Origin of the sequence: Haemophilus parainfluenzae, assembly GCF_003252795.1 — a bacterium.
Lineage (GTDB): Bacteria > Pseudomonadota > Gammaproteobacteria > Enterobacterales > Pasteurellaceae > Haemophilus_D > Haemophilus_D parainfluenzae_K.
Map to the genome: position 1 here is coordinate 346,030 of NZ_QEPQ01000002.1, position 57,671 is coordinate 403,700.

The 57,671-nt window shown below is 39.4% G+C and carries 53 protein-coding genes and 6 tRNA genes (2 of these 59 only partly in view); 33 read left to right on the forward strand and 26 right to left on the reverse strand.

Annotation, left to right across the window (positions count from 1 at the left end):
- Both nrdD and grpE read right to left on the reverse strand, forming a co-directional pair.
- Positions 1–1,217: the 5' portion of an anaerobic ribonucleoside-triphosphate reductase gene (gene nrdD / locus DPV81_RS04230; protein ID WP_111386899.1), read on the reverse strand. The gene continues 910 nt to the left of window position 1, outside the view; only the first 1,217 of its 2,127 coding nucleotides appear in the window; its start codon is at positions 1,215–1,217; its stop codon lies off the left edge, out of view.
- A gap of 265 nt (positions 1,218–1,482) precedes the next feature.
- Positions 1,483–2,058 (reverse strand): nucleotide exchange factor GrpE, encoded by a 576-nt coding sequence (grpE, locus tag DPV81_RS04235; protein WP_049366251.1) that lies wholly within the window; start codon positions 2,056–2,058, stop codon positions 1,483–1,485.
- A 130-nt stretch (positions 2,059–2,188) separates the two neighbouring features.
- On the opposite strand from grpE, the gene DPV81_RS04240 reads away from it, so the two are divergent.
- The 8 genes from DPV81_RS04240 (at position 2,189) to DPV81_RS04275 (ending at position 9,652) form a co-directional block, all read left to right on the forward strand.
- The gene (locus tag DPV81_RS04240) at positions 2,189–3,079 is read left to right on the forward strand and encodes an NAD(+) kinase (protein ID WP_005696488.1); all 891 of its coding nucleotides are present in this window, start codon (positions 2,189–2,191) and stop codon (positions 3,077–3,079) included.
- 78 nt (positions 3,080–3,157) lie between these two features.
- The gene (gene recN / locus DPV81_RS04245; protein WP_111386900.1) at positions 3,158–4,834 is read left to right on the forward strand and encodes a DNA repair protein RecN; all 1,677 of its coding nucleotides are present in this window, start codon (positions 3,158–3,160) and stop codon (positions 4,832–4,834) included.
- Between the two features lie 179 nt (positions 4,835–5,013).
- Positions 5,014–6,168 carry a methionine adenosyltransferase gene (metK, locus tag DPV81_RS04250; RefSeq protein ID WP_005696483.1) on the forward strand — a complete coding sequence of 385 codons (1,155 nt, stop codon included), beginning with the start codon at positions 5,014–5,016 and terminating at the stop codon, positions 6,166–6,168.
- A gap of 56 nt (positions 6,169–6,224) precedes the next feature.
- Positions 6,225–6,740 (forward strand): SprT family zinc-dependent metalloprotease, encoded by a 516-nt coding sequence (locus DPV81_RS04255; protein ID WP_111386902.1) that lies wholly within the window; start codon positions 6,225–6,227, stop codon positions 6,738–6,740.
- Positions 6,741–6,790: 50 nt separating this feature from the next.
- Complete coding sequence (locus tag DPV81_RS04260) at positions 6,791–7,309, forward strand: opacity family porin (protein ID WP_005696480.1); 519 nt, start codon at positions 6,791–6,793, stop codon at positions 7,307–7,309.
- Positions 7,310–7,465: 156 nt separating this feature from the next.
- Entirely contained in the window at positions 7,466–7,810 is a 345-nt protein-coding gene (locus DPV81_RS04265) for an ArsC family reductase (RefSeq protein ID WP_111386903.1), read from the forward strand.
- A 26-nt stretch (positions 7,811–7,836) separates the two neighbouring features.
- Positions 7,837–8,970, forward strand: coding sequence for a succinyl-diaminopimelate desuccinylase (gene dapE, locus DPV81_RS04270; protein WP_111386905.1), 1,134 nt, complete (start codon positions 7,837–7,839; stop codon positions 8,968–8,970).
- A gap of 1 nt (position 8,971) precedes the next feature.
- The gene (locus DPV81_RS04275; protein WP_111386906.1) at positions 8,972–9,652 is read left to right on the forward strand and encodes a M15 family metallopeptidase; all 681 of its coding nucleotides are present in this window, start codon (positions 8,972–8,974) and stop codon (positions 9,650–9,652) included.
- 40 nt (positions 9,653–9,692) lie between these two features.
- Here DPV81_RS04275 and rapZ read toward each other — a convergent pair whose 3' ends face one another.
- From rapZ to yjgA, 6 genes are all read right to left on the reverse strand, one after another.
- A complete protein-coding gene (gene rapZ / locus DPV81_RS04280; protein ID WP_014065069.1) occupies positions 9,693–10,550 on the reverse strand; it encodes an RNase adapter RapZ in 858 nt (285 codons plus the stop codon).
- A gap of 31 nt (positions 10,551–10,581) precedes the next feature.
- The gene (gene ptsN / locus DPV81_RS04285; RefSeq protein ID WP_111386908.1) at positions 10,582–11,100 is read right to left on the reverse strand and encodes a PTS IIA-like nitrogen regulatory protein PtsN; all 519 of its coding nucleotides are present in this window, start codon (positions 11,098–11,100) and stop codon (positions 10,582–10,584) included.
- 3 nt (positions 11,101–11,103) lie between these two features.
- Positions 11,104–11,829, reverse strand: coding sequence for an LPS export ABC transporter ATP-binding protein (gene lptB / locus DPV81_RS04290; RefSeq protein WP_111386909.1), 726 nt, complete (start codon positions 11,827–11,829; stop codon positions 11,104–11,106).
- 3 nt (positions 11,830–11,832) lie between these two features.
- Positions 11,833–12,351: a lipopolysaccharide transport periplasmic protein LptA gene (gene lptA / locus DPV81_RS04295; RefSeq protein WP_049366269.1), complete on the reverse strand. Its 519-nt coding sequence runs from the start codon at positions 12,349–12,351 to the stop codon at positions 11,833–11,835.
- Positions 12,332–12,940 (reverse strand): LPS export ABC transporter periplasmic protein LptC, encoded by a 609-nt coding sequence (gene lptC / locus DPV81_RS04300; protein ID WP_111386911.1) that lies wholly within the window; start codon positions 12,938–12,940, stop codon positions 12,332–12,334. Before lptC ends, lptA begins: the two co-directional genes overlap by 20 nt.
- 81 nt (positions 12,941–13,021) lie before the next feature.
- Positions 13,022–13,558: a ribosome biogenesis factor YjgA gene (yjgA, locus tag DPV81_RS04305; RefSeq protein WP_111386913.1), complete on the reverse strand. Its 537-nt coding sequence runs from the start codon at positions 13,556–13,558 to the stop codon at positions 13,022–13,024.
- 88 nt (positions 13,559–13,646) lie between these two features.
- Here yjgA and pmbA point away from each other — a divergent pair, with 88 nt between their 5' ends.
- Both pmbA and hpt read left to right on the forward strand, forming a co-directional pair.
- Positions 13,647–15,002, forward strand: a complete 1,356-nt coding sequence (gene pmbA / locus DPV81_RS04310; protein ID WP_111386914.1) for a metalloprotease PmbA — start codon at positions 13,647–13,649, stop codon at positions 15,000–15,002.
- Between the two features lie 203 nt (positions 15,003–15,205).
- The gene (gene hpt, locus DPV81_RS04315) at positions 15,206–15,745 is read left to right on the forward strand and encodes a hypoxanthine phosphoribosyltransferase (protein ID WP_005699886.1); all 540 of its coding nucleotides are present in this window, start codon (positions 15,206–15,208) and stop codon (positions 15,743–15,745) included.
- Between the two features lie 67 nt (positions 15,746–15,812).
- Here hpt and der read toward each other — a convergent pair whose 3' ends face one another.
- The 4 genes from der to dnaQ form a co-directional block, all read right to left on the reverse strand.
- The gene (gene der / locus DPV81_RS04320) at positions 15,813–17,345 is read right to left on the reverse strand and encodes a ribosome biogenesis GTPase Der (protein ID WP_111386916.1); all 1,533 of its coding nucleotides are present in this window, start codon (positions 17,343–17,345) and stop codon (positions 15,813–15,815) included.
- Between the two features lie 112 nt (positions 17,346–17,457).
- Positions 17,458–17,534, reverse strand: a tRNA-Asp gene (locus tag DPV81_RS04325).
- Between the two features lie 27 nt (positions 17,535–17,561).
- Positions 17,562–17,638 (reverse strand) — tRNA-Asp (locus DPV81_RS04330).
- 87 nt (positions 17,639–17,725) lie between these two features.
- Positions 17,726–18,487, reverse strand: coding sequence for a DNA polymerase III subunit epsilon (dnaQ, locus tag DPV81_RS04335; protein ID WP_111386918.1), 762 nt, complete (start codon positions 18,485–18,487; stop codon positions 17,726–17,728).
- 59 nt (positions 18,488–18,546) lie between these two features.
- Here dnaQ and rnhA point away from each other — a divergent pair, with 59 nt between their 5' ends.
- Entirely contained in the window at positions 18,547–19,008 is a 462-nt protein-coding gene (gene rnhA, locus DPV81_RS04340) for a ribonuclease HI (protein WP_111386919.1), read from the forward strand.
- Between the two features lie 24 nt (positions 19,009–19,032).
- Here the strand turns inward: rnhA and tesB are convergent, their stop codons facing one another.
- The 4 genes from tesB to DPV81_RS04360 all read right to left on the reverse strand — a co-directional run bounded on the left by tesB (position 19,033) and on the right by DPV81_RS04360 (position 22,170).
- Complete coding sequence (gene tesB / locus DPV81_RS04345) at positions 19,033–19,893, reverse strand: acyl-CoA thioesterase II (protein WP_111386921.1); 861 nt, start codon at positions 19,891–19,893, stop codon at positions 19,033–19,035.
- Positions 19,894–19,949: 56 nt separating this feature from the next.
- A complete protein-coding gene (gene ychF, locus DPV81_RS04350) occupies positions 19,950–21,041 on the reverse strand; it encodes a redox-regulated ATPase YchF (RefSeq protein ID WP_075874959.1) in 1,092 nt (363 codons plus the stop codon).
- Positions 21,042–21,108: 67 nt separating this feature from the next.
- The gene (gene pth / locus DPV81_RS04355) at positions 21,109–21,693 is read right to left on the reverse strand and encodes an aminoacyl-tRNA hydrolase (protein WP_014065080.1); all 585 of its coding nucleotides are present in this window, start codon (positions 21,691–21,693) and stop codon (positions 21,109–21,111) included.
- Positions 21,694–21,753: 60 nt separating this feature from the next.
- The gene (locus tag DPV81_RS04360) at positions 21,754–22,170 is read right to left on the reverse strand and encodes an EamA family transporter (protein ID WP_005696457.1); all 417 of its coding nucleotides are present in this window, start codon (positions 22,168–22,170) and stop codon (positions 21,754–21,756) included.
- 81 nt (positions 22,171–22,251) lie between these two features.
- Here DPV81_RS04360 and DPV81_RS04365 point away from each other — a divergent pair, with 81 nt between their 5' ends.
- From DPV81_RS04365 to DPV81_RS04395, 7 genes are all read left to right on the forward strand, one after another.
- Positions 22,252–22,578, forward strand: coding sequence for an RnfH family protein (locus DPV81_RS04365; protein WP_005696455.1), 327 nt, complete (start codon positions 22,252–22,254; stop codon positions 22,576–22,578).
- Between the two features lie 3 nt (positions 22,579–22,581).
- Positions 22,582–23,793 (forward strand): ribosomal protein uL16 3-hydroxylase, encoded by a 1,212-nt coding sequence (locus tag DPV81_RS04370; RefSeq protein WP_111386923.1) that lies wholly within the window; start codon positions 22,582–22,584, stop codon positions 23,791–23,793.
- Positions 23,793–25,112, forward strand: a complete 1,320-nt coding sequence (gene xseA, locus DPV81_RS04375) for an exodeoxyribonuclease VII large subunit (RefSeq protein WP_111386924.1) — start codon at positions 23,793–23,795, stop codon at positions 25,110–25,112. The genes DPV81_RS04370 and xseA overlap by 1 nt, the downstream gene beginning before the upstream one ends.
- 160 nt (positions 25,113–25,272) lie before the next feature.
- On the forward strand, positions 25,273–25,896 hold the full coding sequence (nudF, locus tag DPV81_RS04380) for an ADP-ribose diphosphatase (RefSeq protein ID WP_111386926.1): 624 nt from the start codon (positions 25,273–25,275) through the stop codon (positions 25,894–25,896).
- 7 nt (positions 25,897–25,903) lie between these two features.
- A complete protein-coding gene (gene cpdA, locus DPV81_RS04385) occupies positions 25,904–26,728 on the forward strand; it encodes a 3',5'-cyclic-AMP phosphodiesterase (RefSeq protein WP_111386927.1) in 825 nt (274 codons plus the stop codon).
- Between the two features lie 151 nt (positions 26,729–26,879).
- On the forward strand, positions 26,880–28,304 hold the full coding sequence (miaB, locus tag DPV81_RS04390; protein ID WP_049371534.1) for a tRNA (N6-isopentenyl adenosine(37)-C2)-methylthiotransferase MiaB: 1,425 nt from the start codon (positions 26,880–26,882) through the stop codon (positions 28,302–28,304).
- A 356-nt stretch (positions 28,305–28,660) separates the two neighbouring features.
- On the forward strand, positions 28,661–30,544 hold the full coding sequence (locus tag DPV81_RS04395) for an acyltransferase family protein (RefSeq protein WP_111386929.1): 1,884 nt from the start codon (positions 28,661–28,663) through the stop codon (positions 30,542–30,544).
- 242 nt (positions 30,545–30,786) lie between these two features.
- Here the strand turns inward: DPV81_RS04395 and DPV81_RS04400 are convergent.
- From DPV81_RS04400 to DPV81_RS04420, 5 genes are all read right to left on the reverse strand, one after another.
- Positions 30,787–30,862, reverse strand: a tRNA-Lys gene (locus DPV81_RS04400).
- A gap of 18 nt (positions 30,863–30,880) precedes the next feature.
- Positions 30,881–30,967: transfer RNA gene (locus DPV81_RS04405), tRNA-Leu, on the reverse strand.
- 4 nt (positions 30,968–30,971) lie between these two features.
- Positions 30,972–31,047, reverse strand: a tRNA-Gly gene (locus DPV81_RS04410).
- A gap of 155 nt (positions 31,048–31,202) precedes the next feature.
- A complete protein-coding gene (gene pgsA / locus DPV81_RS04415) occupies positions 31,203–31,760 on the reverse strand; it encodes a CDP-diacylglycerol--glycerol-3-phosphate 3-phosphatidyltransferase (protein ID WP_049365349.1) in 558 nt (185 codons plus the stop codon).
- 89 nt (positions 31,761–31,849) lie between these two features.
- The gene (locus tag DPV81_RS04420) at positions 31,850–32,452 is read right to left on the reverse strand and encodes a peroxiredoxin C (protein ID WP_049370140.1); all 603 of its coding nucleotides are present in this window, start codon (positions 32,450–32,452) and stop codon (positions 31,850–31,852) included.
- Positions 32,453–32,592: 140 nt separating this feature from the next.
- On the opposite strand from DPV81_RS04420, the gene metC reads away from it, so the two are divergent.
- From metC to DPV81_RS04435, 3 genes are all read left to right on the forward strand, one after another.
- Positions 32,593–33,783, forward strand: a complete 1,191-nt coding sequence (gene metC / locus DPV81_RS04425; RefSeq protein WP_111386931.1) for a cystathionine beta-lyase — start codon at positions 32,593–32,595, stop codon at positions 33,781–33,783.
- A gap of 91 nt (positions 33,784–33,874) precedes the next feature.
- Entirely contained in the window at positions 33,875–35,230 is a 1,356-nt protein-coding gene (gene mpl, locus DPV81_RS04430; protein ID WP_111386932.1) for a UDP-N-acetylmuramate:L-alanyl-gamma-D-glutamyl-meso-diaminopimelate ligase, read from the forward strand.
- 74 nt (positions 35,231–35,304) lie between these two features.
- Positions 35,305–35,811, forward strand: a complete 507-nt coding sequence (locus tag DPV81_RS04435) for a DUF2301 domain-containing membrane protein (protein WP_111386934.1) — start codon at positions 35,305–35,307, stop codon at positions 35,809–35,811.
- 113 nt (positions 35,812–35,924) lie between these two features.
- Here DPV81_RS04435 and DPV81_RS04440 read toward each other — a convergent pair.
- Positions 35,925–36,001, reverse strand: a tRNA-Met gene (locus tag DPV81_RS04440).
- A gap of 191 nt (positions 36,002–36,192) precedes the next feature.
- On the opposite strand from DPV81_RS04440, the gene mltA reads away from it, so the two are divergent.
- The 4 genes from mltA to rlmKL all read left to right on the forward strand — a co-directional run bounded on the left by mltA (position 36,193) and on the right by rlmKL (position 41,489).
- Complete coding sequence (gene mltA / locus DPV81_RS04445; RefSeq protein WP_049370144.1) at positions 36,193–37,320, forward strand: murein transglycosylase A; 1,128 nt, start codon at positions 36,193–36,195, stop codon at positions 37,318–37,320.
- A complete protein-coding gene (gene tcdA / locus DPV81_RS04450) occupies positions 37,320–38,081 on the forward strand; it encodes a tRNA cyclic N6-threonylcarbamoyladenosine(37) synthase TcdA (RefSeq protein WP_165818959.1) in 762 nt (253 codons plus the stop codon). Before mltA ends, tcdA begins: the two co-directional genes overlap by 1 nt.
- Positions 38,082–38,248: 167 nt before the next feature.
- Positions 38,249–39,235 (forward strand): zinc ABC transporter substrate-binding protein ZnuA, encoded by a 987-nt coding sequence (gene znuA, locus DPV81_RS04455; RefSeq protein WP_111386937.1) that lies wholly within the window; start codon positions 38,249–38,251, stop codon positions 39,233–39,235.
- Between the two features lie 118 nt (positions 39,236–39,353).
- Positions 39,354–41,489: a bifunctional 23S rRNA (guanine(2069)-N(7))-methyltransferase RlmK/23S rRNA (guanine(2445)-N(2))-methyltransferase RlmL gene (rlmKL, locus tag DPV81_RS04460; protein WP_111386938.1), complete on the forward strand. Its 2,136-nt coding sequence runs from the start codon at positions 39,354–39,356 to the stop codon at positions 41,487–41,489.
- 36 nt (positions 41,490–41,525) lie between these two features.
- Here the strand turns inward: rlmKL and DPV81_RS04465 are convergent, their stop codons facing one another.
- Positions 41,526–43,430 carry a monovalent cation:proton antiporter-2 (CPA2) family protein gene (locus DPV81_RS04465; protein ID WP_111386940.1) on the reverse strand — a complete coding sequence of 635 codons (1,905 nt, stop codon included), beginning with the start codon at positions 43,428–43,430 and terminating at the stop codon, positions 41,526–41,528.
- A 168-nt stretch (positions 43,431–43,598) separates the two neighbouring features.
- Here DPV81_RS04465 and DPV81_RS04470 point away from each other — a divergent pair, with 168 nt between their 5' ends.
- From DPV81_RS04470 to dcuC, 6 genes are all read left to right on the forward strand, one after another.
- The gene (locus DPV81_RS04470; protein WP_111386941.1) at positions 43,599–44,051 is read left to right on the forward strand and encodes a DUF441 domain-containing protein; all 453 of its coding nucleotides are present in this window, start codon (positions 43,599–43,601) and stop codon (positions 44,049–44,051) included.
- On the forward strand, positions 44,052–44,441 hold the full coding sequence (locus DPV81_RS04475) for a DUF423 domain-containing protein (protein WP_111315502.1): 390 nt from the start codon (positions 44,052–44,054) through the stop codon (positions 44,439–44,441). It begins immediately after the preceding gene.
- Positions 44,438–48,352, forward strand: coding sequence for an ATP-dependent RNA helicase HrpA (gene hrpA, locus DPV81_RS04480; protein ID WP_111386943.1), 3,915 nt, complete (start codon positions 44,438–44,440; stop codon positions 48,350–48,352). The genes DPV81_RS04475 and hrpA overlap by 4 nt, the downstream gene beginning before the upstream one ends.
- Before the next feature lie 23 nt (positions 48,353–48,375).
- The gene (locus DPV81_RS04485; protein WP_111386944.1) at positions 48,376–50,298 is read left to right on the forward strand and encodes a tetratricopeptide repeat protein; all 1,923 of its coding nucleotides are present in this window, start codon (positions 48,376–48,378) and stop codon (positions 50,296–50,298) included.
- Between the two features lie 5 nt (positions 50,299–50,303).
- A complete protein-coding gene (locus DPV81_RS04490; RefSeq protein WP_111386946.1) occupies positions 50,304–50,627 on the forward strand; it encodes a hypothetical protein in 324 nt (107 codons plus the stop codon).
- A gap of 215 nt (positions 50,628–50,842) precedes the next feature.
- Positions 50,843–52,201 (forward strand): anaerobic C4-dicarboxylate transporter DcuC, encoded by a 1,359-nt coding sequence (gene dcuC, locus DPV81_RS04495; RefSeq protein WP_111386948.1) that lies wholly within the window; start codon positions 50,843–50,845, stop codon positions 52,199–52,201.
- Between the two features lie 54 nt (positions 52,202–52,255).
- Here the strand turns inward: dcuC and folK are convergent, their stop codons facing one another.
- From folK to dksA, 3 genes are all read right to left on the reverse strand, one after another.
- Positions 52,256–52,759 (reverse strand): 2-amino-4-hydroxy-6-hydroxymethyldihydropteridine diphosphokinase, encoded by a 504-nt coding sequence (gene folK, locus DPV81_RS04500; protein WP_111386950.1) that lies wholly within the window; start codon positions 52,757–52,759, stop codon positions 52,256–52,258.
- Complete coding sequence (pcnB, locus tag DPV81_RS04505) at positions 52,759–54,117, reverse strand: polynucleotide adenylyltransferase PcnB (protein WP_207930104.1); 1,359 nt, start codon at positions 54,115–54,117, stop codon at positions 52,759–52,761. Before pcnB ends, folK begins: the two co-directional genes overlap by 1 nt.
- A gap of 235 nt (positions 54,118–54,352) precedes the next feature.
- Positions 54,353–54,790, reverse strand: coding sequence for an RNA polymerase-binding protein DksA (gene dksA / locus DPV81_RS04510; protein WP_049384440.1), 438 nt, complete (start codon positions 54,788–54,790; stop codon positions 54,353–54,355).
- Positions 54,791–55,052: 262 nt separating this feature from the next.
- Between dksA and DPV81_RS04515 the strand changes: the two genes are divergently transcribed.
- The gene (locus tag DPV81_RS04515) at positions 55,053–57,455 is read left to right on the forward strand and encodes a DNA internalization-related competence protein ComEC/Rec2 (RefSeq protein ID WP_165818960.1); all 2,403 of its coding nucleotides are present in this window, start codon (positions 55,053–55,055) and stop codon (positions 57,453–57,455) included.
- Positions 57,456–57,492: 37 nt separating this feature from the next.
- Positions 57,493–57,671, forward strand: partial view of a lipid A ABC transporter ATP-binding protein/permease MsbA gene (msbA, locus tag DPV81_RS04520; RefSeq protein ID WP_111386954.1) — the 5' portion only. It continues 1,585 nt past the right edge of the window; the window shows 179 of its 1,764 coding nt (coding positions 1–179); it begins with the start codon at positions 57,493–57,495; the stop codon falls past the right edge of the window.

The window sequence follows — 57,671 nt, forward strand, 5'->3', positions numbered from 1 at the left end:
TTGCGACCATCATGCACTTCATGACCGTTTTCTTCATAAGCACCCAAGAAGCTACGACAACCCATTGGCGCTTTGAATGAACCGGTGACTTTGACCACTTGATCATAGTTTAAAATATCTGGATACATGCGTTTTGAGGCGCATTCTAATGCCAGTTTTTTAATATCATAGTTTGGATCTTGTTCGTTTTGGTTCACACCTTTTTTAATCGTAAAGACCAGTTTAGGGAAGACGGGCGTTTTGTGATTTTTACCCAAGCCACGAATACGGTTTTTCAAAATTGATTGCTGAATTAAACGTTCTTGCCAACTTGTACCTAAGCCAAAACCGAAGGTGACAAACGGCGTTTGACCATTTGACGTATGGAGCGTATTAACTTCATATTCAAGGGATTGAAACGCATCAAAACATTCTTTTTCAATCAACGCTTTTGCATAACCTTCAGCATCAGGAATTTGCCATTGTGCAGCATTTTTTAAATGTTTTTCGAAACTGAGTTGAATATAAGGCGCAAGCACTTCATCAATACGATTAATAGTTGTACCGCCATAAATATGGCTGGCTACTTGAGCAATAATTTGTGCGGTAACCGCTGTTGCTGTGCCGATAGATTTCGGTGGTTCAATTTCGGCATTACCCATTTTAAAGCCATGCGAAAGCATGCCTTTTAGATCAACGAGCATGCAGTTAAACATCGGGAAAAATGGTGCGTAGTCTAAGTCGTGATAGTGGATTTCCCCTTTTTCATGGGCTTCAACAACATCTCTTGGCAGAATATGACGTTTGGCATAATGTTTTGCCACAATACCCGCCAGTAAATCACGTTGGGTAGGGATAACTTTCGCATCTTTATTTGCGTTTTCATTAAGCAATTCCACGTTACTTTGCTCAATCAGTCCTTCAATTTCTTTGGTTAATTGGCTGCGTTTTTCACGTGCAAGATCACGATCGTGACGATATTCAATATAAGCACGTGCAATTTGTGGATACTTGCTTGTCATTAAGTGATTTTCAACGATTTTTTGAATCTGGTTGATATCAATTTCATACTGATAGTGACTAAAAATTTCAGTATTAATCTGCTGACTCAGAGCATGGATATACATTTCATCAACAATATTGACCGCACTTGCCGCTTTTTTGATGGCATTAGTAATACGTTGTAGGTCAAACCAAATTCGTGAACCATCACGCTTAATCACGAAGAAAGCATTCATTTTATGACTCCTATATAGCTAACTTTAAAAAAACGAAAGCACTATATATAGTTTTAATTTATCGGTCAATACACAATATGTAGTGTTATTTTGTATTTATTGATGCTTAAAATTGAGTCGAAACCTTGCTAAATCTGGAAAGAATATGTGTTTTTGTTGAGAATTATTCTCAAATTATTTTTTAATAAATTTGATCTATGTCAAGATTTTTGGCAATAAAAAAACGGACGAAAAATCGTCCGCTCTTTAAGTCATAGAAAAGAAATTAAGCTGCAACCATTACCATGGCTGGGCGAATCACTCGACCATTTAAGGTATAACCTTTTTGTAAAACGGTGGTGATTTGATTAGTTGTAAAGCCTTCTGCTGGTTGCATAGAGATAGCTTGGTGAAGATCCGGATTAAAGGTATCGCCTACTGCACCAACAGGCTCGACACCAAAGCGAGAAACTGTTGAGAGTAATTCTTTTAAAGTCAGCTCGACGCCATCGAATAAGGCTTTGATATTTTCATCTTCCTTATTGGCTGGTGTGGCAAGCGCACGCTCTAAGTTATCAATGGTATTTAAAATGTCTTTTGAGAATTTTTCGAGCGCAAATTTATGTGCTTTTTCGATGTCTTGTTCGCTACGACGACGCATATTATCAATTTCTGCACGCGTACGGAGCAATAAATCTTGCTCTTTTTTAGAGGTTTCTTCTACTTGTGCTTTTAATTGTTCTTCAAGTTCTTGTACTCGGGCAATCGCTTCTTCTAACGGATCTTCCGTTGAAGTGGTTTCCTGCTGAACTTCTTCAACAAGTTCTTCATTTTCATTTAAGTTTTGTGCTTGTTCTGACATCTTTTTCTCCATTTATCAAAAATTAGTGCTATTTTAGCAAAACTGAATTGCTATGTAATATAATGGCTAAAATTTTAAATTCAAGTGCGGTCAAAAATCAGGAAGTCTGTACTTGGGAGCAATCATAGTTATGGATGAATTAGTCAAATCATTTAAAACCATCGCCTTGATGGGAAAACCACGTCGCGACATTAATTTGCAAATGCATAAAAACTTGTATCAGTGGCTGAAAGAGCGAGGATATCAAGTTTTAGTTGAAAAAGAAGTGGGGGAAAAATTCGGTTTACCGGAAGAGGTGTTAGCAACGGTTGAAGAAATTGGAGAGCAAGCTCAACTCGTGATTGTAATCGGTGGTGATGGCAATATGCTAGGGCGTGCTCGCATTTTGGCTAAATATAATATTCCAATGATTGGCATTAACCGAGGCAACTTAGGCTTTTTGACCGATATTGACCCGAAAAATGCTTATGCACAGCTCGAAGCGTGTTTAGAACATGGTGAATTTTTTGTAGAAGAGCGTTTTTTATTGGAAGCTAAAATTGAACGGAACGGTGAAATTATCTCCAGTAGCAATGCCGTAAATGAGGCGGTGATTCACCCAGCTAAAATTGCGCACATGATTGATTTCCATGTTTACATCAATGATAAATTCGCGTTTTCTCAGCGTTCAGATGGTTTAATTGTTTCCACTCCCACAGGTTCAACCGCTTATTCGCTTTCCGCAGGCGGCCCAATTTTAACGCCAAATTTAAATGCGATTGCCCTTGTGCCGATGTTCCCACATACACTTTCTTCTCGACCATTAGTCATTGATGGCGATAGCAAAATTTCAATTCGCTTTGCAGAACATAATACTTCACAGTTGGAATTAGGCTGTGATAGTCAAATTGCGCTAGATTTTTCTCCTGATGATATCGTTCATATTGAAAAAAGCCCGCATAAACTGCGCCTATTACACCTAAAAAATTATAATTATTACAATGTATTAAGCACAAAATTAGGCTGGCTTAAAAATTTCTAATCCCAAAAGTTTAAAAATCTCTTTACTGTATATTACATCAGTTATAATATATGGATATACAGTTAAGGAGATTTTTTTATGCTAACCCAACTTACCATCAATAATTTTGCAATTGTTCGTCAATTAGAGATTGAATTGGCGAAAGGAATGTCTGTGATCACGGGGGAAACTGGCGCAGGAAAATCCATTGCTATTGATGCATTGGGGTTATGCTTAGGGCAACGTATTGAAACGTCTATGGTTCGAGAAGGGCAGGAAAGAGCCGAAATCTGCGCCACCTTTTTTATTGAACCAACGAACCCCGCTTATCAATGGTTGCAAGAGCAAGAATTGCAAGATCCTGATAATCCCTCTGATTGTATTTTACGCCGTGTCATTAATGCAGATGGGCGTTCTAAAGCCTTTATTAATAGCACGCCTGTATCAGCTTCTCAATTAAAAGAAATTGGTCAATATCTTATTCATATTAATGGGCAGCATGCTTCACAATTATTATTGAAAAATGACTACCAACTTCAGTTGGTGGATACATTTGCACATCACCATGATTTGCTCGCACAAATGCGAGAAGATTATCGCACGTGGAAAAATCTTCAAACGCAAGTTAAAACCTTCCAACAAAAAGTTGCTGAAAATGAAGCGAAGAAACAGCTTTTACAATATCAGGTAGAAGAGTTGGATGAGTTTGCACTTCGTCCAAATGAATATTTAGAATTGGAAGAGGATCAACGTCTTCTATCAAATAGCGAACAGCTGACACAGTTATCACAATCAGCCTTACAGCTACTCAGTGAAAATGAGACGGTGAGTATCGATTCTATGCTTTATCGTGCGACGCAGTACATTGATGAATTAAGCGAATTAGATCCTCGCTATGCTTCCGTTCAAACAATGTTGAATGATGCACTTATTCAAGTGCAAGAGGCGACAAGTGAAGTGCAGCATCTTGCTTCTCACATTGAGCAAGATCCGATGTTATTACAAGAGATTGAACAACGTTTAGGGCAAGCTTTACAACTTGCACGTAAGCACAATGTGAAACCTGAAGAGTTGGTGGAATGGCATCAAAAATTAAAAGCAGAATTGACCGCACTTTTAGATTTTTCAGAAAGTGAAGAACGCCTGATTTTAGAAGAAAAAGCTGCCTTTGAGAAAATGCAACATACAGCAAAACAATTGCATGAAAGCCGTTGCCAAGCTGCAGGAAAATTAGCACAACAGGTTACACATTCTATCAAAGGGCTTGCAATGGAAAATGCAGAATTTTTCATTGAAGTGAATTCAGATTTAACTAAAGTGACGGCAAATGGGGCAGATAATATTGTCTTTACTTTACGCAGTAATTTAGGACAACAAGCACAGCCGCTAACAAAAGTGGCATCTGGTGGTGAGTTGTCTCGTATTTCATTAGCGATCCAAGTCTTAACGTCCGATCAATCGGCGATTCCGACGTTAATTTTTGATGAAGTTGATGTTGGTATTAGCGGTAAAACGGCGAGTGTAGTGGGTAAATTGTTGCGCCAATTAGGCGATAAATGCCAAGTGCTTTGTGTGACCCATTTACCACAAGTCGCATGCCATGGACATCATCAATTTAATGTTGAGAAATTTACCGTTGATGATAAAACAGAAACTAAAATGACCGCACTTTCTCAAGAAGAGAGAGTTCCAGCTCTTGCAAGATTACTGGGTGGCAGTGAAATTACAGAACTAGCCTTGGCGAATGCGCAAGAAATGTTGGATTTAGTGAAGTAAAATCAGGTAAATAAATGGGCGCTTGTCGCCCATTTAATGCATTAATGAGCTGAATTTTGTCGTAAAGCTTAGATTCTTCTTGTCACATTTTAAAAATACTTGATAGGAATGCTTGCTTATTAGTCAAAAAAGCGTATTATAGACGTCTATACGTCAATACATCCAAAAGAAGAGAACTTATGTCTAGCTATTTATTTACTTCTGAATCGGTTTCAGAAGGACATCCAGATAAGATTGCCGATCAAATTTCTGATGCGGTACTTGATGAAATTTTAAAACAAGATCCTAAAGCTCGTGTGGCTTGCGAAACCTATGTAAAAACAGGGATGGCGTTAGTCGGTGGTGAAATTACTACATCAGCATGGGTTGATATTGAAAATCTCACTCGCCAAGTCATCTGTGATATTGGTTACAAACACTCAGAAATGGGGTTTGATGGCAATTCTTGTGCGGTATTAAATGCGATTGGTAAACAATCATCTGATATTAACCAAGGTGTGGATCGTGAGAATCCATTAGATCAAGGTGCGGGTGACCAAGGGATCATGTTTGGTTATGCGACAAATGAAACGGAAGTCTTGATGCCTGCGGCGATTACTTATGCGCATCGTTTAATGGAAAAACAAGCTGAAGTGCGTAAAAGTGGCAAATTAGCATGGTTACGCCCTGATGCGAAAAGCCAAGTGACCTTAAAATACGAAGATAACAAAATCGTGGGTGTAGATGCAGTCGTCCTTTCTACACAACATAGTGAAGAAGTGTCACAAAAAGAAATTTATGAAGGTGTGATGGAAGAAATCATCAAGCCAATTCTGCCAAGTGAATGGTTATCTCAACAAACAAAATATTTCATCAATCCAACCGGTCGTTTTGTGATTGGTGGCCCAATGGGGGACTGTGGCTTAACGGGTCGTAAAATCATTGTCGATACATACGGCGGCGCAGCTCGTCATGGTGGAGGTGCATTTTCTGGTAAAGATCCATCAAAAGTAGACCGTTCAGCGGCTTATGCTGCGCGTTATGTGGCAAAAAATATCGTTGCGGCTGGCCTTGCAGATCGTTGTGAAATTCAACTTTCTTACGCAATTGGTGTGGCAGAGCCAACTTCTATCATGGTAGAAACCTTTGGTACAGGAAAAGTATCAAACGAAGTATTGGTTAAGTTAGTGCGTGAATTCTTTGATTTACGCCCTTATGGTTTAATTAAAATGTTAAATTTAATTCAACCAATCTATCGCCAAACTGCGGCGTATGGACACTTTGGTCGTGAACAGTTCCCATGGGAAAAAGTAGATCGCGCTGAAGAATTACGTGCGGCAGCAGGTCTAAAATAAGTAAATTAAATGTATATGATAAAAACCGCTAATTTAGCGGTTTTTGTTTACTTAGTATGATGATGTCATCTCAAACTCAGTTTCGGCATTTAAAAATGCAGGTGCAACGCAAGCTTGCAGAAACATTACAACTGGCTGAACGTCACTTTCAACAGAAATTTCCTATTCCGACAATCAGTTATGACTTGCGAGGTGTAAAGGCAGGCGTTGCATACTTGCAGAAAAATGAGATTAAATTTAACCGCACTTTGCTACTCGAGAACTCAGATGAATTTATTCATCAGGTTGTTCCCCATGAATTAGCCCATCTTATTGTGTATCAAGTATTTGGTCGAGTGAAATCGCATGGACAGGAATGGCAAGCGGTGATGACGCAGTTATTCAATCTTCCGGCTGATACTTGCCATAAATTCGATGTGGAAAGTGTACAGGGTAAAATGTTTGCTTATCAATGCGAATGTCAGACCCATTATTTAACGATTCGTCGGCATAATCGCATTCAACGAGATAAAATTTCCTATTTATGTCGAAAATGTCAGGGAAAATTGGTTTTTCATAGTGAAAATTCATAAGCAGTATGGTATATTTCTAGTGTTTTCAATCAAATAACAGGGGTTATCCAATGAAAAAATCATTATTAGCTATCGTTGTCGGTGCATTAGCGGTTGCTTCAACTGCAAATGCAGGTTTATATGCAGAAGGTGATCTTGGTCTTTCAAGAACTAAATTAACCAATGGTGGTTCAAGCAAAACTAAAATTGAGCCACGTGTTGCAGTAGGTTACAAATTAGGTAATGTACGTGTAGCAGGTGATTATACACATCACGGTAACTTCCAAGGCACTAAAGTTCAAGGTTTAGGTGCGACAGTATTCTATGACTTCGATACCAACTCTCAAATTGAACCTTATGTAGGTGCTCGTCTTGCGGCTAACCGTTTCAAATTTGAAGACCGTGCGGAACAACGTTATAAAAGCTCTTCTGAAACCAAAGTGGGTTATGGTGTAGTTGCGGGTGCTAAATATAAATTAGCAGACAAAGTGTATGCAAACGGTGGTTTAGAATATAACCGTTTAGGTAGCTTTGACGATACTAAAGTGAATAACTATGGCGCTAAAGTGGGCGTAGGTTACGAATTCTAATTTCCCTTTTGAAAAGTGCGGTTGATTTTCACCGCACTTTTTCTTTTGGATGTAAAAGTTTGTATCGTGTTAATCTATTTGTGATTAATTCATGTAGCAGTTAAAATCCTCAGTTCTAAATGAAATCGAGGATTTTTTATTTTTAGAGGTGAGAATATGATTATCGTTTATGGCATTAAAAACTGCGATACGGTGAAAAAAGCATTGAAGTGGTTAACTGAACATAGTATTGAACATAAATTGCATGATTACCGTGTCGATGGATTAGATACTCAATTCTTACAACGAGTAGAAGCACAATTTGGTTGGGAAAATTTAGTCAATAAACGTAGTACAACTTGGCGTAATCTTGATGAAAATGTGAAAAATACACTCTCAAAGTCCACTGCACTTTCCGTATTAGCTGAAAATCCAACGTTAATTAAACGACCGATTATTTTGCAAGATGGTAAGGCATTGATTGGCTTCAACGAAAAAGAATATAGTGCAGCATTTGCTTAAAAGAACAGTATTTCTTAGGAGTTTTTATGAAAGAAAAAGTGATTTCTTTGGCACAAGATCTCATTCGTCGCCCCTCTATTAGCCCAAATGATGAGGGCTGTCAGCAATTAATCGCTGAGCGTTTAGAAAAACTCGGCTTTCAAATTGAATGGATGCCTTTCAACGATACGTTAAATTTATGGGCAAAACATGGTGTTGGTGAGCCAGTCATTGCCTTTGCTGGGCATACCGATGTGGTGCCGACGGGAGATGAAGCCCAATGGACTTATCCGCCATTTTTTGCCGAAATTGTAGATGATATGCTTTATGGTCGTGGTGCGGCAGATATGAAAGGCTCATTGGCGGCAATGATTGTGGCGGCAGAAGAATATGTGAAAGCTAATTCGAATCATAAAGGAACGATTGCTTTGTTGATTACTTCTGACGAAGAGGCTGCCGCGAAAGATGGCACGGTTCGTGTTGTCGAAACCTTAATGGCACGCGGTGAGAAAATCACTTATTGCATGGTAGGAGAGCCGTCTAGTTCGAAAACATTAGGCGATGTAGTCAAAAATGGTCGTCGGGGTTCGATTACAGGTAACCTCTACATTCAAGGTATTCAAGGTCATGTGGCTTATCCCCATTTAGCGGAAAACCCAATTCATAAAGCTGCGCCTTTCTTGCAGGAATTAACCATATATCAATGGGATAACGGCAACGAATTTTTCCCACCAACCAGTTTGCAAATTGCAAATATTCATGCAGGCACAGGGAGCAATAATGTCATCCCTGGTGAACTTTATGTGCAATTCAATTTACGTTATTGTACGGAAGTCACTGACGAAATTATTAAGCAGAAAGTGGCAGAAATGCTCGAAAAACATGGTTTGAAATACCGTATTGATTGGAATTTATCGGGTAAACCATTTTTGACGAAACCAGGTAAATTATTAGATGCGTTAACGACGGCAATTGAGCAAACAACTGGTATTACACCACAAGCAGAAACAGGTGGCGGTACCTCTGACGGACGTTTTATTGCATTGATGGGCGCTGAAGTGGTGGAATTTGGGCCGCTTAATGCGACGATTCATAAAGTAAATGAATGTGTCAGTGTAGATGATCTAGCTAAGTGCGGTCAAATTTATCATCAAATGTTAGTGAATTTATTGGACAAGTAAGATGAAATTAACGCCTGACATGTTAACCGGCAAATCTCGTGAACATTTGCTCAATTTGCCTACACCTCATTCTCCGAATCATTTTTTGCAAGCAGAGGCAATGAAAGCGTTTCAAGGATTGCAGCAAAGTGCGGCTAAAAATGGCTTTAATTTGCAACCCGCGAGTAGCTTTCGTGATTTTGAACGTCAACAACTCATTTGGAACGGTAAATTTAGCGGTGAACGCAAGGTTCATGATGATGCGGGAAATCCATTAAATTTAGCGTCATTAGATGATTGGCAAAAAGCACAGGCCATTTTACGTTGGTCAGCGCTTCCTGGGGGAAGTCGTCATCATTGGGGAACAGAAATCGATATTTTTGATCCTGATCTTTTGCCTCAAGGTCAATCATTACAACTTGAACCTTGGGAATATGAACGCGGTGGCTATTTCTTTGAATTAAGTGAATTTCTCACTGAAAATCTACCGCACTTTGATTTTGCTTTGCCATTTATAAGCCAACCAGAAGGTAAAAAAGTTGGCCGAGAGCCTTGGCATATTAGCTATTTACCTTTAGCTGAACAGGCCTCACAATTATTTACGCCAGATGTGCTATTGCAAGTTTGGCAGAATGAAAAGGTGGCGGGAAAAGAAACGTTAATTACGCATTTACCAGAGATTTTTGAGCAATATGTGGTTTAACAAAAAACGCAGCAAGTTGCTGCGTTTTTTTATGGTTTGATTAATTCTTTTTATTCTTTTCCAAGGATTTATGTTGAATTTTCACATTCTTGCCTTTGGCTTGGAAATATTCACCAATTTGTTGAGCGATGTAAACAGAACGATGTTTACCTCCTGTACAGCCGATAGCAATGGTGAGATAGCTTCGGTTATTTTGCTCTAACATCGGTAACCATGTTTCGATGTAATTACGCGTTTGGTAGATAAAATTATTCACTTCATCATGCGCAAGTAAAAATTGTGCAACTGGTTCATCAAGCCCTGTCATTGGACGAAGTTCTGGATTCCAGTGCGGGTTAGGTAGAAAACGCACGTCAAAGACATAATCGGCATCAAGTGGAATACCATATTTAAAGCCGAATGACTCAACCACAATTTTAAGTTCTTTATCCGTATTACCCCGTAAAACTTCTCTTAAACGTTCAGATAACGAATGAGTCGAAAGTGGTGCGGTATCAATAATAAAATTAGCATGTTGAATTAAAGGCTCAAGCTGTTGATATTCTAGATCAATCGCTGATTCAAGTGGGAGATCTTGTGCTGAAAGTGGATGAAGACGACGTGAATCGCTGTAACGACGAATAAGTGTACTACGATCGCTGTCCAGAAAGATGATTTTGACGGAATAAGTGGCTTGAATATCTGTCAGAATCTTGTCTAAATCAGCACTTGAATGGGGAAGATTTCGAATATCGAGGCTGATGGCAACAGCCGTTTGAGTTTTGGCGAGAATATTGGTGAGTTGAGGAAGTAAATCGAGAGGGAGATTATCCACGCAATAATAGCCCATATCTTCCAAAGCTCGTAATGCGACAGATTTCCCCGCGCCGGAGCGACCGCTGATAATAATAATTTCCATCTGCGTGATTCCTTATGGTTAGTTGGTTAGGTTATACCTCTTGAGGTTCTATATTATCTAAATTTGTGTCGTCTTCAGATTCCTCTGAATGATCAGCACATTCAAAAATTTGCCAAATTTCATCCGCACTTTGTGCTGAACGAAGTTGTTTAATTAAGTTTTTATCAGTTAATTTTTCATTGAGTTCTGCCAGAACAGGAATATATTCTTGGCAGTGATTTTCGGGTACGAGCACTGCAAAAACGATATCTACCGGTTTATTATCAACAGCATCATATTCGACAGGCGTTTCTAATTGCATAAATACCGTTAGGATCTTATCTGACACAGTAGTAGGTAACTTGGCTTTAGGCATAGCGACACCATTACCTAATCCTGAATTACCTAATTTTTCCCGCTCAAATAAACATTCAAAACAAGCCTGTTCACCATTTTCGCAGTGAAGTTTTTCCACAACGAAAGCGGCAATAGATTCAAATAATCGTTTCTTGCTAGAAAAAGCAACCCCCTGACGAATATCATCAGGGGAGAGCAATGTCGTAAATTTCATCGGTTATAGTTTAAATTGTTCGCCTAAATAGACACGTTTAACGTGCTCATCATTCATGACTTCTTCCGGTGTGCCGGTCGCAATAATTTTCCCCTCACCAACAATATAAGCGCGTTCACAAACATCAAGGGTTTCGCGTACGTTATGGTCGGTAATTAACACACCTAAGCCACGATTACGGAGATCCGTGATGATTTTCTTAATATCCGTGACCGAAATAGGATCCACACCGGCAAACGGTTCATCTAGTAAAATGAATTTGGGATTTGCTGCTAAGGCGCGTGCAATTTCCACACGACGACGTTCACCACCAGAAAGCGATTGTCCCAGGCTATCACGAATATGGCCAATATTGAACTCATCAATTAACTCATCCGCTCTCTCTCTGCGTTGTTCTGCATTGAGATCTTTGCGAATTTCTAATACCGCCATAAGGTTTTCATACACCGTTAAACGACGGAAAATAGAGGCTTCTTGTGGTAAATAGCCAATTCCTCTGCGTGCACGTTCATGCATAGGCAATACGCTAATATCATCGCCATCAATGGTGATTTTTCCCTGATCATGACGTACTAAACCGACGACCATGTAGAAAGTAGTGGTTTTACCTGCACCATTTGGACCAAGTAGGCCAACAATTTCATTGGAGTTTACGGTTAAACTCACATCAGAAACCACTTTTCGGCTCTTATAGCTTTTTGCGAGGAATTCAGCTTGTAATACAGACATCAGTTATTTTTTACCTTTTTGTTGTAATTGGGTCGGAATTAAGACAGTTTGCACGCGTGATTTTCCATTACCATTGGCTTTTAACTGTTGTTTTTTCACATCATAAGTGATGAGTTCACCGTTAATTTTGCTATCTAATTGTTTTAATTCAGCATTACCGGTCAATGTTAAGAATTCAGTGCCTAAATCGTAGTGAACTTTATTCGCTCTACCGTCAACAGGTTTACCATCATCAAGTTGTTGGTGGAAGGTAACAGGGCTACCAAATGCTTCAACAGTTTCTTTTTTACCTGAATTTTCTGGTGGGCGAGTAATGACTACTTTATTGGCTTTAATCAAAATGGAACCTTGCGTAATTACAACGTTATCCGTAAAGGTTACGACGCTGTTTTCCATATCTAAAGATTGATTATCTGAGACAATATTAATCGGTTTATTGGTATCGTCTTTTAACGCAAAAGCAGACAAAGAAGTCATCATTAACGCCGTTAAAAGCAGAATTTTATTGTTTGTTGATTTCATAATATGTTTTTACCTGTTCCTTTAGAGTTGCAACTTGCTGACGTAAATTTCCGACGAGCTTCAATCCGCTAGAGTTAAAGTTTAATCCGTTAATTTTTACTTGCGTATCGGAAGTAATGTCTTGTGTTTTTAAATTAATCACTGCGGCTTCTGTCTCAACGCGTTGTAGGCGAGATAAAGGATCAAGGCTCTCGGCAACCACACCACCTTCAAGATAGAGCATTTGATCTTTTGTTAATTTTGCCTTTTTCGCGCTAAGCTTCCAATTTTGTTTTTCTAATTGAATTTTATCGGTTTTCGCTTCTTTATCTTTATTGTCCAAAGAGGCATCAAAAAGATAGACTAACGGCGAAATAAAATCCGTATGGCCGTCTTGGGTGTAATATTCCACTTTGTCGGAAATCGCGAGATACTGTTTTTTACCTTCAGGTGAGAATACAGTGGTTTCCATTTTATTACCGACGTATTCTGGGCTATCAGGTTTTTTAATTAGGCTTTGTAAATCGCTATGATCTTGATTAAGCGAATAATACCAACCTAATAAAGCGAGGGCGATGACACCTAAAATAATATTCCAACGAATATTCATAAATAACGTTTTTTCCTTATTAAAAGGGTAGCTAATCATAGCACTTTTTTGACACAAAGTGCGGTCAAAAATAGCTGTATTTTAGTCTTCTAAAATAAGTGTTTTTAAGATCTGATAAATCTCTCTATAAGCTTTTGACGGCTTATTTTGTTCCTTCTCTTTCTGCGCTGCACGAATCAAATTACGTAAGTGTTGGCGGTCTGCAGAAGGATGTTCATTTAACAAATCAGTCAGAGCCGCATCACCTTTTGCAATCAAGTCATCACGTAAGATTTCCAACTTATGCAGCATAGCTTGTTGTTGATTATGTTTGTTTTCAATTTTTTCTAAAGCTTCACGAATAGGCTCTGCATCAATTGAGCGTAAGAGCTTACCGATGTATTGCAATTGGCGACGACGTGCCTCTTTTTGTAGACGTTGCGCTAATTCAATGGCATCTTTCAAGCTATCGTCTAGTGGAACCTTAGTCAGATTTGCTTTGGTTAAGTTCACCAATTTCTCGCCGAGCTGTTTTAAATCCTCAGCGTCGCGTTTGATTTCACTTTTACTTACCCAAATAATCTCTTCTTGGTCTTCATCTTCCCAATCAAAGGCTTCTTTTTTCTTACGTTTTGCCATTCTGTTACCTTATGAAAAATTTGGTGCATTTTAGCATAAACTTTCAAAATAAGATAAAATGGCGCAAATTTTTAATAGGATTATTACCATGAAAACAGCAGAAAATTTAACCGCACTTTTAAAATCTCAAGAGCAAACATTGCGTGATGCAGTTAGTTTTGCGATTGATACAGCCCAGAAGGCGGGAGCCACCGCTGAAGTTAGCGTGACAAAAGTGAGTGGTTTATCGGTTTCAACCCGTCTGCAAGAGATTGAAAATGTTGAATTTACTAACGATGGGGCATTAGGCATTTCTGTTTATTTAGGCCAACAAAAAGGTAATGCCTCTACCTCAGATTTAAGTGAAGAAGCGATTAAAAACACCGTTGAAGCAGCACTTGCCATTGCAAAATATACCTCGCCAGATGATTGCACAGGGCTAGCTGATAAAGAATTAATGGCTTTTGAAGCACCGGATTTAGCACTTTATCATAGCGCAAGTGTTGATGTTGAACAGGCTACCAAATTAGCTTTAGAGGTTGAAAAAGCGGCGTTGGAATACGATGCTAAAATCGTGAATAGTAATGGAGCAAGCTTTAATTCACATACTGGTGTGCGTGTTTATGGTAATACGTACGGCATGCTACAAAGTTACTTATCTAGTCGTTATTCTTTATCTTGTTCGGTGATCGGTGGTGAGCTAGATCAACTGGAAAATGACTACGAGTACACGGTTTCACGTGAGTTTGATGCGCTTTCTTCAGCGGATTGGGTAGGACAGAATTGTGCGAAAAAAGTGATTGCGCGTTTAAATCCACAAAAATTAACAACACGTGAAGTGCCCGTGATTTTCTTAAATGATGTGGCAACAGGATTAATCTCCCATTTAACGGGAGCGATTAGTGGCGGCAGCTTATATCGCAAATCCAGTTTCTTGCTTGATCATCTTGGAAAACAAGTATTGCCAGATTGGTTCCAAATCAGTGAGCGTCCGCATTTGTTAAGACGTTTAGCCTCTACACCTTTTGACAGCGAAGGAGTGCGCACACAAGATCTTGAAATTATTCAAGATGGCGTGTTGCAAACCTATTTGCTCACCAGTTACAGCGGTAGAAAAATGGGCATGCAAAGTACAGGTCATGCAGGTGGTATTCACAACTGGCTTGTAAAACCAAATTTAACGGGGGGATTGACCGCACTTTTACGCCAAATGGGCACCGGTTTATTGGTTACCGATGTCATGGGGCAAGGCGTAAATATTGTGACCGGGGATTATTCCCGTGGCGCAGCAGGCTTCTGGGTGGAAAATGGTGAAATCCAATATCCAGTTGCTGAAATTACTATTGCAGGTCAATTACAAGATATGTTGAAAAATATTGTGGCTGTAGCAGATGATGTTGAGCATCGATCCAATATCCAAACCGGCTCAATCTTACTCCACAAGATGAAAATTTCAGGGAATTAATAAATTTTATAAAAATGATAATAATTCTTATTGACAGGTATTTTCTTTCTGCTACTATACACACATCTGTTTCGTAGCGATTGCAGGTTGCTCCAACAGGTAGAGTAGAAAGTAAATTCGTTAGGGTTAAAAAGGCTGAAGGTTTAAACTTCAGCCTTTTTTATTGTAGAATACGCAAACGATTAAATTAAAAAGGAAAGACCATGAAAAAACACCACGTCGATATTTTAATTTCAGAAGCGGATGTTCGTAGCCGCATTACTGAACTTGGCGCAGAAATTACGCATTTTTATCAACAGCAAGCTATTGATAAACTGATTGTTGTTGGGCTTTTACGTGGTTCATTTATGTTCATGGCCGATCTGGTGCGTGAATTAAAATTACCGGTAGAAGTGGAGTTTATGACTACTTCAAGCTATGGTTGCGGAATGACAAGCAATCACGATGTGAAAATTACGAAAGATCTTGAAGGAGATATTCGTAATGAACACGTGCTGATTGTTGAGGACATTATTGATACGGGTTACACCCTTGAAAAAGTGCGCAGCATTTTAAATTTACGCGATCCTGCAAGCTTGGCGATTTGTACCTTATTAGATAAACCTTCTCGCCGAGAAGTGGAAGTACCGGTTGAATGGATTGGTTTTTCTATTCCGGATGAATTTGTTGTCGGCTATGGTATTGATTATGCGCAACGTTATCGTAATTTAGGCTATATTGGCAAAGTGGTTATAGACGAATAATTTATTTTTCAATAAAAAGAGCGGTCAAAATTCACAGTGATTTTTGACCGCTCTTTGTTTGCTAAGATTAGCGTTTCGCTTTTTTGATAAACTTCATCAAGCGTTTACGTTTACGTAATTGGTTTGGTGTGAGTTTATTTTTTCTACCTGCAAATGGGTTTGAACCTTCTTGGAATAGCAAGCGAATTGGTGAACCAATAATTTTCAAACTCTTACGATAATAATTAGATAAATAACGTTTGTATGAATCCGGTAATTTATCCATTTGGTTTCCATGCACCACGATAATTGGTGGATTATAGCCACCTGGGTGAGCGTATTTTAATTTAATGCGACGTCCGCCAATCATTGGAGGTTGATGCTCATCCGTTGCCATTTGTAAAATGCGGGTGAGAAGGGAAGTCGTCATTTTTTGTGTCGCACAAGCATAAGCTTCTTTAATCGAATCAAAAAGATTACCCACGCCACTGCCGTGTAAAGCAGAAATAAAATGCACACGGGCAAAGTCGATGAAATCAAGACGGCGATCTAATTCGGATTTGACGCGATCTTTCACATTTTGATCTAAGCCGTCCCATTTATTCACGACGATCACGAGCGAGCGACCTGCATTTAAGATAAAGCCAAGTAGAGAGAGATCTTGATCTGAAATGTTTTCACGCGCATCAATGGTGAGTAATACCACGTTTGCATCTTGAATCGCTTGTAACGTTTTGATGACAGAGAATTTCTCAACGGCTAAGTGCACTTTACCACGTTTACGCACTCCTGCTGTATCAATCAAGGTGTATTGCTGACCATCACGTTCCATTGGAATGTAGATACTGTCACGTGTTGTGCCTGGCATGTCGTAAACGACCACGCGATCTTCACCTAAAATACGATTGGTTAATGTCGATTTACCGACGTTTGGACGGCCTACAATCGCAATTTTGATATTTTTATCTTGTTCTTCTTCAAGCTCTTCGTCTAATGCTTCATCAATCAATGAAGTATCTTCTTCTGAATCGAAGTCAAATTCGTGATCCCATTCATCTTTTTCTTCTTCTTTTTCTTCTTCATCAGAAGTGCGGTCATTTTCTTCTTCGTTTTCTTGTAATTTTTCCGCTAAAGGTGCAAGCACTTGCTCCATTAATTGAGTCACGCCACGGCCTTGTGATGCAGCAATTTGTTCAATTTCACCTAAGCCTAATTGATAAAATTCCGCACAGTGTGAATCTGCATCAATACCATCAGTTTTATTTGCCACAACAACGGTTGTTTTATTGGTGCGTTGACGTAAGTAATTGGCAATGCCAATATCTGCTGCTGTTAAACCTGCGCGGGCATCCACTAAGAAAAGCACGACATCGGCTTCTTCAATCGCTAATAAGGATTGTTCTGCCATTTTTTCTTCAACGCCTTCTTCAGTACCATCAATACCGCCGGTATCGATCACAATGAAATCATAGCCAGAAATATTGGCATGACCGTATTTACGATCTCTGGTTAAACCAGGGAAGTCAGCAACAAGTGCATCACGAGTACGGGTTAAACGGTTGAATAGGGTGGATTTACCTACGTTTGGGCGACCCACTAAGGCAACGACAGGAGTTGTCATAAAAAATATCTCTGTAAAATGTAAATTTAGTTAATTATAGCGAATGTTGGCTGGCAGGTAAAATTCGGGCATAAAAAAAGCACCTTCAGGTGCTTCATTATCTCGGCTTAATTGGCGGAATGGACGGGACTCGAACCCGCGACCCCCTGCGTGACAGGCAGGTATTCTAACCAGCTGAACTACCACTCCGTGAGTATATTAAGACAAGTTTTAAATTGGCGGAATGGACGGGACTCGAACCCGCGACCCCCTGCGTGACAGGCAGGTATTCTAACCAGCTGAACTACCACTCCGCTAAGTGCTGGGTATAATAATGATGAACGTTAAAACCGTCAATCTTTTTTTTCTTTTTTATGTTTATCTGATTAATAGATAACCGATTAATGTGAGGTTTCCTCACCCGTACGAATAGACCAAAAACATTTGCCATCACTCTTTTTATTGACCAATCTAAGGAAATCTAAATGAGCTTGGAGTTCGTCATCAGTGGGTTGTAACACTTTTAAATTTTGCGAAAAATTGACCGCACTTTGAAGATCTTGCATATTGGTACCAGCTTGGATAATTGGACTATCCGCATGCTCTTCATCAAATAAGCTGGTTTGCCCACCAGTCATGGACAAATAAACGTCAGCTAAAATCTCCGCATCCAGTAACGCACCGTGGAGTGTGCGTTTGCTGTTATCAATGCCTAAACGATCACACAACGCATCTAAGCTATTCCGTTTCCCTGGATACATTTGGCGCGCCATTTGCAACGTATCGGTGACGAGGCAAATGTCGGTCGTTTTGATATCTAACCCAAGTTTACGGAATTCATAGTCCATAAAGCCCACGTCGAAGGGCGCGTTGTGAATCAGCAGTTCGGCACCACGAATGTATTCAATAAAGTCTTGTGCAATCGTTTTGAAATCCGGTTTATCTGCAAGCATTTCATCCGTAATACCGTGAACTTTAATGGCATCGGGATCAACCAAACGATCCGGCTTAATATAAATGTGAAAATTATTGCCCGTATATTTACGGTTGATCATTTCCACCGCGCCAATTTCAATAATGCAATGTCCTTCGTAATGCGCACCAATTTGGTTCATACCGGTGGTTTCAGTATCCAGTACAATTTGGCGATCCGGATTTATCATTGTTCTACCTATCTGTTTCCTTTAAAATATTGCCTATTTTACACAAGCTCGAATTAGTTATGCAAAAACAGATTGAAATTTTTACGGATGGATCTTGCCTCGGCAATCCGGGAGCTGGTGGCATAGGGATTGTCCTGCGCTATAAACAGCACGAAAAACATATTTCAAAAGGGTATTTTAAAACCACCAATAATCGCATGGAATTACGAGCAGTGATCGAGGCTTTAAATAGCTTAAAAGAGCCTTGCCATGTGAAGCTTTATAGCGACAGCCAATATATGAAAAATGGCATCACACAATGGATTTACAATTGGAAGAAAAACAATTGGAAAGCGAGTACGGGCAAAGCGGTAAAAAATCAAGATTTATGGATTGAGTTAGATCAGGTGATTCAAACTCATAGCATTGATTGGCAGTGGGTGAAAGGGCATTCAGGTCATCGTGAAAATGAAATTTGTGATGAATTAGCCAAACAAGGCGCAGAAAACCCAACTTTCGAAGATATCGGTTACGAAGGGTAGTCTGCACCTAGTTTTAACGTGCGGTTATTCTTGATAACGAATTAAACCTTCCTGCTGTGTGGTGGCAATTAATGTGCCATCTGCAGCAAAAATTTGTCCTCTCGCTAAACCTCGTCCTGCAAAAGCATTGTTACTTTCAATAGCATGTAAGTGCCAATTATTTAAATTGAAAGGGCGGTGGAACCAAATGCTGTGGTCGATTGTAGCCACTTTCATCCCTTTCTGCAAAAAGCCTTTCCCATGTGGGTGAAGTGCGGTCAAAATACAGTGAAAATCAGAAAAATAGGCCAAGAGACATTGTTGAGTCTGCAAATCTAATGGCGCTTCACCATTGGTTTTAAACCAAGCATATTGTTCAGGTGGCAGTTTACGACCATCAAATGGATTGTTCAAATATCGGCTATGAATCTGAAATGGTCGCTCTTGAGCAAATTTTTCACTCAAGCTTTCAGGCAAAGTCTGCGCCACTTTTAACATGATTTCGTGCTCATCAATACATTGTTCTGGCCCCGGCACTTGTGGCATGGCTGATTGATGGTCAAAGCCTTCTTCGGGTACTTGAAATGACGCGGTGACATGACAAATCACATTTTTATGTTGAATGGCTTTTACGCGTAATGCAGAGAAGTTTCGCCCTTCACGTAAAGTTTCCACATCATAAATAATCGGGTATTGACTGTCGCCTGGCGCTAAAAAGTAAGCATGGCAGGAATGGAGTACGCGCTCCGCTGGGGCAACTTGCATTGCGGCAGAAAGAGATTGCGCTACGACTTGGCCACCAAACACTTGACGAAAACCTAAGTCTTCACAGGCTCCGCGAAAGATAAGATCATCAATTTTTTCTAATTTTAACAATTCGATGAGTTGATTTAATTTATCCGACATTATTTTTCCTTTTATAGATATAAAAAGACCGCATAGTTATGCGGTCTGAAGTGTTTTTATACGTTAAAGCGGAAGTGCATGACATCACCATCTTGGACGATGTAGTCCTTACCTTCTAAGCGCCATTTACCTGCTTCTTTTGCTCCGTTTTCACCTTTGAATTGGATGAAGTCATCGTAAGCAATCACTTCTGCACGGATGAAGCCTTTTTCAAAGTCTGTGTGGATTACAGCCGCTGCTTTAGGGGCGGTTGCACCAACAGAAACCGTCCATGCGCGCACTTCTTTTACACCCGCAGTGAAGTAGGTTTGAAGATTTAATAAGGCATAACCTGCACGAATTACACGGTTTAAGCCAGGTTCTTCAATACCAAGATCTTGTAAGAATTCGATTTTTTCGTCGTCATCAAGTTCCGCAATTTCCGCTTCAATCGCCGCACATACAGGCACCACAACAGAGCCTTCTTTTTCTGCAAACTCACGTACTTTGTCTAAATACGGGTTGTTTTCAAAACCGTCTTCATTTACGTTCGCAATGTACATGGTTGGTTTTAATGTGAGGAAGTTATAGCTTTTAATTGCTAATAACTCATCTTTATCTAACGCAACAGAACGAATCATGCCTGCTTCAGAAAGTACAGGAAGAATTTTTTCCATCACAGATAGCTCAAATTTTGCATCTTTATCGCCACCTTTAGCACGTTTTTGTAAACGTTGGATTGCACGTTCGCAGCTGTCTAAGTCAGCAAGGGCTAATTCGGTATTGATGGTTTCGATATCACTTAATGGATCGATTTTACCCGCAACGTGCACGATGTCATCATTTTCAAAACAACGAACAACATGACCAATCGCATCAGTTTCACGGATATTAGCTAGGAATTTATTCCCTAAGCCTTCACCTTTACTTGCACCCGCAACCAAACCTGCGATATCCACAAACTCCATGGTGGTGGGTAACACACGTTCAGGTTTAACAATTTCCGCTAATGCATCTAAACGCGGATCCGGCATTGGTACCACGCCAGTATTTGGTTCGATGGTACAGAACGGATAGTTTGCCGCTTCGATACCGGCTTTGGTTAATGCATTAAAAAGAGTCGATTTACCGACGTTTGGCAAACCAACGATACCACATTTAAATCCCATGATGTTTTCCTTATTGTGAGCATAAGTGCGGTTAAAATTTATAGTGTTTTTTCACCGCACTTTTGAGTTAAATTTTAAAACTGTTTAAGCGATTGGTGGCTTTCACCATGCCTTCTTTGAAAAGCAATTCAATGCAATCGGTGGCTTCGTCTAACGCTTTATCGAGTGCTTCTCTTTCTGCTGGCGCGGGTTTGTTAAGCACAAAACCTGAAACTAAATCACGGTGTCCAGGATGGCCAATGCCAATGCGTAAACGATAGAAATTATTGCTGTTACCAAGCTGAGCCACAATATCTTTTAAACCATTGTGTCCGCCATGTCCGCCACCTTGTTTTAATTTTACGGTGCCTGGCGGTAAATCTAATTCATCGTGTAGCACTAAAATTTCTTCTGGTTTGATGCGATAAAAATTAGCAAGTGCCCCCACTGCTTTTCCGCTTAAATTCATAAACGTCGTTGGCACTAAAAAACGGACTTCTTTGCCGTTAATCAGTGTTTTTCCTACATAACCGAAGAATTTATTTTCTGCATTAAGCGAAACATTAAAGCGACGAGCCAAACGCTCAATCAACCATTCACCTGCATTGTGGCGGGTTTCCGCATATTTATCGCCAGGGTTTCCCAGCCCCACGATGAGTTTAATTTCAGACATAGTTTTCTGCTTGAATAAAAATAGTGGCGTATTGTAGCGAAAAAGGGCTAATTTCTCAATCTATAAGGCTAAGACTAAAACGCCTGAGAGAATTAATAGACTTCCCATAACTAATTTCATACTTAAAGGTTCGCCTAACAATACCACGCCTAAAATAATGGCAATCACGACACTGAGTTTATCTATAGGGGCAACCCAAGAGGCGGGTGCCATTTGCAACGCACGATAATAACAAAGCCAAGATAGACCAGTAGCAACACCGGAAAGAATTAAAAAGGTGAATGGTTTTGCAGCAATATGTTGTGGCAGTTGCCATTCGTTACGTGCGCTAATGATGCCTGCTGTAACGAGTAAAACCACAATTGTACGGATAAAGGTCGCGAGATTGCTGTTAATGCCTTCAACCCCTAATTTGCCCAAAATAGCGGTAAGTCCAGCGAAAAAGGCTGAACCAATGGCAAAAAATACCCAATTCATGATGAACTCCTGATTTTATCGTTAATATTGACCGCACTTTTCCGCTATAATAACGGAAAACTCATTAAGACAGAATAAGACATGAACCAAATTAATATTGAAATCGCCTATGCCTTGCCGGATCGCTATTATTTGAAATCCTTCAAAGTGGATGAAGGCACGATGATTCAAACGGCTATTTTACAATCGGGCATTTTGCAACAGTTTACCGAGATCGATTTGCGTGAAAATAAAGTGGGGATTTATTCCCGTCCAGCCAAATTAACAGATCAATTAAAAGATGGTGATCGTATTGAAATTTATCGTCCATTGTTAGCGGATCCTAAAGAAATTCGTCGTAAACGTGCAGCAGAACAAGCCAAAGCCGCACAAGAAAAAGCCCAACAAGAAAAACAGGAGAAGGAGTAAAAAATGACCGCACTTTCCAACCAATATTGTCTGCCTGAGGGCATTACCCCTGAAATTTTCCTGCGTGATTATTGGCAGAAAAAACCATTGATTATTCGTAATGGTTTACCTGAAATTGTTGGCCAATTCGAGCCTGAGGATATTATCGAATTAGCACAAGGCGAAGATGTGACCGCGCGTTTAGTGAAAACCTTTTCAGATGATAATTGGAAAGTGTTTTTCAGCCCGCTATCCGAAGAAGATTTTGCAGATGTACCCAAGAAATGGTCTGTGCTTGTACAAAATCTAGAACAATGGAGTACAGAACTCGGTCAGCTTTGGAATAAATTTGGCTTTATCCCACAATGGCAACGCGACGATATTATGGTGTCCTATGCACCTAAGGGTGGTTCTGTTGGTAAGCATTATGACGAATATGATGTGTTCTTGGTGCAAGGCTATGGTCATCGTCGCTGGCAGTTAGGCAAATGGTGTGATTCTTCCACAGAATTCAAACCAAATCAGCCGATCCGTATTTTCGATGATATAGGCGAATTGGTAATTGATGAAGTGATGAATCCAGGCGATATTCTTTATATTCCGGCTCGTATGTCACATTATGGTGTGGCAGAAGATGATTGTTTGACCTTTTCTTTTGGCTTGCGTTACCCGAATTTAGCTGACATTTTTGATAACGTGAATAAAGCGTTTTGTCATCAGGATCCTGAATTGAATTTAAGCGAATTCCAATTACCGTTACGCTTAACGCAATCAGAGCAGAGCACGGGCAAATTGGCAGATGAAAATATCCAGGCAATGAAAAAACAATTCTTAGCGAAATTGGCGGAGTCTGAAGCCTTTGATACATTATTCAAACAAGCAGTAGCAGGCACAGTGAGTTCACGTCGTTATGAAATGTTGGTATCCGATGAAATGTCCGATCCTGACGAAGTGCGGTCAATTTTAGAAGAGGAACAAGGTGTATTAATGCAGGACAATAACTGCAAATTAATTTACACCGAAAATCCGCTCCGCATTTATGCGAATGGCGAATGGTTGGATGAAGTGAATGTTATTGAAGCAGAAGTGTTGAAACGTCTTTCCGATGGTGAAGCGCTAGATTGGGCATTCTTAAATAATTTAGTGAATGATACAGAAGATCCTGAAAGTACAATGGAATTATTGCTCGATTCGATTTGTAACTGGTTAGATGACGGTTGGGTGTTGATTGAATAATGTCTGAAAACATTTACTCCGTTTCCCAGCTTAACAGCGCCGCTCGCCAAATGTTAGAAGGGAATTTTTCACAGATTTGGCTTACAGGGGAGATTTCTAATTTCACCCAACCAGTGTCAGGACACTGGTATTTGACGCTAAAAGATGAAAATGCCCAAGTCCGCGGTGCCATGTTCCGCATGAAAAATTTGCGGGTGGGATTTCGTCCGCAAAATGGTATGCAAGTCTTGGTGCGGGCAAATGTCAGTTTATATGAGCCTCGTGGTGATTATCAGCTGATTATTGAATCCATGCACCCTGCTGGTGAGGGATTGTTGCAACAGCAATTTGAAGCGCTAAAAATGAAATTGGCGGCTGAAGGGTTGTTTGCACAAAACTTGAAGAAAAGCTTGCCGGACTTTGCTAAAGCGGTGGGCATTATTACCTCTTCGACTGGCGCTGCTTTACAAGATATTCTGCATATTTTGGCTCGCCGAGATCCCAGTTTAAAAGTGGTGATTTACCCAACGGCAGTACAAGGCAAAGAAGCAACGGCTGAAATCGTCCAAATGATTGAACTCGCCAATGCTCGTCAAGAAGTGGATGTATTGATCGTCGGTCGAGGTGGTGGTTCCTTAGAAGATCTTTGGTGCTTTAATGAAGAAGAAGTGGCACGTGCGATTTTCCGTTCTAATTTACCGATTATTAGTGCGGTCGGTCACGAAACGGATGTCACCATAGCAGATTTTGTGGCTGATTTACGAGCACCAACCCCCTCTGCTGCTGCGGAGTTAGTGAGTCGCAATCAGCAGGAATTACTTCAACAGTTAGCTTATAAACAACAGCGTTTGGAGATGGCGTTGGATCGTATTTTTAGTCATCAACAACAACGTTTACAACAGTTACATTTACGCCTGCAAAACCAACATCCGCAAAATCAATTGTTGATGCAGAAAGCCCGAACAGAGCAATTACATCATCGTTTAGTCTTGGCAATGCAACGTCAAATGGATAAAACGCAGCAAAAATTGACCGCACTTTCAGCACGCTTAAAACAAAATCCGTTGCCTTATCGATTGCAAAAACAATCACAGTATTTAACCCAGTTACAAGTGCGGTTAAATTTAGGGGCGAATCGTCAAGTCACGGAACGTCAAAATAAATTAGCGACATTGTGTGGTAAGTTAGATGGATTAAGCCCATTGAAAGTGTTAGCGCGAGGATATTCCATTGCAGAGGATGATAAAGGACATGCTATTATGAGTGTGAAGCAAGTCAAAACAGGCGACACCATTAAAACGAAGGTAGCAGATGGGGAGATAACCAGCCGCGTTTGTTAATTTAAATAAATTTTTAATGTAAACCTATGATGAATAAGAAATCATCATAGGTTTTCTTTTTTTGTGACCGGCTTCAAAGTTTCGACAAAAAAATAGAGGGTTCAGTTTTTTTTATTTTTTTATGGGAGTATTATGCGACCTCGATACTAGGAGAGTAATGATGTCACAAATTCAACAGTTTAGTCAGCATGATATAGAAGTTCTTAATGAAGAAACTGTTTATAAAGGTTTTTTTACACTTAAGAAAGTACAGTTTAAACATAAGCTTTTTGCCGGTGGCGAAAGTGGCGTTGTGACACGTGAATTATTGGTCAAAGGTGCTGCTTCTGCAGTGATTGCTTACGATCCGGAAAAAGATGCAGTGGTTTTAGTTGAGCAAGTACGTATTGGTGCATATCAACCTGAATCAGCTCGTTCCCCTTGGTTATTAGAATTGATCGCCGGGATGGTAGAAGAGGGTGAACAACCTGAAGAAGTGGCTTTGCGTGAAAGTGAAGAGGAAGCAGGCGTATCCGTTCAAGATCTCACACATTGTGTAAGCGTGTGGGATAGCCCGGGGGGTGTCGTCGAACGTATTCATTTGTTTGTCGGACGAGTTGATAGCTCGCAAGCCAAGGGACTTCATGGTTTAGCTGAAGAGAATGAAGACATTCGTGTTCATGTGGTGAAACGTGAGCAAGCCTATCAATGGATGTGTGAAGGCAAAATTGATAATGGCATTGCAGTAATGGGCTTGCAATGGCTTCAATTAAATTACGCCCAATTGCAGCAACGCTGGCAATAGGAGTCCCATGAACAATAGATTTGAATACGAACCCGCGAGTGAAATTGTTAAATTATTACAAATTACCGATCCTCATTTGTTTAAAGATACAAGCAAAGACTTATTAGGTATCAACACGCAAGAAAGTTTTTCTCAGGTGTTAAAAGAAATTCAGTCTGAGTCTTTTGACTATGATATCGTGCTTGCAACGGGGGATTTGGTACAAGATAGTAGTGACGAAGGCTATTTACGATTTGTTGAAATGGTTAAACCGTTAAATAAATGGGTATTTTGGCTTCCGGGTAACCATGATTTCCAACCTAAAATGGTCGAACATTTAAGCCAATCGCCTATTAATGCGTCAAAACATTTACTTCTAGGTAAACACTGGCAAGTGATTTTGTTAGATAGCCAAGTATCCGGTGTGCCTCATGGTGAATTAAGTGCTTACCAATTAGATTGGTTAAAAACAAAATTAGCAGAAAATCCAGCGCGTCATAGCTTAGTCGTATTGCATCATCATTTATTACCAACGAATTCAGCATGGCTTGATCAGCATAACTTGCGTAATGCGCATAGCTTCTCAGCCGTTCTTGCTCAATTCAACAATGTAAAAGGGATTTTATACGGGCATATTCATCAACAGGTTGATGGTTATTGGCAGGGGTATCAAACCATGGCAACGCCAGCGACTTGTATTCAATTTAAGCCAGATAGCAATCATTTTGCGTTAGATACCTTACAACCAGGTTGGCGTGAAATTGAGCTACACCCAGATGGACGAATTGAAACGAGAGTAAAACGAATCAAACAAAAAACATTCCTACCCAATATGGAAGAAGAAGGATACTAAACAAAGTGCGGTTAAAATTTAGATGATTTTAACCGCACTTTTTCTATACCGAAATAGGTAAAAGTCCATTTTACACTAGCCAGAATTCCCACAAATCTGTACAATAGCCGACCGATTTTATCTTTTTACTAATCTTTATTTTTTAAGCAATATGACGCAAAAATTACATATTAAAACATGGGGCTGTCAGATGAATGAGTATGATTCATCGAAAATGGCCGATCTTCTCTTAAATACACATGGTTTGGAATTGACAGATATTCCAGAAGAAGCAGATGTGTTACTTCTTAACACCTGTTCTATCCGTGAAAAAGCACAAGAAAAAGTGTTCCATCAGTTAGGTCGTTGGAAAGAATTAAAAAAACAAAATCCAAACCTAGTCATCGGTGTGGGCGGTTGTGTGGCTTCACAAGAAGGTGAACATATTCGTCATCGTGCACCTTACGTGGATATCGTATTTGGTCCGCAAACTTTACATCGCTTACCAGAAATGATTAATCAAATTCGTGGCGGTAAAAGTTCGGTGGTGGATGTCAGTTTCCCTGAAATTGAGAAATTTGACCGCTTACCAGAGCCTCGCGCAGAAGGTCCAACTGCATTTGTGTCTATTATGGAAGGCTGTAATAAATATTGTACTTACTGCGTGGTGCCTTATACCCGTGGTGAAGAAGTCAGCCGTCCTGTTGATGATGTGTTATTTGAAATTGCACAGTTGGCCGATCAAGGTGTTCGTGAAATCAATTTATTAGGCCAAAACGTAAATGCGTATCGTGGCCCGACATTTGATGGCGGTATCTGTACATTTGCGGAATTATTGCGTTTAGTAGCATCTATTGACGGTATCGACCGTTTACGTTTTACCACGAGCCACCCAATCGAATTTACTGACGATATTATTGACGTGTATCGCGATACACCAGAATTAGTAGACTTCGTACACTTGCCGGTGCAAGCTGGTTCTGACCGTATTTTAACCATGATGAAACGTGGTCATACCGCGTTAGAATATAAATCGATCATTCGTAAATTACGTGCCGTGCGTCCAAATATTCAAATCAGCTCAGATTTCATTGTAGGCTTCCCAGGTGAAACCAATGAAGAGTTTGAACAAACAATGAACCTAATAGCACAAGTGAATTTTGATATGAGCTTTAGCTTTATCTATTCTGCGCGTCCAGGTACACCTGCAGCAGACATGCCAGATGATGTAACCGAAGAAGAGAAAAAACAACGTCTCTATCTGTTACAAGAGCGTATCAACCAACAAGCGGCACAATATAGTCGCCGTATGCTTGGTACAGAGCAACGCGTGTTGGTGGAAGGGCCGTCTAAGAAAGATATTATGGAATTAACAGGACGTACTGAAAACAACCGTATTGTGAATTTCCAAGGCTCACCAGATATGATTGGTAAGTTTGTCGATATCAAGATTACCGATGTTTATACTAACTCTCTACGTGGTGAAGTGGTACGTACTGAAGACCAAATGGGATTACGTATTGCACAATCTCCACAAGAAGTGATGAATCGTACTCGTAAAGAAGATGAATTAGGCGTAGGACGTTATCACGGCTAATCATATTAAGAATATAGATAAATAACCGAATGAAGATAATCTTTGCCCTAAAAATTGGAGACTTTGATTAGCGGATTAAATCGAAGATTTTTATGGGCAAACATATTGAGTAACTTTTTAAGTATCAAGTTATCCAATATGTTTAGCGTGAGATATGGTTATCCGTGAATTGGCCAACAATCTTTCTATTCCTGCTTACACATCTTTGGTTGCATAGTTAAACGTATCTAAAAAGATTTCGAAAACTGTACAATATGGAGTTCAGTAGTTAAGTCAATCTATAAACGGTCTAAGTTTATGAGATGATTTGCTTTCTAAGGATTGTTTATATTAATGTATTTGTTGAATGGAATATTATGTCCTCCATAAAATATCGTGCAGAAATTGACGGATTACGCGCAATTGCTGTTATTTCTGTCATTATTTATCATCTTAATGAAAACTGGTTACCTGGTGGCTTTCTTGGTGTCGATATCTTCTTTGTAATTTCTGGTTTTCTTATTACCGGTATTATTATTACAGAAATTCAACAAAATACTTTTTCATTTAAGCAATTTTATACTCGACGAATTAAACGAATTTATCCCGCTTTTATCACTGTCGTCGTATTGGTTTCTTTCATTGCATCTGCTATTTTTATTTATAATGACTTTAACCAAGTAAGAAAAACGATTGAGTTAGCCACGTTATTCTTATCTAATTTTTATCTAGGTTTAACGCAAGGTTATTTTGATTTAAGTGCTAATGAGAATCCGGTATTACATCTTTGGTCATTAGCTGTAGAAGAACAATACTACCTTATTTTTCCACTCATCCTTATTTTCGCTTATAAAAAATTTAGAGAAGTTAGGATATTGTTTCTTATCACTCTAATATTATTTTTTATTTTACTTTTCACCTCTTTTATTCCTGCTTCTTTTTATAAAGAGGTATTTCATCAACCTAATATTTATTATCTATCTAACTTACGATTTCCTGAATTACTTGCAGGATCATTACTAGCAATTTATCATCATTGCTCAAACAAGATTCAATTGAGCAAACCAGTAAGTAATATTCTGGCTATCTTAAGTACATTACTATTATTTTCTTGCTTCTTTTTAATACATAAGAATACTGTGTTTATTCCAGGAATTACTTTAATTATTCCTTGTGTTCTTACAGCGTTGATTATTCACACTACATCTCAATTTAATATCATTAAGTTATGCTTATCTAACAAAGTGATGGTATTTATTGGGAAAATTTCTTATTCCCTTTATTTATATCACTGGATTTTTATTTCTTTTGCTTATTACATTACTGGTGATAAACAGATTCAAGGCGCTACAGTTTTTATTGTTGTCACATTAACGAGTATTTTCTCTATAATAAGTTATTATGTGATTGAACAACCCATAAGAAAATCAAAATTAAACTTTAAACAGGCATTTATCTATCTTTATCTGATTCCTTCTCTTTTTATTATTGGGTATAACACCTATGAAAGAAAACAAATTAGAAAAGAAAAAGAACATATTGAACAAGATGTGTTATCTGTTAATTTAGAGAATAACTTTCCAGCTAAGATTCTAACAATTGGAGACTCTCATGCCGAACATCTTACTTATTTCTTAAAATATCTTGGTAAGCAAGAAGGATGGCAATCAAGTATTTTGAACGTAACAGATGGAAAAGACTGTTTTGTTTTAGTAGGTAAAAACAATAGGATAAAACCTGAGTGCCAAGCGTTATTTGAGGAGATCTCTTCACCCAAATATAAAGCTATTTTTATTTCTGGATTTTATGATTTAAGAATGGGAGGACAACCTGTGCCAAGATTTAACATGGAATCAGTGGTTATTCCAGACTTCAAAACAAGATTCAGAGAAACTGTAAAATTACTTGCAAAATCAAAATCAGTTTATATTTTTGCAAATAATAGCTCTATTAGCAGATCACCTATTCGTGGATATTTACTAGAAAAATATGGATTGGAGAAATACTTAGAACCAATTCATAGAATGGGAGATATTGATGCCAGCAACAGAATTATTCATGATTTAGTTAAAGATATTCCTAAGGTTTATTGGATAGATGCTCAACAGTATTTACCTAAAGATAGTGTTATGGTAGAAGGAAAATATTTGTATGGAGACCAAGATCACTTAACAAATTTTGGTGCTTATTATATGGCAAAAGAATTCAGCAAATATCAACGACTGATGACACCTCAGCAGGTGAAACAGCTCTATGAGTAAAAAAAACAGCCGCAGGTTGATTATCTATCAAAAGTTGTGTCAATCAAGTAACTATTGAGATACAAATTTTGATGCATAAGCATTATTTAATATCATTGAATTTAAGTGAATTGATGAGCTGTCCAAACTCATAGGGATAGCAAAGTATATTTATTTTTTATGTGTTTTTAGAAAAGGGGCAGGGAAGTCGTCACTCCAAATTTTAGATATAAAAAAACACCCGTTAAGGTGCTGCTTTAAAGTGGTGGGTCGTGAAGGATTCGAACCTTCGACCAACGGATTAAAAGTCCGCTGCTCTACCGACTGAGCTAACGACCCACTGGTATAATTTTGAAATGGTGCCCGAAGCCAGACTTGAACTGGCACGCCTCGAAAGGCGAGGGATTTTAAATCCCTTGTGTCTACCGATTCCACCACTCGGGCAAATTGGAGCGGGAAACGAGGCTCGAACTCGCGACCCCGACCTTGGCAAGGTCGTGCTCTACCAACTGAGCTATTCCCGCGTTTGCTTGTTGCCAAACAACGGGGCGTATTTTACGGATTTATCTCATTGTGTCAAATAAAATTCGTAAAAAAGTCTTTTGATTGATTAAAAATAATTCAAAAACAAAAGGTGCGATTAAAATAACCGCACCTTTTATTTAAAATTTAGCCAATTCTATAATTCAATGTTATCTAACAAGCTGCCTTTCGCTGCTTTCAAGTATTGGAGCATTGACCAAACTGTTAAAATCGCCGCCAAGTAGAGTAGTATGATTGCCAATGTTTCCATATAAACGTTATATCGCCAGAGTAATCCACCTAAAGCTAGCATTTGAGAGGTGGTTTTTACTTTTCCCAGCCATGAAACAGCCACTTTATTACGTTCACCCAACTCAGCCATCCATTCACGTAAAGCAGAGATAATGATTTCACGTGAAATCATAATAATCGCAGGGATGGTAATCCAGAAAGAATGTTGATATTCCACAATTAATACAAGCGCAGTAATAACCATTACTTTATCAGCTACAGGATCAAGGAAAGCACCAAAACGGGTTGTTTGTTTTAATTTTCGAGCAAGATAGCCATCAAACCAGTCAGTGACACCCGCGATAAAGAAAATAAGAGTGGTAATAAAAGGCGCTGAAGGGATAGGGAGATAAAATGCCAAGACGAAGAATGGGATTAAAATCACTCGGAGAATCGTCAGGAAAATGGGAATATTATATTTCATAAAAATAACCGCACTTTGGTTAAAGATACGTTCATTTTAAAGGATCTACAAAAATAAAAAAAGCCACTTAATGTGGCTTTTTCTTAAAATTAAAGTTTGTCAGCGTTTTGTTTCAAGTATTTAGCAACACCTTCAGGGCTGTCTTTCATACCCTCTTTGCCTTTTTCCCATTGAGCAGGGCAAACTTCACCGTGTTCTTCGTGGAATTGTAACGCATCTACCATACGTAACATTTCATCGATGTTACGACCTAATGGTAAGTCGTTTACGATTTGGTGACGAACAACGCCGTTTTTGTCGATTAAGAATGAAGCACGTAATGCAACACCTTCTTCTGGGTGTTCGATACCGTATGCTTTAGCGATTTCGTGTTTAACGTCAGCTGCTAATGCATATTTAACTGCACCGATACCGCCGTTTTCAGTTGGGGTATTACGCCATGCATTGTGAGTGAATTCTGAGTCGATAGATACACCAACAACTTCAACACCACGTTTTTTGAATTCTTCATAACGGTGGTCGAATGCGATTAATTCAGATGGGCAAACGAAAGTAAAGTCTAATGGGTAGAAGAATAATACCGCAGCTTTACCATTAACGTGTTTTTTGAAATTGAAGTTGTTAACGATTTCACCATTGCCTAAAACTGCAGAGGAAGTAAAATCTGGAGCTTGACGAGTTACTAATACCATAGTCATAATTCCTATATAAATGTTAATAAAAATTTTGCTAACGCAAAAACTCGGTACTATTCTAAAAAAATTGACCGCACTTTAACAGCTGTTTTTATCTATTGAATTAATTAATATTGTCTAAGTTACAGGTGAAATATATGTCAGAACATCATACTTTATCAACCACACTGGTTCATGCCGGACGTAAAAAACGTTTTACCCAAGGGGCGGTAAACCCGGTAGTCCAACGTGCCTCTTCTTTAGTATTTGACACTATTGCAGATAAAAAACATTGCACAAAAAATCGTTATAAGGGAGAGCTTTTCTATGGACGTCGTGGCACGTTAACACACTTTGCGCTTCAAGATTTAATGTGTGAAATGGAAGGTGGAGCTGGTTGTTATCTTTATCCTTGTGGGGCTGCAGCGGTAACAAATGCTATTTTATCCTTTGTGGAAACGGGTGATCATGTCTTAATGACTGGGGCTGCCTATGAGCCGACACAAGATTTTTGCAATGTGATTTTGAAAAAAATGCATATTGATACGACCTATTATGATCCTATGATAGGGACAGATATTGCGAAACTTGTGCAGCCAAACACGAAAGTCTTATTTTTAGAGTCACCAAGTTCTTTAACAATGGAAGTACCCGATATTCCTGCGATTGTTAAAGCCGTTAGAGCCGTAAGTCCCGAAATTGTCATTATGATCGATAATACATGGGCGGGGGGCGTATTATTCAAAGCGTTAGAACACGGTATTGATATCTCTATTCAAGCAGGGACCAAATATTTAGTGGGGCATTCAGATATTATGATCGGTACCGCAGTGGCTAATGCGCGGATTTGGGATAAATTGCGTGAACATTCTTATTTAATGGGGCAAATGGTTGACGCTGATTCCGCTTATACGACAGCACGCGGTATTCGCACCTTAGGAGTGCGATTAAAACAACATCATGAAAGTAGTTTAAAAGTGGCCAAATGGTTAAGTGAGCAACCACAAGTGAAAGCAGTTTATCACCCCGCGTTACCAAGCTGTCTAGGTCATGAAAACTTTAAACGTGATTTCACTGGTGCAAGCGGTTTATTCTCTTTTGAATTACATAAGCGTTTAAATGACGAAGAGCTTTCTACCTTTATAGATCACTTTGAGTTGTTCACGATGGCTTATTCTTGGGGCGGGTTTGAATCGCTCATTTTATGTAATCAACCAGAAGAAATTGCGAAAATTCGCCCGGGTATTGAACGTAAATTAACGGGCTCATTAATTCGTCTGCATATTGGATTTGAAGACACGGATGAATTAATTGCCGATCTTCAAGCGGGCTTTGACCGAATCAAATAAGAAAGAGGGCTGTTTATGTAAACAGCCCTTATTTACTCAATCTTTGAGTTGATTTATCATAGTCAGCATTTTTAGCAACTAGAGAAGAACAATGAAACATATTCATATTTTAGGCATCTGCGGGACCTTTATGGGCGGTGTTGCGATGATTGCCAAACAAATGGGTTATAAAGTCACAGGCTCCGATACCAATGTTTACCCGCCAATGAGCACTTTTTTACAAGAGCAGGGTATTGAAATTATTCCTAATTATGATGTTGCTCAGCTTCAGCCTGCGCCAGATATGGTGATTGTTGGTAATGCCATGAAACGCGGTAATCCTTGCGTGGAATATGTTTTAGATAATGCGTTGCCTTATACATCAGGTCCGCAATGGTTACACGACCATTTATTGCGTAATCGTTGGGTGTTAGCGGTTTCGGGTACACATGGTAAAACCACAACAACTGGCATGTTGACTTGGATTTTAGAACAAAATGGGCTAAAACCAGGTTTCCTAATCGGTGGTATTGCGGGAAATTTTGGTACGTCAGCTCGTTTAGGGGAAAGTGAGTTTTTCGTGATTGAAGCGGATGAGTACGATACAGCGTTCTTTGATAAACGTTCTAAATTTGTGCATTACAATCCGAAAACCTTGATCATTAATAATATTAGCTTCGATCATGCTGATATCTTCGATGATCTTCACGCGATCCAGCGTCAATTCCATCACATGATCAGAACCATTCCTTCCACAGGACGCATTCTTTCTTTTGTAGATGAGCAAAGCGTGAAAGAAACCCTCAATATGGGATGTTGGTCAGAACAGCAATTTATCGGTAAAGATAAAGAATGGTTTGCGGAACGTATTACCAATGATTGCTCTGAATTTGCCGTATTCCATCACGGTCAAAAAGTTGCAGAAGTGAAATGGAATATTGTTGGGCAGCACAATATGCACAATGCTTTAATGGCGATTGCGGCGGCTTACCATGCCGGTGTGAAAATTGAAGATGCATGTCATGCATTAGGCAGCTTTATCAATGCAAAACGTCGTTTGGAAGTGAAGGGGGAAGTAAACGGTATTACGGTTTATGATGACTTCGCTCACCATCCAGAAGCCATTCTGGCGACACTTACTGCGTTGCGTGACAAAGTAGGCGGTGGTGTACGTATTCTTGCCGTATTAGAGCCTCGTTCAAACACCATGAAAATGGGCGTGCATAAAGATGAAATTGCACCAGCGCTTGGACGTGCTGATGCGGTATTTATGCTACAACCAGATAATATTCCATGGGATGTGGCTGAAATTGCAGGACAATGTGTGCAACCGGCACATTACACAGGAAATGTTGATAAATTAGTAGATATGATTGTAGCAGATGCAAAACCAACGGATCAGATTCTTGTGATGTCAAATGGTAGTTTTGGCGGCATTCATCAAAAGATTTTAGATCGATTAAAATAATCTCAATGTTAAGTGCGGTCAAAAATGAGCGTGTTTTTGACCGCACTTTTTATCATCAAAAATAAGGAAATCACATGGCCGATCCACATATTCAATCTCCAATGGATGTTTGGGATAAACTCACCGTCGTTATTTATCGCACAGGCTTTGTCATTGCTGCATTTAGCATCTTGGCTTTAACTTGGTATCCTCAACAGGCTCAAATTGCCGTGTTGATTGCGGCAGCTTGTTGTGCGTCATCCCTTCATATTTATTTAAAACATTTCCGTTTAACATTCCAATTTGCCACGTGGCTTGCACTCTTATGTGCGCTTTTAGGTTGGCATGAATTGGCACTGGGTGGAGCATTAGTCACACTGGGCGGTTTATGCTTTAAAGAATACTTCTGTTTTAGAGTACCGCTATTAAATTTACAACCTGCATTTGTCGCCGCACTTTGGTTTACTTGGGTATTTGAAGGGGGTTGGATTGCCCGAATTTTATCGTTGATCGTTGGTGGATTATTATTAATTCTTGCGGTTCAAAAATGGCGAATGCCATTGCACTTTGATATTGGCGATAAGACAAAATACCAAATCTAATAAGATTGATAGATAAAGGCATAATGTTTCCCGACATGTGCCTTTTTATTTTGATTCAATTTTATCTTTATCTAAAAACGAAAAAAGCACCGAAATTTCGGTGCTTTGTAATTTGGTTGCGGGGGCCGGATTTGAACCGACGGCCTTCGGGTTATGAGCCCGACGAGCTACCAAGCTGCTCCACCCCGCGTCTGATGGCGCGTAATATACTCGTTTCAAAAATTATTGCAAGATTTAAACTGAATTTGACTTTCTGTTTGTTAAGAAAATAAACAATGTGAATATTAATTAATCATTTTATGAAATAGTGCTAGTCCTAAAAGGGAATTTTTGATAGCGTATGCAACTTTGTATTAGTTAGTTTAATTTAGGAAAATAAGAATGAAATTTCGTCAAAATCTCGCCGTAAAAATGCTTTCTGTGATGGCGGCTGTTTCGGTGCTTGCATCATGTGGATCGGCACCAAGTAAAGTTTCTTCAAAAAATAATTCTAGCTTGCCGCGTACTGCGACAGGCGACGATCCTCAAAAATTCGGAGCAAAGTATAGTGGACGTACTTATCAACAAGCTATTTTAAGTCCAGTAGCCTCCGTGGAGAACAAAAGTGCGGTCGTTAACCAGGGTGATTTTTTAACGCAGTTGACGAATGTTCGAGATTATTCAAATTCATTAACAAATCGCTTTGCGGCGAATTATGGCAAAATCACTAACTGGGTGCTTGCAGGAGCCAATGTAAATGAATTAGCACAATACGGCATTAATCCTCAGATTATGAAAGGTTTTGATGGTTATCAAAACGTGCTGATGACAGGTTATTATTCGCCAGTGATTCATGCACGCCGTACTGCACAAGGTCAATATCAACATCCAATTTATGCAATGCCAAGCTATAAACGTTATAGCCGTGCAGAAATTTATAATGGTGCATTGGCAGGACAAGGCTTAGAGCTCGCTTACAGTGATTCAATGATGGATAACTTCCTATTAGGCGTACAGGGGAGTGGCTATGTTGATTACGGTGATGGCAATTTAAATTATTTAGCCTATGCTGGCCAAAATGGCTATAAATATCAAGCGGTTGGTCGTTTGTTAGTTGAAGATGGTGAAATTCCAAAAGAAAAAATGTCTATTCAAGCGATTCGTGAATGGGGGAAAGCAAACCCATCTCGAGTACGAGAATTGTTAGAACGTAATCCATCTTATGTTTTCTTTAAAAACGATCCAACAGGAGAAGTGAAAGGTTCTGCAGGCGTGCCTTTAGTGCCTATGGCAGCCGTTGCTTCTGACCGTAATGTAATTCCTTCAGGAACCGTATTATTGGTTGAAGTACCGGATATTGATAATGAGGGTAACTGGATGGGCACACACAAATTACACTTAATGGTGGCACTTGATGTGGGCGGTGCGGTAAATGGTCACCACTTTGACTTATACCGTGGTATTGGCGATCAAGCGGGTCATATTGCGGGGTTATCAAAACACTATGGACGCGTTTGGGTACTACAATAATGGCTCGAGTCGATAACTACGAACAACGTTTTGGCGGCATTGGTCGCCTTTACACACCAGAAGGCTTGGCGCGTTTACGTCAGGCTCATGTGTGCGTCATTGGTATTGGCGGCGTAGGTTCGTGGGTGGTGGAGGCACTTGCGCGAAGTGGCGTAGGGCAGATCACCATGATTGATATGGATGATATTTGTGTCACCAATATTAATCGTCAACTTCCTGCATTAAGCGGCAATATTGGCAAGCTTAAAACGGAAGTGATGGCAGAGCGCGTTAAGCTGATTAATCCAGAATGCGTGGTGAATATTATCGATGATTTCATTTCACCGGATAATCAAGCCGAATACTTAGATCATGGCTATGATTATGTCATTGATGCCATTGATAGCGTGAAAACGAAAGCCGCGATGATTGCTTATTGCAAACGTAATAAAATCAAGATTATTACCATTGGTGGCGCAGGTGGTCAGACAGATCCTTCGAAAATTCAAATTGCCGATTTAAGCAAAACGATTCAAGATCCATTATTGGCAAAAGTGCGGTCAGTTTTACGTAAGGATTTTAATTTTACCCAAAATCCACAACGTAAATTTGCAGTTGATGCGGTGTTTTCCAGCCAACCTCTGATTTTCCCTAAAATGAGCGAGGGCTGTGAAGTATCCGCCACCATGAATTGTGCAAATGGTTTTGGTGCAGCAACCATGATAACCGCAACCTTCGGCTTTTTTGCAGTTTCTAGGGTAATCGATAAGTTATTAAAATAAAGAAATGAAGCAACGTGAAAACGTTGCTTTTTCTTTATGAATGAAAGTATTTAACAAGATGAAGAAATATCACTTCATTTTTTTATTTGGAATGTTGCAATTTTATCAAAAAGGCGTAGTCTATGTTGGCTTTGAGAATAATTCCCAATAAAAGTAAGGAAACAAACATGAAACAAGTATTAAAAATGAGTGCAATTTCTACCGCACTTTTAACCCTTCCAATGATAGCAAATGCAGATGTACTGGCATCCGTGAAACCACTCGGTTTTATTACATCGTCGATTGCAAACGGTGTAACAGATACACAGGTTTTAGTACCAGCAGGTGCTTCTCCACATGATTACAGCTTAAAACTTTCAGATGTGCAAAAAGTGAAATCTGCAGATTTAGTGCTTTGGGTTGGTGAAGATATTGACGCTTTCTTAGCAAAACCGATTAGCCAAATTGATAGTAAAAAAGTCATCAATATTTCTGATATTCCAGAAATTAAACCGCTTTTAAGCAAAGTACATCATGAACATTACCATGAAGGCGATGAACACGAGCACGGTCATGATCATGATCATAAACATGGACACGATCATAAGCACGAACATGATCATGAGCATCATCACCACGATGTGGATGAAAATGGATTAAGCGTGAACTGGCATTTATGGTATTCACCAGCCATCAGCCAAATTGTGGCACAGAAAGTCGCGGATAAATTAACAGAACAACACCCAGATAAAAAAGAGCTCATTGCGAAAAACTTAGCCGATTTTAACCGCACTTTGACTGAGCAAAGCGATAAAATCAAAGCACAATTAGCGCCACTCAAAGATAAAGGCTTCTTTGTGTTCCATGATGCTTATAGCTATTTCAATGATGCGTATGGTTTAAATCAAACCGGTTATTTCACCATTAATCCATTAGTGGCACCAGGTGCAAAAACCATTGCTCACATCAAAGAAGAGATTGAAGAACACCATGTGAACTGTCTTTTTGCTGAGCCTCAATTCACACCAAAAGTGATTGATTCGCTTGCACAAAGTACAAAAGTTAATGTTGGTCGTTTAGATCCTATTGGCGATAACGTACAGCTTGGTCCAAATTCTTATGCGAATTTCCTTCAAGCCACCGCTGATATCTATGCACAATGTTTAAGTAAATAATTAAAATCTCCCCCTCGCCCCCTCTTTACAAAAGAGGGGGAATATTCTTGAAATATCCCCAAATTTAACCGCACTTTCGTGCTATAATCCGCCCAATTTTTCCCTATCGAGAAAACGCATGAAACAATTATTTGCCACAACTGCCCGTGGTTTTGAAGAACTCTTAAAAGTCGAACTGACAGAGCTTGGTGCAACGGAATGTAAAATTGCACAAGGCGGCGTACATTTTCAGGCTGATGATGAAATACTTTATCGCAGCTTATTATGGTCACGTTTAGCTTCACGTATTTTGTTACCTATTGTAAATGGCAAGATATATAGTGATTTAGACTTGTATTCAATTGTGACAGGGCTGGATTGGTTAAGTTATTTTGATGAGAAATCCACATTTTTTGTCGATTTTAACGGGACAAACCAAGAAATTCGTCACACTCAATTTGGTGCGATGCGTGTGAAAGATGCCATTGTGGATTATTTTGAACGTCAAGGGAAAGCGCGTCCAAATGTGGATAAAGACTATCCAGATGTCCGAATTCATGTTTATTTGAATAAAGAAGAGCTCGTCGTTTCACTCGATTTAAGTGGCGAAGCATTACATTTACGTGGTTATCGTGAAGATACAGGGCAAGCGCCTTTACGTGAAACCTTAGCTGCCGCGATTGTGCTTCGTTCAGGTTGGAAAAAAGGGACACCTTTAGTGGATCCAATGTGCGGTTCGGGCACCTTGGTAATTGAAGCGGCGCAGATGGAAGCACAAATTGCACCGCAATTACATCGTTTACATTGGGGCTTTGATTGCTGGAAAGGGCATAATCAAGATGCTTGGGATAAGGTAAAAGCAGAAGCGGTACAGCAAGCGGAAACTTATTTTAATCAAAATCCAAAACCACATTTTTATGGCTTCGATCTCGATCATCGCGTACTGAAAAAAGCGCAAAAGAACGCACAAAATGCAGGTGTGGCACATTTAATTCAGTGGAAACAAGGTGATGTTGCCACATTAAAGAATCCAAGCCCAGATGAAGTGGGAACAGTGATTTGTAACCCACCTTACGGTGAACGTTTAGGCACAACCCCTGCGTTGATTGCGCTATATTCAGTCTTTGGACAACGTCTTAAAAATGAATTTGGTGGTTGGAATGCATCGATTTTCAGTAGTGAATCTACGTTGCTTGATTGCTTACGTATGCGTTCACATCGTCAATTTAAAGCGAAAAATGGCCCATTAGATTGTGTTCAGAAGAATTATCAAATTTCTGAACGCAAAGAAAGTGCGGTTGAAAATCCGCTTGAATTTGACCGCACTTCAACGGTAGCGGTGGATTTTGCGAATCGCTTACAGAAAAATATTAAGAAAATTGAAAAATGGGCGAAGCAGCAAGGCCTTGATGCGTATCGTTTATATGATGCGGATTTACCGGAATATAACGTAGCGGTGGATCGTTATGGCGATCATATTGTGGTGCAAGAGTATGCCGCACCGAAAAATATTGATGAAAATAAAGCGCGTCAACGTTTATTGGATGCGGTTACTGCAACCTTGCAAGTCACCGGTATTGAAACCAATAAACTGATTTTGAAAGTGCGTCAAAAGCAAAAAGGCACGAATCAATATGAAAAATTGGCTAATAAAGGCGAATATTTCTATGTGAATGAATACGGTGCACGGCTTTGGGTGAATTTAACGGATTACTTGGATACAGGATTATTCTTGGATCATCGCTTAACCCGTAAAATGCTTGGTGAAATGGCAAAAGGCAAAGATTTCCTCAATCTTTTCGCTTATACCGGTTCCGCAACAGTGCATGCTGCATTAGGTGGGGCAAAATCAACGACGACCGTGGATATGTCTAACACCTATTTAAACTGGGCAGAACAAAACCTAATTTTAAATGATATCGAAGGCAAACAGCACAAGCTCATTCAGGCAGATTGTTTGCAATGGTTAGAGAAATGTGATCGCCAGTTTGATTTGATTTTCGTGGATCCGCCAACATTCTCGAATTCTAAACGTATGGAAGACAGCTGGGATGTGCAACGAGATCACATCAAATTAATGCGTAATCTCAAACGTATTTTACGCCCTAACGGCACCATTGTGTTCTCGAATAATAAACGTGGTTTTAAAATGGATTTTGAGGCGTTAGATGAATTGGGATTAAGTGCGGTTGAAATTTCAGCGAAAACCTTGCCACTTGATTTTGAGCGGAATAAGCAAATCCACAATTGCTGGATTGTGACAATGAAAGCCTAATAGAAAAGCCCGATAATGATTTATCGGGCTTTTTTGTTATTCGACTTCTTTTTGTTTTTCAGTTTCTGAATCATCATGAAGCAGAGTTTCAACGGCGGCTTCATCATTGATATCATCTTCTTTTTCTAAGATTTCAGCCGTTTCTTCATTTAATGCTTCAGCATCTATATGAGGCTTGATGAAAGGTTTTGGCATCCAATATTTTCGGATGATATCCGTTGAAAAACCATGTAAAACTTCTTCATTTAAGCGCTCTTGGTCTAAGTAACGAACTTCTGCAATCACTTCATCGGCTTCAATTTTATTGACACCTAATTGCATTAATGTTGCATGGCTGAGCGTAAGTGCAGACTCAAAGGTTTCTCGTACAATAAAGTCTACGTCTCGTTTAATTAGGCTTACTGTTGTTTTACGGTCATAAGTTCGCGCCAAAATAGGGAGTTTAGGATAAGCATCTTTCAAATTCTGAACAATGCTTTCAATACGATCCGTATCGTTAATCCCGATGACGACACATTTCGCTTTTTCGATACCGGCAGCACGTAATACGTCAAGGCGAATACCATCACCGTAATAAACTTTAAAACCAAATTTAGCTGCCGCACGGATGTTTTCGATGTTGCGATCAATCACCGATACGTTAATGCCACGAACAAGAAGCGATTGACATACGATTTGACTGAAACGACCAAAACCAATCACGAGTACGCTATCTTCTAAATCCACAATAGGATCAAGATCGCTGGTATCTACTTTTTCCTCTTGATTTGTTGATTTGCGTTGGTTGATTTTACGCATCAATAAACCAATCAATGGGGAGAATAGCATCGAAATAATGACGGCAGCAGTGAAGGTTGCATTTTGATCTTTTGTCATCACGCCTGCCGTAGTTGCCGCAGAGAAGAGTACAAATGCAAATTCACCACCGTGCGCCATAATGGTCATTCGTCCAACGGATTCTTTTCGGTCAAGTTTCGTAATACGTGCAACGGTGTAAACTGCTAAGGCTTTGCCGATAATATAAAGGCAAACGATACCTAATAACCAAAGTGCATTGTCGAACACCAAGGTTAAATCAAGTGACATCCCCACGCCCATAAAGAAGAGACCGAGCAATAGACCACGGAACGGTTCAATATCCGCTTCGAGTTGGTGACGGAATGCCGATTCTGAAAGCATCACACCGGCGACGAATGCGCCCATCGCCATTGAAAGCCCGCTCGCTTCCATGGCTAATGCTGCACCTAATACCACAAGCAACGCGGCGGCTGTCATCATTTCACGAATGTGAGCTTTTGAAATTAAGCGGAAAATAGGGTTCATTAACCATTTACCCGCAACCACTAGACCGACAACGGCACCGAGTGCAATAGCAATGGATGTCCAGTTGGTTTGATGTTCAATGTGTTTGGTTTCAGGTGTTAAAAAGGCAATAGAAGCCAATAATGGCACAATGGATAAATCTTCAAAGATTAAGGTAGAAATCACCCGTTGGCCTTTTGGTGTGTTCGTAATCCCGCGTTCTTCTAATACTTGCATTACGATAGCAGTAGAGGAGAGCGTAAAACCCATACCTGCAATAAACGCGACTTCTTTTGGAAGATTTAAAATATAGATACCGGCAAAGGTAAGTAGTGCACCACATAGCCCTACTTGTAGAAAACCTCGTCCGAAGATTGCTTTTCTCATTGCCCATAGGCGTTCGGGATGCATCTCTAAACCGATGATGAATAAGAACATCACCACGCCTAGTTCAGCCATATGCAGAACCGATTCTGCATCTTTTACTACGCCGAACACCGAAGGACCAATTAAACATCCCGCCACTAAATAACCTAATACGCTACCTAAACCAATACGCTTAAAAAGCGGCACGATGGTTACGCTGGTAGCAAGTAGAACAACAGTTTTAATTAATTCAGGGCTGACGGCATTCGACATAGGGCAAAGAAACCTTAGTAAAAACAGGGAGTATGAGAAGAAAGTTCTCTTGTATTCTAGCCTTTTTTAGGTAAATAAAAAACACAGAAAAGCAAGAAATTGGTATAATTTACAAAAACTTTACACGCATAAAAATGGTCAGTTTTGTGACCGCACTTTAGAGGTATTATGTCATTACAATTCAATATGATAGCGTTGTTGTTGGTTTTCTTAATCATTTTAGGTTTAATGAGTCAAAACAGCGCAATCACCATCTCAGCGGCTGTGTTATTAATCATGCAGCAAACCTTATTATCCAAATACATTCCTATACTCGAACAATACGGTGTCAAAATCGGGATCATCATTTTAACGATTGGTGTGCTTGCGCCATTAGTCTCGGGAAAAATCCAACTTCCCGATCTCAGTTCATTTTTAAACTGGAAAATGGGCGTTTCTATTTTAACAGGGGTATTCGTCGCATGGCTTGCAGGGAAAGGCGTACCATTAATGAGTGAACAACCTGTTTTGGTGACAGGATTATTAATTGGTACGATTATTGGAGTTTCTTTCTTAGGCGGTATTCCGGTGGGACCTCTAATCGCCGCAGGTATTTTAGCTGTATTAATAGGAAAATTTTAAATGAAAAACAAATGGTTATTTATCGCGGGATTAAGCGGTTTTTTATGTGTGTCGATTGGTGCTTTTGCGGCACATGGATTAAGTAAGGTTTTAGAACCTAAAGAATTAGCGTGGATTGAAACAGGTGTGAAATATCAAATGTTCCACACTATTACTATTTTAGCGATTGGCATTTTGCAATTGTGCAGAGAGTCATTGGCTACCAATAAAATGGCTAATGTTGCAGCAGGGAGTTGGGCGTACGGTATTCTTCTTTTTAGTGGCAGCCTTTATGCACTTGCGCTTGGTGCAGGCAAGTTCCTCGTTTGGGTGACACCGATTGGCGGAACGTTATTTTTAATTGGTTGGCTTTGCTTGGCTTACGGTGGTTTTAAAAGTAAATCAGTATGAAGAACAAATCAGTCAAACGTGAATTAAATCCGATACAACAATCTCTCTTTTCGAAACTCAAGGATATCATGCTGGTGGATCAACGTCGTTTATCCGCCCGCATTCATGGGATTGGAAAAATTAAAAGCCCAGAAGCTCAACAAGCTGTTGCTGCTGAAATTCAGTTGCAGATTGAACAGGCTCAATTGCGTGTAGAAAATCGTAAAAGTGCGGTTAAAAATCCGATTATTTTTCCAGAGAGTTTGCCCGTTAGCCAACGCAAAGCAGAAATTCAAAAACTGCTTTCTGAGCATCAGGTCATTGTGGTGGCAGGGGAAACTGGTTCAGGTAAAACCACCCAATTGCCGAAAATGTGTTTGGAATTAGGTTTCGGCAATTTGGGCATGATTGGACATACTCAGCCGCGTCGTATTGCCGCTCGTTCGGTGGCTGCGCGTATTGCGGAAGAACTGGAAACGGAGCTTGGCGGTTTAGTTGGTTATAAGGTTCGTTTTAACGATCAAATTAGTGATGATACGCAAATCAAGTTGATGACTGACGGGATCCTGTTAGCAGAAATTCAAAATGATCGTTTTCTCAACCAATATTCTTGTTTGATTATCGATGAAGCCCACGAACGAAGTCTGAACAACGATTTTATTCTCGGTTATCTGAAACAGTTATTGCCACGTCGTCGTGATTTAAAACTCATCATTACATCCGCAACCATTGATGTGGAACGCTTTTCTAAACACTTTAACAATGCGCCTATTATTGAAGTCTCGGGCAGAACCTATCCTGTTGAAGTGCGTTATCGTCCCGTAGTGGAAGAATACGATCAAGATCAGCTACAAGGCATTCTTAATGCGGTGGATGAATTGCAAGCGGAAGGTCGGGGCGATATCTTGATCTTTATGAACGGTGAGCGTGAAATTCGCGATACTGCTGAAGCCTTACAAAAACAAAATCTAAAACACACGGAAATTCTACCGCTCTTTGCTCGCTTGTCTGCGCAAGAACAGAATAAAATTTTCCATCCAAGCGGATTAAATCGTATTGTGTTGGCGACCAACGTCGCGGAAACTTCATTGACCGTGCCGGGCATTAAATATGTGATTGACCCAGGTACCGCACGCATTTCCCGTTATAGCTATCGCACCAAAGTACAACGCTTACCGATTGAACCTATTTCACAGGCATCTGCTAACCAGCGTAAAGGCCGTTGTGGTCGTGTGAGCGAAGGGATTTGTATTCGTTTATATTCGGAAGAGGATTTTAATTCTCGTCCGGAGTTTACCGATCCTGAAATTCTACGCACCAATTTAGCCTCCGTTATTTTGCAAATGACAGCATTGGGTTTGGATGATATTGAAGCCTTCCCGTTTGTGGATGCCCCAGATAAACGCCATATTCAAGATGGGATAAAACTGTTGGAAGAATTGGGCGCATTTGAAATCGTTCGCACTAAAGCGGGCGAGAAACGTCAATTAACGGCTGCAGGTCGTCAATTATCGCAACTCCCTGTGGATCCACGTTTAGCGAAGATGTTGCTGACCGCTGTCTCACAAGGTGCGTTGCATGAAGTGATGATTATTGTTGCCGCATTGTCTATTCAAGATCCTCGAGAGCGTCCACAAGAAAAACAGCAAGCTTCCGATGAAAAACATCGACGTTTTGCTGATAAAAAATCAGATTTCTTGGCTTTCCTTAATCTTTGGCGTTATCTACAAGAACAACAAAAAGAATTGAGTAAAAACCAATTCCGTCGTCAATGCCAAAAGGATTTCTTAAATTATTTACGTATTCGTGAATGGCAAGATATTTATCATCAAATTCGTTTAACTGTCCGTGAAATGGGCTTGCCGATTAATTCTGAAAAAGCAGAATATCAGCAAATTCATACCGCACTTTTAAGCGGTTTGCTTTCTCATATCGGTTTAAAAGAAGCGGAGAAACAACAATATCTTGGCGCACGTAATGCCCATTTTGCAATTTTCCCCAATTCTGTACTTTTCAAAAAACAACCGAAATGGGTGATGGCGGCAGAGTTAGTGGAAACCTCCAAACTTTGGGGGCGTATTGTAGCGGAAATTGAGCCAGAATGGATTGAGCCACTTGCCGAGCATCTAATTAAAAAATCCTATTCCGAACCGCGTTGGTCGAAATCTCGTGGGGCGGTGATTGCAGATGAGAAAGTCACGCTTTACGGCGTGCCGATTGTGGCTGCGCGACCAGTGAATTACGGCTCTATTGATCCGACAGTAAGCCGCGAGATCTTTATTCAATCAGCCTTGGTAGAAGGGGATTGGAATACCAAACATAAATTCTTCAAAGAAAATCAACGACTCGTTCGAGAAGTGGAAGAGTTGGAACACAAAAGTCGCCGCCGCGATATTTTGGTGGATGACCGTACGCTTTTTGAATTTTACGATCAGCGTATTAGTACGGAAGTAGTTTCTCAAAAACATTTTGATACCTGGTGGAAAAAGGCACAGCAAAAAGATCCTGAATTGCTTAATTTTGAACGTTCATTCCTGATTAATGATGATGCGGAGCAAGTAAGCAAGCTGGATTTCCCGAATTTCTGGCATCAAGGAAATTTAAAACTCAAATTAACTTATCAATTTGAACCAGGCACCGATGCGGACGGGGTGACGGTGCATATCCCGTTGCCGTTGCTAAATCAAGTGGAAATGACTGGCTTTGACTGGCAAATTCCAGGTTTACGTGAAGAACTGGTGATCGCACTGATTAAATCGTTGCCGAAATCTTATCGTCGTAATTTTGTGCCGGCACCTAATTATGCCCAAGCCTTTTTAAGCCGAGCTGTGCCATTGGAAAAACCGTTATTAGATACGCTAATTTATGAATTGCGTCGTATGACGGGCGTCACAGTAGAAGCGGAACATTGGAATTGGGAACAAATTCCAAGTCATTTGAAAATGACCTTCCGTGTGGTAGATGAAAACGGCAAGAAAATTGCCGAATCCATGAATTTGGATGAGCTGAAATTCAACTTAAAAGATCGCGTACAGGAAAGCATTTCTGCTGTGGCAGATGATGGCATTGAGCAAAGCGGGCTACATATTTGGAGCTTTGCAGATTTACCACAATGTTACGAACAAAAACAACGTGGTTTTAGCGTCAAAGCGTTCCCGGCTATTGTAGATGAAAAAGATGCGGTAGGTATCAAACTGTTTGAAACGGAATTTGAACAAGCAGTAGCAATGCAACAAGGTTTGCGTCGCTTATTGTTGCTCAATGTACCCTCACCAATTAAATATCTGCATGAAAAATTGCCGAATAAAGCTAAATTAGGGCTGTATTTTACTCCGTTCGGTCGTGTGTTGGATTTGATAGATGATTGTATCGCTTGTGCGGTGGATAAACTGATTGCCGATTTTGGCGGGTTTGTATGGGATGAAGCTGGCTTTGAAAAATTACGAGATTTCGTGCGAGAAAACCTTAACGAAGTGACCGTGGATATTGCGCAGAAAGTGGAGCAGATCTTATCCCTCAACCATGCCTTAAACCAACGTTTAAAAGGCAAAATGGATTTTACTATGACCTTTGCGTTTTCTGATATTAAGGCGCAATTAAGCGGGCTGATTTATCCAGGTTTTGTGCAAAAGAGCGGTTATGATCGCCTACCGGATTTACAGCGCTATCTGCAAGCCGTTGATAAACGTATTGATAAACTGGCTCAAGATGTGAACCGCGATCGTGCGGCTATGCTACGCATAGAACAAGTACAACAAGCTTACCAACAATTGCTGGCTAAACTGCCGAAATCTAAACCAATTTCTGATGAAATTGCTGAGATTCGCTATATGATCGAAGAATTGCGGGTGAGTTTATTTGCGCAACAATTAGGCACGAAGTATCAGGTGTCGGATAAGCGGATTTTGAATGTTATTAATGAAATTTCGTAATTTAAATCAGGGGAGGGAATGACATGAATAAAGAGAATAATTCTAGTAGAAAAGAATTTGCAAAATCACAATTTAAATCGGGGCTAGAGTTCCAGAAAAAAGGAAAATATGCAGAGGCTGAGCAGGCATATAAATCAATTCAAAGAGAAGATGATAAAGAGATATTTGCAAAGTCACGATTTAATTTAGGGGTATTGTTTAAATCACAAGAGAAATATCCCGAGGCTCAACAGGCATACCAAGAAATTCAAAGAGAAGATGATAAAAAACAATTTGCAAAGTCACGATTTAATTTAGGGGTATTGTTTAAATCACAAGAGAAATATCCCGAGGCTCAACAGGCATACCAAGAAATTCAAAGAGAAGATGATAAAAAACAATTTGCAAGGTCACGAGTTAATTTGGGGCTATTGTTTGAATCACAAGAGAAATATCCCGAGGCTCAACAGGCATACCAAGAAATTCAAAGAGAAGATGATAAAGAGATATTTGCAAAGTCACGATTTTATTTAGGGTTATTATTTAAATCACAAGAGAAATATCCCGAGGCTCAACAGGCATACCAAGAAATTCAAAGAGAAGATGATAAAAAACAATTTGCAAGGTCACGAGTTAATTTAGGGCTATTGTTTGAATCACAAGAGAAATATCCCGAGGCTCAACAGGCATACCAAGAAATTCAAAGAGAAGATGATAAAGAGATATTTGCAAAGTCACGATTTAATTTAGGGATATTGTTTAAATCACAAGAGAAATATCCCGAGGCTCAACAGGCATACCAAGAAATTCAAAGAGAAGATGATAAAGAGATATTTGCAAAGTCACGATTTAATTTAGGGGTATTGTTTAAATCACAAGGGAAATATCCCGAGGCTCAACAGGCATACCAAGAAATTCAAAGAGAAGATGATACACAGGCATTTGTACAATCACGAAATAATTTAGGTATTCTATTATATACTCAAGGTAAATATGATAAAGCAAAGAAAGTTTTCCGAGAGATAACTAGAGATGATAATCCAAAAGAATTTGCTTTTACATGTATTAATTTCGGCATTCTTCTAAAAGAAAATAATGAGCTAGTCGAAGCAAAAGAAGTATTAAAAAATATAAATAAAGATGATGGTGAACATTTTTTCTGTAAAGCAAGGTTAATTATTGGAGAAATATTTCTCTATCAAGGGAAATATGATAATGCAAAAAAATTTTTTGAAGAGTCTAAGGAGGTTTATCATTATGAATCTGAATGTTTTATTAGAATTTCACAAGATTCTATGGAGCCGTTTACTAAAGATCTAATTAAGTTAAAAGAAATTGTTGATAAAATTTTAAATTTATTAAAATTAGATAGTGAGTATGAGGAATATATTTGTCACTATACACGACCAAGTACCGCTTTTTCATTATTGGGATATAATGAAGAACCATCAAAATTACGTTTAAGCACAATAAAAAATGTAAATGATCCAACTGAGGGTAATATTTTATTCGATTATCTTAACTTGCCTAATGAAGAGATTGGTCTTTGTTCATTTGTTAGCTGTTTTACATTTAATCATGATAGCTTAAATCAGTTTAGATTGTATGGAAAAGAAAATAATCAGGAAGCTTCTGGAGTAAGTCTTATTTTTGATAAAAATTTCTTTGGTGAATATTCAAAACCTTATAATTTTATTGATTATGGGAAAAAAGAATTAGTGATAAATTCATTTTCTTTAGAGAATAATTCAAGTGTTAATATAGATATTAATAATAAAATTAATAAATTGCCAGTTTATAGATGTATATATATGGATAATGCATCAGGGTATATAAAATTAGCTAAGCGTAGTGAGATTGATTTTTATAGAGAAGGGAGGGATGAGTTTTTTACTTCCTACTTAGATGAGGTTAATAAAAAACTAATAAAGTTAAAATTGCGATTGAGGAATTTAAAGAAGTATTAAATTCTATGTTTGGAAATGATAAATCTAATGAAGGCTTATACAATGTAGTTAATTATATTTTGTTACCACTTAAGTTTCTAATTAAGCATGCTGCATTTGAAGATGAGCAAGAGTGTAGAATATTTTTTATTACAGATTTATTTGATGAGAGAATCGTATCAGATGTTAATAATAAATCAATGTATTTAGAGTATGAGCCATCAGTTAGAGAATATATAAAAGAAATATATCTATCAATAGGAGCTTCTAAATATGAAGATTTCTTTATTAGAAATTTAAGAGATAGCTCTAAGGTTCATCATTCCAAAAATCCATTTAGGAATAAATAATTCCCTATACTGATGTATTAGCCTAATAATAAGAAACTAAAAGTGCGGTCGTCTTCGTAAAGTTTTTCACTCTTAAAGATATCTCCAAAACCAACCGCACTTTCTCCCCAAAATTCTTTTTGTGATCTATCTCAAATTTTCGTATTGAACTGATTTACAACTGCCAATTCAATCGCTATCTTGCTGATATTATTATTTTAATAAAGAGGTAAATTATGGATCTGATAATAGGTTTGATTGCCATTGTCTTGGTGGCATATTATATCGTGAAAGGCTATTCAGCGACTGGCGTGTTGATGTTCGGTGGCTTGGTCTTGTTATTCATTTCAGTGCTGATGGGACATTCGATTTTACCGGAAGGCGTGAAAAGCACCGGTTCCACCTATTTTGATATTTTAGAATATGTGAAATATCTACTCGGTAATCGTGGCGGCGGCTTAGGCTTGATGATTATGGTGTTATGTGGTTTCTCTGTGTACATGACCCATCTTGGCGCGAATGATGTGGTGGTGAAATTGGTGTCAAAACCACTGAAAAATATCCGTTCACCTTATATTTTAATGGTGTTTGCTTACTTTCTCGCATGTTTGATGTCTTTTGCTGTGTCATCTGCAACAGGCTTGGGTGTGTTATTAATGGCGACATTATTCCCAGTGATGGTAAACGTGGGGATTTCACGAGGGGCAGCTGCAGCAATTTGTGCATCGCCAATTTCTATTATCCTTTCCCCAACTTCAGGTGATGTGGTGCTTTCTGCTGAAATTTCCAAAATTCCTTTAGGTGAGTTTGCATTTGGCACCGCATTGCCGGTTTCGATTTTTGCGATTCTTGGGATTGCCGTGGCACACTTCTTCTGGCAACGTTATTTAGATAAAAAAGAAGGTGTGCAAGTAGAACGCATTAATGCAGATGAAATTAAAACCACAGCACCAAACTACTATGCAATTTTGCCATTATTACCAATTATTGGCGTGTTGATTTTTGACGGTAAATGGGGCTTACCAAATTTACACATTGTTACCGTGATGGTGCTTTGTTTTATCATTACTGCTACGGTAGATTTTTTACGTAGCTTTAACGCAAAACAAACCTTTGATAATCTCATTGTGGCATATCGCGGTATGGCAGATGCCTTTGCGGGCGTGGTAATGCTTTTAGTGGCGGCTGGCGTATTTGCGCAAAGTTTAAGTACTATCGGCTTTATCACTAATTTAATCGCCTCTGCACAATCATTCGGTGGTTCAGCGTTCTTTATGATGTTAGTGCTTGCGGTGATTACCATTTTAGCCACCATGGCGACAGGTTCAGGTAATGCAGCCTTCTATGCTTTTGCAGAATTAATTCCAAAATTAGCCACTCAAATGGGCGTCAACCCAGCGTTCTTAACGATTCCAATGTTACAAGCCTCTAATTTAGGTCGTGGTTTATCACCGGTTTCTGGCGTGGTTGTAGCGGTATCCGGTATGGGAAAAATCTCACCATTTGAAATCGTAAAACGTATGTCTGTCCCAATGTTGGTTGGTTTTATTTGTGTGATTATCGGCACAGAAATCTTTGTTTCCGTTGCCGTCTAATTTGATAGGTAAAAAAGAAGGGCTGATAGTGAATATCAGCCCTTTTGTTTTGAGTTAAGTGCGGTCAATTTTCTCGCTGTTTTTGATTTTATGCATTTGATGATTTTCAAAGGCTTTCACCAAATCTGCGACTTTTTCGCCTTCAGGTAAAACCAAATCTTGTGCGATATCATAAAGCGGCACAATCACGAATTCGCGATTTTTCATGTCATAATGAGGCACGGTTAAGCGTTCATTTTGAATGATTTGATCGCCATAAAGCAGAATATCCAAATCCAGTGTACGCTCACCCCAACGACGTAAACGTACGCGACCTTGTTCATTTTCAATGCGTTGCAATTCATCGAGCAAGGCTAAAGGTGGGCGAGTGGTTTCGATCATTGCCACTGCGTTCACATAATCCGGTTGATCTTGCGGGCCTAATGGTTTGCTTTGATAAAATCCGCTGACCGATTTTAATTCGGTATGAGGTAGCGCAGAAATTGCCTCTAATGCGGAATTTAATTGTTCTGTAGGCGTATTTAAATTGCTGCCAAGGGCGATATACACTTGAACCATTAGTTAGCCGCCTTAGGTTTACGTCTGCGGTAATATTTTTTCTTCGGCGCTGGATGCAATTTTTGTTGCTCTTGAACCAACTGGCGACGTTGTTCTTGATTGCTGAGTTGGTACTCATGCCACCATTTTGCGAGTTCAACGGTTTCACCGCCTTCCACTTCAGCACGCATCGCCAATAAATCAAAGGCTGCACGGAATTTTTGATGTTCCATCGTGCGAGCAGGGTGAGAACCGGTGCGTTTAAGCAGTTGTAATTGCAACATCCAAATATCACGAATGACGGATGTATGACGACGAGGTGCGGCTAATGATCGGCATAATTGATCAAGCACTTCATTGCCTGCAAGGGCATAAGCATCGTGATTGTTTAATCCACCTTCATTTTTCAGCACATCCACTTTTTCACGCAATGGATACCAGAAGAATGCCGCGAATAAAAAGGCAGGATTAATGCGCAATTTATCGGCGATACGTTCATCAGTTGAATTTAACGAAGTTAAAATCATGCGCTCCGCAAGGCTGTCTTCTTTTTCGGTGAAATAAGGCGTTAAGCTCGGGAAAAGCTGTTCAAATAAGCCATATTGGCGAAGTAATTTATAGGTTTTTACACCATTGCCAGACTGCAATAATTTTAGACTTTCATCGAATAAACGCGCCGGTGGAATATTTTTAAGCAATGGCGCAAGCTCACGAATTGGCTGTTCACTTGGTTTTTCCAAGAACATATCCAATTTCGCCATAAAACGCACAGAGCGTAACATACGCACAGGATCTTCTTGATAACGGGTAACGGGATCACCAATCAGACGTAATTTCCCGTTTTTCAGATCATCAATCCCGTTGAAGTAATCACGTAAGGTATTATCTTGCGGATTGTAGTAAAGGGCATTTACAGTGAAATCACGGCGTTCGGCATCTTGTTCAATGGTGCCGTACACGTTATCACGTAGTAACATTCCTTCATCGCTTTGTTTCGCTTGATTTTCGCTGCGCGCATCCGAATGGTTTGCACGGAATGTGGCCACTTCGATCACGTCTCGACCAAACATAATATGCGCAAGGCGGAAACGACGACCAACTAAACGGCACTGACGTTGGAATACGGCCTGAATTTGGTCTGGACGTGCGTTAGTCGCTACATCAAAATCTTTTGGATGTTTACCTAATAATAAATCACGCAAACACCCCCCAACGATATAAGCTTCATAACCTTGTCGTTGCAATTTTTCTACCACAGTGATGGCATTACGGCTAAACATACGTGGATTAATGCCGAAATGAGAGGCTTTCACGCTATGTTTGTCGTAGCGAGACGCTTGTGTGTTGCTTTTCTTATGGTGAGAAGAGGACGGGGCGATCTTGGGTTGTGAACGCTCTGTTTTTGAAATGTTTGATTTTTTGGTTTTAGGCGCCGTTTTGGGAATTGGCGAATTTATATTGGTTTCGGTTTCTTTTTTAGTTTTTTTACCAAATAAATTTTTTATATAAGTAAGAATAATTTACTCCATTCTCTATGTTCAATGCGCATTTGATAAAAACACGAAAAGTGCGGTTGTTTTTGACCGCACTTTTTTGTTGGGTTACTTAAATAAATTAACCTGCGACTTGTTTTTCACGAATTTCAGCAAGAGTTTTGCAATCGATACAAAGATCAGCTGTAGGGCGTGCTTCTAAACGACGAATACCAATTTCTTCGCCACAAGAATCACAATAACCGAAATCATCGGTATCTAATTTTTTCAATGTGTATTCAATCTTTTTCATTAATTTACGTTCACGATCGCGGTTACGTAATTCAAGACTGAATTCTTCTTCTTGCGTCGCACGGTCAGCCGGATCAGGGAAGTTTGATGCTTCATCTTGCATATGAGCAACTGTTCTTGATGCTTCTTCCACAATTTGCTCGTGCCACGCAGTTAAAATTTTTCTGAAATGAAGAATCTGATCTTCATTCATGTATTCTTCATCTTTCTTTGGTTGATAAGGCTTAACACCGGCTAAATCCAGCAAACTTAGAGATGCCTTAGACATTGATAACTCCTAATGTAGTAAAGATTTAAACGACTTCCTGTCTTGTTGTTTTGATTGATTCTTATCAGCTAAAAAATAGCTGACATAAGAACCCTGTTTTTTAAGGGCGATATAAATAGCAGAACTTCACCTATTTAGCAAATAAATTTAGCCTAGAAATTTCAAATTTGCGATCGTGGTCGCAAAAAACGGTATGTTTATTTGCTTATTTGTAAACTTAAGGCTAGGTTGCCTTACTTTCTCGCTATAAATCACACTTAAAATGAAAATCACGCTATTTCAATTGTGCATGATGCTCATTGTTTCAGCCTTATCCTTGCTTGTCGTGCCCGATTTTTTACTGTTCACTTGGCAACAGGCTGGGCTGAGCATTTTAATGTTGGTTATGACCGCACTTTGTTTCCATTGGTTCAATTATTTTAAAGTCAGAAATTTTTGCATAAGCAGTATTTCGTTTTTGCTTACGTTGGCTTATGCACATTCACCAGCCTTATCGTTATTGGGACAAGCAGAGAAAATTTCAAGTTTACCGAATAAAATCACATTAGATCTCCAGATTTCAGAAATTCTTCATCAACAAGATTATCAAACGTTGGTTGCGACAACGTCTTTATTTGATGGGCAGGAACAACGGATTTTTATTAATTGGAAAGCGCCGGAAAAGCCACAAGTAGGTGAAATTTGGCAGGCAGAAGTAAAACTTCGACCTATTTCTGCAAGACTTAATCACGGGGGATTTGATCGACAGCAATGGTATTTTTCCAAAAGAATTATTGCCGTAGGGAATGTGAAAAGTGCGGTCAAAATTGGGGAAGATTTTTCTTACCGCACCGATTTTCTACAGAATAGCCTTAAGCTGACGGAAGGGTTTTCTTTACAAGGTTTACTTATCGCATTGGCATTTGGTGAGCGGGCTTGGCTGGATAATAAAACGTGGCTGATTTATCAACAAACGAATACAGCACATTTGATTGCTATTTCAGGATTACATATCGGTTTAGCAATGGGGATAGGCTTTTTCTTTGCTCGATTATTGCAACTTGCACTGCCTACACGCTTTATTTCACAACAGTTTCCGCTTTGCTTTGGTGTGTTGATTGCTTTAGGTTATGCCTATTTAGCTGGATTTAGTTTACCGACCTTTCGTGCAATGATGGCATTGCTTTTTATTGCAATCCTTCAATGTTCGCGACGATATTACACGCCTTCGCAAATGCTGTGTTTGGTGGTGGCATTTTTGCTTTTTTGTGATCCGCTTATGCCGCTTTCGGTGAGCTTTTGGCTTTCAATTGGTGCTGTTGCCTGTCTGATTGTGTGGTACCGATATGTTCCCTTATCAATCATTGAATGGCGACATCAAAAATTATCCCGCAAAGTGCGGTGGATTTTGGGCTTGTTTCATTTGCAGTTAGGGCTGTTGATTTTATTCACGCCCATCCAGCTTTTCTTTTTTAATGGCTTGGCGTTAAATGGATTCTTGGCGAATTTAATCGCGGTGCCCTTGTATAGCTTCTTACTGGTACCCTTGATTCTCTTTGCGGTGTTGACCCATGGTGCATTTTCTTCTTGGCCTCTTTCAAATGCGATTGCTCAAGGTATTACGCAATGCCTCAGTTTTTTCCAAGGATCGTATGTTCCGATTTCGATGAATTTATCTTTCATTTTGACCGCACTTTTAAGTCTTGTTTTTGGCGGAATGTTATATGGGTTGTATTTAGTATCTCAAGTTCAAACAAAAAACACACCGTTAAAACCAAGTCGATTTTTCACATTTAATAAAACAAAAATCTTATCACCAGAAGAGTATAAACGAGCTCTTTGGGGCGTAATTCTTATTTTTAGTGTTTGTATGAGTACGCTTGGGTATCGATATCTCACGAAACCAAAATGGCAGTTAGATACGTTAGATGTGGGACAAGGTTTAGCAACCTTAATTGTAAAAGAAGGAAAAGGCGTGTTGTATGACACAGGGCCCGCCTGGCAGAGTGGGATAGGGGCATCTTCCATGGCAGAATTGGAAATATTGCCTTATCTTCAACGGGAAGGTGTCGAACTTGAAACCTTAATTTTAAGCCATGATGATAATGACCATTCAGGTGGTGCTAAAGCGATTTTAGCCGCATATCCAGAGATTGAACTGATCACACCTTCTCGTAAAAACTATAGCGAAACGCACCGCACTTTTTGTCTTCAGGGGAAACAATGGTCGTGGCGAGGGCTCGATTTTAAAGTTCTTTCACCCGCGCAAATAACAGACAGGGCAGAGAATCCCCAATCTTGCGTGATTTTACTCATGGATGGACAGTATCAGATTCTTTTAACCGGTGATGCTGATGTGGCAACAGAAAGATCTTTTGCTGAAAACCTCGGCAAGATTAACGTGTTACAGGTAGGGCATCATGGCAGTAAAACCTCAACAGGCGAGTTTTTACTGGCACAGACAAAACCGGATATCGCTTTAATTTCAAGTGGACGATGGAATGCGTGGAATTTTCCTCATCCAACCGTGATTGAACGATTAAATCGTTATCAAAGTGCGGTAGAAAATACCGCTATTTCAGGTCATATAAGGTTAAATTTTACTGAAAAGGGCATTGAAATTGAAAAGGCGAGAGAGGATTTTTCACCTTGGTTTGCCCGTGTAATTGGATTATCCCCGAAATAACAGGTACAATGCAGCCAATTTTTATGAAGACAATGTGATGCAAGAACAAACTATGCAAGATAAAGATTTCTCAACCTCGCAAACTTTTAAGCGTTTATGGCCGATGATTTCACCTTTTAAATCGGGTTTATTTGTCGCTGCTGTCGCTCTCGTTTTTAATGCATTGGCTGATTCAGGCCTTATTTATATGCTTAAACCATTGCTTGATGATGGTTT

Coding starts and splice junctions, on each gene's coding strand:
- grpE (WP_049366251.1), bottom strand. CDS start 2,058: ATGTCAGAACAAGCACAAAACTTAAATGAAAATGAAGAACTTGTTGAA.
- DPV81_RS04240 (WP_005696488.1), top strand. CDS start 2,189: ATGGATGAATTAGTCAAATCATTTAAAACCATCGCCTTGATGGGAAAA.
- recN (WP_111386900.1), top strand. CDS start 3,158: ATGCTAACCCAACTTACCATCAATAATTTTGCAATTGTTCGTCAATTA.
- metK (WP_005696483.1), top strand. CDS start 5,014: ATGTCTAGCTATTTATTTACTTCTGAATCGGTTTCAGAAGGACATCCA.
- DPV81_RS04255 (WP_111386902.1), top strand. CDS start 6,225: ATGATGATGTCATCTCAAACTCAGTTTCGGCATTTAAAAATGCAGGTG.
- DPV81_RS04260 (WP_005696480.1), top strand. CDS start 6,791: ATGAAAAAATCATTATTAGCTATCGTTGTCGGTGCATTAGCGGTTGCT.
- DPV81_RS04265 (WP_111386903.1), top strand. CDS start 7,466: ATGATTATCGTTTATGGCATTAAAAACTGCGATACGGTGAAAAAAGCA.
- dapE (WP_111386905.1), top strand. CDS start 7,837: ATGAAAGAAAAAGTGATTTCTTTGGCACAAGATCTCATTCGTCGCCCC.
- DPV81_RS04275 (WP_111386906.1), top strand. CDS start 8,972: ATGAAATTAACGCCTGACATGTTAACCGGCAAATCTCGTGAACATTTG.
- rapZ (WP_014065069.1), bottom strand. CDS start 10,550: ATGGAAATTATTATTATCAGCGGTCGCTCCGGCGCGGGGAAATCTGTC.
- ptsN (WP_111386908.1), bottom strand. CDS start 11,100: ATGAAATTTACGACATTGCTCTCCCCTGATGATATTCGTCAGGGGGTT.
- lptB (WP_111386909.1), bottom strand. CDS start 11,829: ATGTCTGTATTACAAGCTGAATTCCTCGCAAAAAGCTATAAGAGCCGA.
- lptA (WP_049366269.1), bottom strand. CDS start 12,351: ATGAAATCAACAAACAATAAAATTCTGCTTTTAACGGCGTTAATGATG.
- lptC (WP_111386911.1), bottom strand. CDS start 12,940: ATGAATATTCGTTGGAATATTATTTTAGGTGTCATCGCCCTCGCTTTA.
- yjgA (WP_111386913.1), bottom strand. CDS start 13,558: ATGGCAAAACGTAAGAAAAAAGAAGCCTTTGATTGGGAAGATGAAGAC.
- pmbA (WP_111386914.1), top strand. CDS start 13,647: ATGAAAACAGCAGAAAATTTAACCGCACTTTTAAAATCTCAAGAGCAA.
- hpt (WP_005699886.1), top strand. CDS start 15,206: ATGAAAAAACACCACGTCGATATTTTAATTTCAGAAGCGGATGTTCGT.
- der (WP_111386916.1), bottom strand. CDS start 17,345: ATGACAACTCCTGTCGTTGCCTTAGTGGGTCGCCCAAACGTAGGTAAA.
- dnaQ (WP_111386918.1), bottom strand. CDS start 18,487: ATGATAAATCCGGATCGCCAAATTGTACTGGATACTGAAACCACCGGT.
- rnhA (WP_111386919.1), top strand. CDS start 18,547: ATGCAAAAACAGATTGAAATTTTTACGGATGGATCTTGCCTCGGCAAT.
- tesB (WP_111386921.1), bottom strand. CDS start 19,893: ATGTCGGATAAATTAAATCAACTCATCGAATTGTTAAAATTAGAAAAA.
- ychF (WP_075874959.1), bottom strand. CDS start 21,041: ATGGGATTTAAATGTGGTATCGTTGGTTTGCCAAACGTCGGTAAATCG.
- pth (WP_014065080.1), bottom strand. CDS start 21,693: ATGTCTGAAATTAAACTCATCGTGGGGCTGGGAAACCCTGGCGATAAA.
- DPV81_RS04360 (WP_005696457.1), bottom strand. CDS start 22,170: ATGAATTGGGTATTTTTTGCCATTGGTTCAGCCTTTTTCGCTGGACTT.
- DPV81_RS04365 (WP_005696455.1), top strand. CDS start 22,252: ATGAACCAAATTAATATTGAAATCGCCTATGCCTTGCCGGATCGCTAT.
- DPV81_RS04370 (WP_111386923.1), top strand. CDS start 22,582: ATGACCGCACTTTCCAACCAATATTGTCTGCCTGAGGGCATTACCCCT.
- xseA (WP_111386924.1), top strand. CDS start 23,793: ATGTCTGAAAACATTTACTCCGTTTCCCAGCTTAACAGCGCCGCTCGC.
- nudF (WP_111386926.1), top strand. CDS start 25,273: ATGTCACAAATTCAACAGTTTAGTCAGCATGATATAGAAGTTCTTAAT.
- cpdA (WP_111386927.1), top strand. CDS start 25,904: ATGAACAATAGATTTGAATACGAACCCGCGAGTGAAATTGTTAAATTA.
- miaB (WP_049371534.1), top strand. CDS start 26,880: ATGACGCAAAAATTACATATTAAAACATGGGGCTGTCAGATGAATGAG.
- DPV81_RS04395 (WP_111386929.1), top strand. CDS start 28,661: ATGTCCTCCATAAAATATCGTGCAGAAATTGACGGATTACGCGCAATT.
- pgsA (WP_049365349.1), bottom strand. CDS start 31,760: ATGAAATATAATATTCCCATTTTCCTGACGATTCTCCGAGTGATTTTA.
- DPV81_RS04420 (WP_049370140.1), bottom strand. CDS start 32,452: ATGGTATTAGTAACTCGTCAAGCTCCAGATTTTACTTCCTCTGCAGTT.
- metC (WP_111386931.1), top strand. CDS start 32,593: ATGTCAGAACATCATACTTTATCAACCACACTGGTTCATGCCGGACGT.
- mpl (WP_111386932.1), top strand. CDS start 33,875: ATGAAACATATTCATATTTTAGGCATCTGCGGGACCTTTATGGGCGGT.
- DPV81_RS04435 (WP_111386934.1), top strand. CDS start 35,305: ATGGCCGATCCACATATTCAATCTCCAATGGATGTTTGGGATAAACTC.
- mltA (WP_049370144.1), top strand. CDS start 36,193: ATGAAATTTCGTCAAAATCTCGCCGTAAAAATGCTTTCTGTGATGGCG.
- tcdA (WP_165818959.1), top strand. CDS start 37,320: ATGGCTCGAGTCGATAACTACGAACAACGTTTTGGCGGCATTGGTCGC.
- znuA (WP_111386937.1), top strand. CDS start 38,249: ATGAAACAAGTATTAAAAATGAGTGCAATTTCTACCGCACTTTTAACC.
- rlmKL (WP_111386938.1), top strand. CDS start 39,354: ATGAAACAATTATTTGCCACAACTGCCCGTGGTTTTGAAGAACTCTTA.
- DPV81_RS04465 (WP_111386940.1), bottom strand. CDS start 43,430: ATGTCGAATGCCGTCAGCCCTGAATTAATTAAAACTGTTGTTCTACTT.
- DPV81_RS04470 (WP_111386941.1), top strand. CDS start 43,599: ATGTCATTACAATTCAATATGATAGCGTTGTTGTTGGTTTTCTTAATC.
- DPV81_RS04475 (WP_111315502.1), top strand. CDS start 44,052: ATGAAAAACAAATGGTTATTTATCGCGGGATTAAGCGGTTTTTTATGT.
- hrpA (WP_111386943.1), top strand. CDS start 44,438: ATGAAGAACAAATCAGTCAAACGTGAATTAAATCCGATACAACAATCT.
- DPV81_RS04485 (WP_111386944.1), top strand. CDS start 48,376: ATGAATAAAGAGAATAATTCTAGTAGAAAAGAATTTGCAAAATCACAA.
- DPV81_RS04490 (WP_111386946.1), top strand. CDS start 50,304: ATGTTTGGAAATGATAAATCTAATGAAGGCTTATACAATGTAGTTAAT.
- dcuC (WP_111386948.1), top strand. CDS start 50,843: ATGGATCTGATAATAGGTTTGATTGCCATTGTCTTGGTGGCATATTAT.
- folK (WP_111386950.1), bottom strand. CDS start 52,759: ATGGTTCAAGTGTATATCGCCCTTGGCAGCAATTTAAATACGCCTACA.
- dksA (WP_049384440.1), bottom strand. CDS start 54,790: ATGTCTAAGGCATCTCTAAGTTTGCTGGATTTAGCCGGTGTTAAGCCT.
- DPV81_RS04515 (WP_165818960.1), top strand. CDS start 55,053: ATGAAAATCACGCTATTTCAATTGTGCATGATGCTCATTGTTTCAGCC.